Origin of the sequence: Salmonella sp. SG203, from assembly GCF_013350575.1 — a bacterium.
GTDB lineage: Bacteria > Pseudomonadota > Gammaproteobacteria > Enterobacterales > Enterobacteriaceae > Salmonella > Salmonella enterica.
On the sequence record NZ_SNMT01000002.1, the window covers coordinates 343,057 to 400,727 of the forward strand.

The window sequence follows — 57,671 nt, forward strand, 5'->3', positions numbered from 1 at the left end:
TACCCGCGTGCAGTTTATCGATGAACCGGTAAAAGCCACCACCGAGCCGGACGGTAGCCGTTACATTGAGGTGCATAACCCGCTGTCAACGACGGAAGCGCAGTTTGAAGGTAAGGAAGCGGTGCCGATCACGCTTAATAAGAGTATCCTGGCCGTCACCAACGAGCCTGACGTTGATCAGACCGTCGTACAACAGGCAGTTCAGGATCGTTCCGGGATGCCGGTTCGTCTGAACTGACAGACTCTGCCTGCGAAGCCCGATAGACACTATCGGGCTTCTCTTACGGCATCAGTTGCAATAATCCATATCCCACCAGCGCCGCCCATGCCAGCATCGGCAGCGAATAGAAATGAAATCGCCACCAGATTCGGCGATCGTTCGCCATCCGTAAAGCAATAAGATTTGCCAGCGACCCCGGCAGCAGACCAAACCCGCCGATATTCACCGCCCACGCCAGCAACGTCGAGGCCGGTACATAGTTCAGCAGGAGAATGGTACTGGGCACATTACTGATAACCTGCGACAGGCCGATAGCGGTTAGCCAAAGCCCCAGGTGAGACAGTGCGCCAACCTGGTTGAAAACGCCCTGCAACGCCGGCAATTGCGTTAGCAGATGGACATCAATAAACATCGCCATAAATACCAGCAGCAGCGTCCAGTCCACGCTGACTATCACCCTGCGCGCCAGCACAATAAACCCAGCCGCCACCAACACCAGTCCCCATAACTCTTGCCTGAGCTCCAGCGCGGTAAGAAAAACGACATATAATGCCAGGCAACTCCACACCAGACGGGGCTGCCACTGCGGCGAACGCGTACCGGTATGATACTGTAACGCCCTACCCGGAAAACAAAACCAGCACAGGAGCAGTAACGTCAGCATCATCATGACGGCAAGCGGCGCCATTTGCCCGCTAAATTCAGCAAAGGTTAAGCCGGAGCGTCCCCACAACAGAATATTTTGCGGATTACCGACAGGCGTCAGCAGCGAACCGGCGTTCACCGCCAACGCTTCAAAAATAATCAATCGGTTGACCGGAATCGCGCACAGTTTTTTTAACGTTATCGTCAGCGGCACAACGATAAACAGCGCGACATCGTTTGTCAGAAAGGTCGACAGCGCCGCCGCAGCCAGCACCAGGAACATCGCCAGTTGCCGCTCGGTATGAAATCGGCGCGTCATCTTGCGTCCCAGCACATCAAAATAGCCGCTCAGCTCAACGCCTTTAGTGAGCAACATTAACCCACTGAGGGTAATAATGGTGTGCCAGTCAATCGCGCCAGGCCAGGCGCGGGGCGCAAAAGGAACAAACAGGCTTAACGCCATCCCCACAATGATCAACAACTGAAAAAAACGGTCACGCCGCAGCGCCCGTAAAAAAGCCAGATTCATTCTGCAGATGTTCCATGCTGTTGCGTGAAGGCCAAAAAGGCATCCAATGTCTCCTGGCTGACATGGTGTTCCATCCCTTCCGCATCACGACGCGCGATCTCCGGACTTACGCCTAACACCAGTAAAAAATTTTCGACAATTTGGTGCCGCTCGCGGCTTTCCTGCGCCAGCTTCTCCCCTTCCGGCGTCAGAAAAACGCCGCGCCAGGGGATCATTTGAATAAATCCTAACGATGCCAGGCGCTTAAGCATTTTGGCCACAGTCGGCTGGGAGACGCCGAGCCGCGCCGCCATATCCACCTGACGCGCTTCCCCTACCTCAATAATTAAATCGGAAATCAGCTCAACGTAGTCGTCTATCAACTCACGGCGATGCGCCTCTCTGACCTGACGAAATCCTTCAACGTGTTCTTCTACGTTCACCAATTGCGTCACTTTTTTTGTTGTTGGCGTACCTGCGCGACGACCCATTTTGCTTCCTCGTTTCTGTGACGCGTTAACGCGTCAGCTGACAGAGCGCTCATTGTAAACCAGAGTTGTCCGGGCACAAAAAATTAACGTTTTAGCAATAGCTATAAAACATAGCCTGTGCTATATCTGTATGTAATGCAGACATCCCTCACGGATCGATGGGATAGAAACATCAGGAGGTTTATATGAACGAATTTAAGAGGTGTATACGCGTGTTCAGTCACTCTCCCTTTAAAGTCCGGTTAATGCTGCTCTCTATGTTGTGCGATATGATCAACGGCAAACCGGAGCAGGATAACCCTTCCACGAAATAACGCGGCGGTGCGGTACGCCGCTTTATTTTGCATCCTCAACGGAAATGGCGCCCATTTCCCCTGTTTTTTTTGTGGTTTTGCTATTCTCTTCGCAAAACATTTTCTTTCCGGCGGTTGACCTTCTTACCCGCACGCTCTATCTTCTGGCAGCCCTGAATATTTTGCGACTCGCCGTTGCGAACCCAATACCTTTTTTACGCATAATCAGGCAGGTAATGACCCTTCGCGCCAGGGTTAGCACATGGCGTTTTTGCAATAGTGGCATATGAATTCAACCCTTATCGATTCACTTCTGGCCCGTCGTCGGGCTGTAAGCCCGTGGGCGGGCCTCTACTTTTTACAGTCGCTGCTGATTAACCTCGCGCTCGGCTACCCCTTTAGCCTGCTTTATACCGCGGCGTTTACCTGCCTGTTGCTGTTGCTCTGGCGCTACCTGCCCCGCGGACAAAAAGCGCTGCTCGGCATCTGTTCGCTGGTAGCCGCTTGCTATTTTCCCTTTGGCCAGGCTTACGGCGCGCCGAACTTTAATACGCTGCTGGCGCTGCACTCCACCAATATGGAAGAGTCGAGCGAAATCCTGACCATCTTCCCGTGGTATAGCTACCTGACCGGACTTTTTATTTTTGCGCTGGGTATTATTGCGCTTCGCCGCCGAAAAGAAGAGGTCAGGCCGCGCTGGAATAGCCTCGACAGCCTGTGCCTGCTGATCAGCGTCGCGGCATTTTTCGTCGCGCCGATACAAAATCTGGCCTGGGGCGGCGTTTTTAAGGTTATTGATACCGGCTATCCGGTTTTTCGCTTCGCCAAAGACGTTATCGTCAATAACAACGAAGTCATTGAAGAGCAGCACCGTATGGCGCAGCTATCCGGCATAAAAGATAGCTGGACGGTTACTGCGGTGAAACCCAGATATCACATCTATGTCGTGGTGATTGGTGAAAGCGCGCGACGGGATGCCATGGGCGCTTTCGGCGGTCACTGGGATAATACCCCCTTCGCCAGCCATGTGAATGGCGACTTCTTTATGGATTACATCGCCGCCAGCGGCTCAACGCAAAAATCGCTTGGTTTAACGCTCAATCGCGTGGTGGATAACAAACCGCAGTATCAGGATAACTTCGTCACGCTGGCTAACCGCGCCGGTTTTCAGACATGGTGGTTTTCCAATCAGGGGCAAATTGGCGAATACGACACGGCCATCGCCAGTATCGCCAAACGCGCCGATGAAACGCATTTCCTGAAAAACGGCGATTTTGAAGCGGATAAAAATACTCGCGACGACGCGCTGTTAACCATGACGGCGCAGGTATTGGCGACAGAACGCACGCAACCGCAGTTGATTGTGTTGCATTTAATGGGATCGCATCCCCAGGCCTGCGACCGTACTCAGGGAAAATACGCGACGTTTGTCCAGTCGAAAGAGACGTCTTGTTATTTATACACCATGACGCAAACCGACGATTTGCTCCGTCAGCTCTATACTCAGCTTCGTCATAGCGGCGACAGTTTTTCGCTCGTCTATTTCTCCGATCACGGGCTGGCGTTTAAAGAACGCGGCAAAGCGGTACAGTACCTGGCGCATGACGACAAATTCCAGCAAAACTTCCAGGTGCCGTTTATGGTGCTATCCAGCGACAGTAAAGCGCATCGGATCATTAAAGCTCGCCGTTCCGCGAACGATTTCCTGAGTTTTTTCTCGCAATGGACAGGAATTAGCGCTAAAGAGATCAAAAATCGCTATCGATTTATTTCGGAACAGAAAGCCGGGCCCGTTTATATCACCAATTTCAAATTACAGAAAGTGGACTATAACCATCTGGGCAGCGATATTTTTTCACTAAAATAATGCACGTTTCAGGCAAAAAAAATCCGCCCCGAAAGGCGGATTTTTCATTTTCACCGACGTGATTAGAAGCGGTAACCCACGCCAGCAATCCAGGTGCCAACGTCAACGCTACGAATACGGCTCTGCTCGTAAGAGAAGTCCAGAGCAACATTTTCCATCGGGTTGAATTGCAGACCAGCGCCATAGGAGAAGCCATAATCGCTGGTGTCATGTTTGTAGGTTGGGTAATCGGTCGTCTGGAATTTACCGTAACCCACACCGACTACACCGTAGATGCTCGCCCAATCGTTCAGACGGTAAGCCGGGCCGGCAGTGATGCCGTAGTACTGACCTTTGTTGTAATCGCCCGCACCGTTAGTACGATCTTTTTCGGTGTAGGTGAAGGAACCGATTACGCCCAGCGGGTTGTCGTCCTGCTCGTAACGATACTTCAGGTTAAAACCGCTCATTTTATTCGCTACGCCCTGCGCGTCGCTCTGAGCGTAACCACCGGTAACGGTAGAAGTAGCAGCTACTGCAGTACCTGCGGAAAAAGCCAGAACAGCGGCCAGTGCTGAAAGACATGCAATTTTTTTCATAACCACCTCAAATGTGCTTCAAGTAAGTCCTAAGTTTTAAATATATCAAAAATTAATGGGAAACTCTTTGCGATTCACGGTGTCTAAGGGCGCCTTTCATGTAACAGAACGTTTCCATATCGCGCTATCTTATTCAATTAACATCACTTTTCCGGCTGATTGCACCAATAATGCGTGTGCGACGCGATACATTCATCCAGATTATTCCTAAACTAACAGTCTATTTATCCATCAATTTAAGTTCATTTTATGGAATCCTGGAAATTTTTTTTCAACGAATCCTCAACCGCCGCGGGGAATTTCCATTACACTGCCACCTTTACTCGTACTGACATTTTTTGACAGGAGAAAGGATGCCGGGGTCAACACGTAAACTACCAGTCTGGTTGCCCATTTTGGTTTTGCTCATTGCCATGTCCTCTATTCAGAGTGGCGCTTCACTGGCGAAATCGTTATTTCCTCTTGTCGGCGCCCCGGGCGTAACGGCGCTTCGTCTGGCGTTGGGAACGCTTATCCTTATCGCCTTTTTCAAACCCTGGCGTTTGCGTTTTGCCAAAGAGCAGCGGCTGCCTTTACTGTTTTATGGTCTGTCGCTGGGCGGGATGAACTATCTATTCTATCTGTCGATTCAGACGGTGCCGTTGGGTATTGCGGTCGCGCTGGAATTTACCGGTCCTCTGGCGGTCGCGCTGTTTTCATCCCGGCGGCCGGTAGATTTTATTTGGGTCGTACTGGCTGTGCTTGGGCTCTGGTTCCTGCTGCCATTAGGGCAAGATATGTCTCACGTCGATCTTACCGGGGCCGCGTTGGCGCTCGGCGCTGGCGCCTGTTGGGCTGTCTATATTCTTACCGGCCAGCGAGCAGGCGCGGAACATGGTCCGGCCACGGTGGCGGTAGGCTCGCTGATTGCCGCCATCATTTTCGTGCCGATTGGCGCAGTTCAGGCTGGCGACGCGCTATGGCACTGGTCGATTCTTCCCTTAGGGTTAGCGGTCGCTGTGCTTTCTACGGCGCTGCCTTATTCACTGGAAATGATTGCACTGACGCGCCTGCCAACCCGCACCTTCGGTACGCTGATGAGCATGGAACCCGCGCTGGCCGCCGTTTCCGGGATGATTTTTCTGGGCGAAACGCTTACGGGCATACAAATCATGGCCCTGTGCGCCATCATTGCCGCCTCAATGGGTTCTACCCTAACGATTCGACGCGAACCGCAAATTAAACAAGTTGACGTAAAATAGTTTCTTATTCTGCATGATGTGCATAATCATGCAGAATATCACTTCGTTATTCACCTTTTATTATTGCGCTATTACTTCGTCATTTTTTGTCATATTTTTTCTCATTTTTTACATTAAAATGAGAATTATTACCCACCAAACAGCAAACTCGTCTAACCAGTTGATTTTTAATCAAAATAAATATTAAATCTTGTCTGTACTATTAAAGTGATAGGTAAATTCAAAAAAGCAAAGTTAAAAACCGGTGCTATACTTATTTTCGTTAATTACCTGGGACACAAACATCAAGAGGATATGAGATTATGAGTACCGCTAAACTGGTAAAAACAAAAGCGTCTAATCTGCTTTATACCCGTAACGATGTATCAGAGAGCGATAAAAAAGCGACGGTTGAGTTGCTTAATCGTCAGGTGATCCAGTTCATTGACCTGTCGCTGATCACGAAACAGGCCCACTGGAACATGCGCGGTGCTAACTTTATTGCCGTTCATGAGATGCTGGATGGCTTCCGTACCGCACTGACCGATCATCTGGATACTATGGCCGAGCGCGCCGTACAGCTTGGCGGTGTGGCGTTAGGCACCACGCAAGTTATCAACAGCAAAACTCCACTGAAAAGCTATCCGCTCGACATCCATAACGTGCAGGATCACTTAAAAGAACTGGCCGATCGCTACGCTGTTGTCGCTAATGATGTTCGCAAAGCTATCGGTGAAGCCAAAGATGAAGACACTGCCGATATCTTTACCGCCGCATCACGCGACCTCGATAAATTCCTGTGGTTTATCGAATCCAACATCGAATAAATCTATCTCTACCCTGAATACTTCGAGTTGCAGGAAGGTACAAACGCAGCGAATCCGCAGAAGCCTGACTTCCGTCGGTCACTGAAGCGAACGCACCTGCAACTTGATGTACACAGGTATATAAGTCATCCCTATACCCCTGCCTGGCACAGGGGTTTTGCACTTAAATAGTGCACACGTCTTGTACTCCCCTCCGATAAAAGTGAATTATTTGTAATAATTACATCACACAATCGTTAATTAAAGATTGTTTTAACAACAATTTTTACGCTAAATAGACCCTGTATCTCTACTTTGTTATTCATGCACTAAATCAGTGCCCCAAAACGGTGCAGCATACTGGTTTTGCCCGACTTATTGTGCACAGGAATGATTGACGCTTCTGTTAAAACAATGAGTTACATAATTGGCATGATTTTTTCATTACGCTACATGTTCTCGCAGGGGATCGCCCCGTGGATAGAAAAGGAAATGCTATGAAGTCTCTATTAAAAGTTTCACTGGCTGCACTTACCCTGGCTTTTGCGGTGTCTTCGCACGCCGCGAATAAGAAACTCGTTGTGGCAACCGATACGGCGTTCGTTCCGTTTGAATTTAAACAGGGCGACAAATACGTCGGTTTTGATGTTGATCTGTGGGACGCTATCGCGAAAGAACTGAAGCTGGACTACACCCTGAAACCGATGGATTTCAGCGGCATTATTCCGGCATTACAAACCAAAAATATCGATCTGGCGCTGGCGGGTATTACGATTACGGACGAGCGTAAAAAAGCGATCGACTTTTCCGATGGCTATTACAAAAGCGGTCTGCTCGTGATGGTGAAAGCCAACAATAACGACATTAAAAGCGTTAAAGACCTCGATGGCAAAGTCGTTGCCGTGAAGAGCGGAACCGGGTCGGTGGATTACGCGAAAGCGAATATCAAAACCAAAGACCTGCGTCAGTTCCCGAACATTGATAACGCGTACATGGAATTAGGCACCAACCGCGCAGACGCTGTTCTGCACGATACGCCGAACATCCTGTACTTTATCAAAACCGCAGGCAACGGCCAGTTCAAGGCGGTAGGCGAATCGCTGGAAGCACAGCAATACGGAGTTGCCTTCCCGAAAGGCAGCGATGAACTGCGCGAGAAAGTCAACGGCGCGCTGAAAACGCTGCGTGAGAATGGCACCTATAACGAAATCTACAAAAAATGGTTCGGTACAGAACCTAAATAAAACGACCTGATGTTGGCTTGTGGCCCGGTAGTGAGGACGCTCACCGGGCCTACAGCTCTTTCCGTGACGGATAAGACACTTTCCGCCATTTCCGCGCCGGATAGAGCATTTGACTATTTACACCACGGTAACAGGAACGACATATGCAGTTTGACTGGAGCGCCATCTGGCCCGCCATTCCGCTTTTGCTTGAGGGCGCTAAAATGACCCTGTGGATCTCGGTCCTCGGTCTGGCTGGCGGCCTGGTTATTGGACTGGCGGCAGGTTTTGCCCGTACGTTTGGCGGCTGGTTCGCTAACCACATCGCCCTGGTTTTCATTGAAATTATTCGCGGCACGCCCATCGTTGTCCAGGTCATGTTTATCTACTTTGCCCTGCCGATGGCATTTAATGATTTGCGTATTGATCCGTTCAGCGCAGCGGTCGTGACAATTATGATTAACTCCGGCGCTTATATCGCGGAAATTACTCGCGGCGCAGTACTATCCATTCACAAAGGTTTTCGCGAAGCGGGTCTGGCGCTGGGCCTTTCTCGCCGGGAAACCATCCGCCATGTTATTTTACCGCTTGCTCTGCGCCGTATGCTGCCGCCGCTGGGCAATCAGTGGATCATTAGCATCAAAGACACCTCGTTGTTTATTGTTATCGGCGTAGCCGAGCTGACCCGTCAGGGCCAGGAAATTATTGCCGGTAACTTTCGCGCCCTGGAAATCTGGAGCGCCGTGGCCGTCTTCTATTTGATCATTACGCTGGTGCTGAGCTTTATTTTGCGTCGTCTTGAAAGAAGGATGAAAATCCTGTGATTGAATTTAAAAACGTCTCCAAGCACTTTGGCCCCACCCAGGTGCTGCATAACATTGATTTAAACATCCGTCAGGGCGAAGTGGTTGTGATTATCGGCCCTTCCGGTTCGGGTAAATCCACGTTATTACGCTGTATCAATAAACTGGAAGAGATCACCTCCGGCGATCTGATTGTCGATGGTCTGAAAGTCAACGATCCTAAAGTAGACGAACGGCTGATTCGCCAGGAAGCCGGCATGGTGTTTCAACAGTTTTATCTGTTCCCGCATCTGACCGCGCTCGAAAACGTGATGTTCGGTCCTCTGCGCGTGCGCGGCGTAAAGAAAGAAGAAGCGGAAAAACAGGCGAAAGCTCTGTTAGCGAAAGTTGGACTGGCGGAACGGGCGCACCACTACCCCTCCGAGCTTTCCGGCGGTCAACAACAGCGCGTCGCTATTGCCCGAGCGCTGGCAGTGAAGCCGAAAATGATGCTCTTTGACGAGCCAACCTCCGCTCTGGACCCTGAACTGCGCCATGAAGTGCTGAAAGTCATGCAGGATCTGGCGGAAGAAGGCATGACCATGGTCATTGTGACTCACGAAATCGGCTTTGCCGAAAAAGTCGCCTCACGGCTGATTTTCATCGATAAAGGCCGTATTGCCGAAGATGGCAGTCCGCAAGCGTTGATCGAAAACCCGCCAAGCCCACGTTTACAGGAATTTTTACAGCACGTCTCCTGAAATATCGCCCTTCCTGCCCTGCGGCAGGAAGGGCATCATGGAATAGTCCCATTTCATTTTCCCTCCCCTGCGCCATCTATACTTAGTGTTTTGCGTCTCTTTTCTCACTGGAGGAGTCATGCGGTGGACCCTGTTCATCCTTTTTTGTCTACTGGGCGCGCCTGCCCATGCGGTCGCCATACCCGGCGTGACCACAGGGACATCAACCAGCCAGCAAGCAGCGCCAGATCCCAGTCCTGAACAAAAAAAAGCGGCCTATGCGGCCCTGGCTGACGTACTGGAGAACGAGGCTTCACGTAACGAATTGATAGCGCAACTCCGCGAAGCCTCAACCACGCCGCCGACCGAGCCGGCGCCAGCGCTTGCGCCGCCTGCGGCCAAAGATGAGAAAACGGTACTGGAGAACGTCACCACCGTTACCCGTCAGTACGGCGATGCTTTCGCTACCCGTTTCGCCCAGCTTTATCGCAACATCACCGATGCGCCGCACAAGCCGTTTAACTCGCAAACCTTCACCAACGCGTTAACCCACTTTTTATTTCTGGCCGCCGCGGTATTTGGTTTTTATAGCGTGATACGGCTTTGCGCCCTGCCGTTATATCGAAAAATGGGCCTGTGGGCGCGCAAGAAAAACCGTGAACGCAGCAACTGGTTACAGCTCCCGGCGATGATCGTCGGCGCGTTTATTATCGACCTGCTGCTACTGGCGCTCACCTTATTTATCGGTCAGATGCTCAGTGATAATTTCCATGCGGGAAGTCGAACTATCGCTTTTCAGCAAAGCCTGTTCCTGAATGCCTTCGCGCTAATAGAGTTCTTTAAAGCGATTCTGCGGCTTATTTTTTGCCCTAATGTACCGGAATTACGCCCATTCGCGATTCAGGATGCGACAGCGCGTTACTGGAATCGCCGTATGAGTTCGCTTAGCAGTTTGATTGGCTACGGGCTGATTGTTGCCGTTCCGATTATTTCCAATCAGGTGAATGTTCAGGTTGGCGCGATGGCTAATGTGGCGATCATGCTCTGCATCACCATCTGGGCGCTGTACCTGATCTTTAAAAACAAAGCGGAGATTACGCAACATTTATTAAGCCTGGCGGAACGATCATTAGCCTTTTTTAGCCTGTTTATCCGCGCCTTTGCGCTGGTGTGGCACTGGCTGGCCAGCGCTTACTTTATCGTGCTGTTTTTCTTCTCGTTATTCGACCCAGGCAATAGCCTGAAGTTTATGATGGGCGCGACCGTGCGCAGTCTGGCGATTATTGGCATCGCCGCGTTTATCTCCGGTATGTTTACCCGCTGGATAGCGAAAACCATCACCCTGTCGCCCCATACGCAGCGCAATTACCCGGAACTGCAAAAGCGGCTTAACGGCTGGCTCTCCTCGGCGCTAAAAGTCGCACGCTTTTTGACCGTCTGCGTCGCCGTTATGCTGTTGCTCAACGCCTGGGGATTATTCGATTTCTGGCACTGGCTACATTATGGCGCGGGGGAAAAGATGGTCGATATCCTCATCCGTATCGCGTTAATCTTATTCTTCTCCGCCGTGGGATGGACGATTCTCGCCAGTCTGATTGAGAATCGCCTGGCCTCCGATATTCATGGCCGCCCGCTACCCAGCGCCCGCACGCGCACGCTGCTGACGCTGTTCCGCAATGCGCTGGCAGTGATTATCAGTACCATAACCATCATGATCGTGTTATCGGAAATCGGCGTCAATATCGCGCCATTGCTGGCTGGCGCAGGGGCGTTAGGTCTGGCTATCTCTTTCGGTTCGCAAACCCTGGTGAAAGATATTATCACCGGCGTCTTTATTCAGTTTGAAAACGGGATGAATACCGGCGACTTAGTCACCATAGGCCCGCTGACGGGGACGGTCGAAAGAATGTCGATTCGTTCCGTCGGCGTGCGGCAGGATACCGGGGCATACCATATTATCCCGTGGTCCTCGATCACCACTTTCGCCAACTTTGTGCGCGGTATCGGCTCTGTTGTCGCCAACTATGACGTGGATCGCCATGAGGATGCGGATAAAGCGAATCAGGCGCTGAAAGACGCGGTAACGGCGCTGATGGAGACGGAGGATATTCGCGGGCTGATTATCGGCGAACCCACGTTCGCCGGTATTGTCGGTTTAACGAACACGGCGTTTACTTTACGCGTATCGTTCACCACCCTACCGCTCAAGCAGTGGACAGTGCGTTTTGCCCTTGATAGCCAGGTGAAAAAGCATTTTGATCTGGCTAATGTGCGCGCGCCGGTGCAAACGTATCAGGTTCTGCCCGCCCCCACCGGCGGCCCGTCGTCTGATTCGCTGCCGCCGCGCGAACCGACGATTTAGCGTTTGCGGGTGATAAAACGGCGACGCTGGTCGTCATCCATAAAGGTCCAGGCAATAAAGCGGCTTTGCTTTTGCCCCTGGGCCATCTCTTTTTTCACCACTTTCACCGCGCCAGCCTCCGTCAACGCCCGGTAAAGCGGCGGTAAATTCTCGCCGCGCGACACCAACGTCGTAAACCACAACACCTGACGGCGGAAGGATTGGCTTTCAGCAATCATTTTTTTAATAAAGGCGACTTCGCCGCCTTCGCACCATAGCTCCTGCTGTTGACCGCCAAAGTTCAGCGCATCATCTTTATTCTGCCCCAAATTGCGGCGCTTACGCTCGCTGCCCGCGCGGGCTGCGGCGGCGGAGTCGTGAAAAGGCGGGTTACAAAGCGTTGCGTCATAAAATTCATTTTTATGAATAATACCGGTAAAAATGGCCGCCGGATCTTTTTGCCGACGCAGACGAATGGCGCGGCTTAACCCCGTATTAGCCTGAATGATAGCCTGCGCGCTGGACATCGCTGCGTCGCTGACTTCACTACCGGTAAATCGCCAGCCATATTCATGTACGCCGATAAGCGGATAAATACAATTGGCGCCCACCCCCACGTCCAGAATAGTTGCCTGCGCCGGAATACTCCCTGTCGTTTCGCCAAGCAGATCCGCCAGATGATGGATATAATCCGCACGACCAGGCACCGGCGGACATAAAAACCCTAGCGGAATGTCCCAGTGTGTAACGGCATAAAAATGCGCCAGCAACGCCTTATTGAGCGCTTTTACCGCTTGCGGATTAGCAAAATCAACGCTCTGTTCACCGGCGGGCGTGCGGATAAGAAAGGACGTCAATTCCGGCGTGGTCTGACACAGTGCGGCGAGATCATAACGGTGTTGGTGGCGGTTTCGCGGGTGTAACCCCGGTTTCTGGGCGGACATGGCATTCTCCTTTTAGCAGCGGCGTAAGATACCCGTATAACGCCACGGGGTAAATATACCACCGCGAATTCCCTGCCTCGCTCGTTTGATCGGATATCTGAATGACATTGGTTCTGCTCATGGTCTGAAAAGATCGCGCGATGCGATTTTTTCACCTGACGGCGCTACACTTAACCTCAGGTACCCTAAAATCAGGAGAGCGTGATGGCATCCGGCTGGGCAAATGACGACGCAGTGAATGAACAAATTAACAATACCATTGAAGATGCCGTTGCCCGCGCTCGCGGCGAACTTCCCCACGGCGAAAGTCGCGATGAATGCGAATCTTGCGGCGATCCTATCCCTGAAGCGCGGCGTAAAGCCGTGCCGGGCGTTCGGTTATGCATAGCCTGCCAACAGGAGAAAGATTTACATAACGCAACATTTTCAGGATATAATCGTAGAGGTTCAAAAGACAGCCAGTTACGCTGACTTTTCTTTACCGAAACCGCCAGTATTATCCATTCCTTTACGCTCATGCTTTTTAGCGTTCTGCGTCGCAGAATGTGCCGTTAACCTCGACTCTGTAAAGCCAGATGACAAGAAAGGTAAATTCAACCGTTGAATTAATTAATAATCAATAGGTTATTTGTCATTCAAAAATTTTGAGCAAGGCAGTCAATTCTATTCGATTTTATCTTTCGCAAAAAACCGTGATGCTCATCACATCGACGGAACATCGTCCCATAAACAGAATAACCTGCGAGAGATTAATCATGAAAACCATTAAATATGCTGTTGCAGCCATCGCGCTTTCCACCCTTTCTTTTGGCGCTTTTGCCGCAGAACCGGTTAGCGCGTCTCAGACGCAAAACCTGCATAAAATCGGCGTAGTGTCTGCCGATGGCGCCACCACGCTGGATGGCCTGGAAGCTAAACTGGCTGAAAAAGCCGCCGCTGCTGGCGCAAGCGCTTATAACATCACCTCCGCCGTAGGTAATGACAAAATGAGCGGCACTGCGGTGATTTATAAATAATTTACCTGCCCGCCAGATTTCAGGCTGTAACATCGCTGTTGTTTGAATTCTGACGGGTATTACCCTCGTCTGTTTGCCAACAGACCCACTGCTCCAACCCTCATTAACCCTGTTTGTTACCCTTATTTGCCCGTCCGCCACTGGACGGGCTTTTTTTATTCGCTAAAAGCCTGTTCGACGCGCGCAAGCCCGTCTTCTAACGTCGCCGCCTCTCCCGTCGCAACCAGACAACAGGCCATTTGCGTTTTTAATGATTGCGGCACCGGCTCGTGGCCGGCAAGGCAGCGCTCAATCCAGCGCGCGGTGATTTCAGGATCTTTAGTCGCAGGCAGTGAAAGCGGCTCGTCGTGCGTGTCGCTCTGACGCTCATGCAGTACCTGCACGCCACGGCTATCAATCAGGCTGATTTGCGGACAGCGTTGCGGGTTGGCATAGACTTCGCCTTCGGTACCATGCATCAGCAAAGCCCGCCCGCCAATGCGGCTAAAAAAGGTCGCCACACGCGGAACATATTCAGGATGAGAAACGCTTGATAAACGCAGCGCGGCATCCTCAGCAAATGGCGTCGCCAGCTTGGCCAGTGAATGCGCGCTGTTACGCACGCCCAACCGCCAGCGCATCGCCAGCTGTTTTTCCAGCGGCGGGCAGAGCGCGCTCACCGGGATAAACACCGGCTGGCGCCCGTCCAGTTTGGCCTGCGCTTGTCCACCGTGTAGGGTGGGGATAATCCCCATCAGCTCAAATATAGTTTCCGTCAGTACGCGGGTCGGATCTTCACTGACGCCGTGTACTACGACTGGGAAGCCCAATTTATGCAGCAGGATAGCCAGCAGCGGCGTTAAATTCGCCTGTTTACGCGCGCCGTTATAGCTGGGAATAACGACCGGCAACGGCCTATCTGCGGGCGGTGTCAGTTTGATGGTATGATTCTGCATGGCCTCATAAAAGCCCAGCATTTCGGCTTCGCCTTCGCCTTTAATACGCAGCGCCATCAATATACTGCCCATTTCCAGGTCGGGGATGTCGCCATTCAGCATTCGGGTATACAAACCGCGCGCGGTATCCAGATCCAGATCGCGGGCGTGATTTTTACCTCGCCCGATCTCTTTGATGATCTTGCGATAATCCATTGAAAGCTCCTTGAAGTGTGCTCACAGCATTAACGCCGTCGGCGGCGTGCAGGTTTTGCTTTTGGTTTTACTATAACGTCTGGCACGGCAGGCTGCTCTATCGGAAAAACAGGTAAGGCATTCAGTAAACGCTGTCCGTAGTTTTTGGTCAACAAACGCTTATCATAAATGACCACTTCTCCCCGACAGGCATGGCTACGGATCAATCGCCCTACCTGCTGAATTAAATTAAAAGACGCGCTTGGTAAACTTTGTACTTCAAACGGATAACGATTCAGGCTTTTTAGCCATTCGCCTTCGGTGATCACGACCGGGCTGTCGATCGGCGGGAAGGCAATTTTATGGATATGGACCTGCGTCAGCAGCTCGCCTTTAAGATCCAGCCCTTCGGCAAAAGACTGAAGCCCAACCAGCACGCTGCGTTCGCCGCTCTCCACCCGTTTACGGTGCAGCTCCACCAGCCGGTAACGCGGCTGGTCGCCCTGGACCAGGAGGAGTAAGCGCACATCAGCGACATGCTCCAGAAAACGCTGCATCGCCCGCCCGCTGGCGAACAGTACCAGCATACCATGATGTTTTTTGCTCTCCAGTTGCTCACGAAAATAGGCCGCCATTTCGGCAATATGCTGCTCTTCGTTATCAATGGTGGGTTCGTAGCGCATCTGAGGAATCACCAGTTTCCCCTGTTTCACATGATTAAACGGCGAATCCAGCGCCACAAAGCGGTCGCCGGCTTTTTCTTTTAAGCCGCTCATTTCCTGCAGACGCGAAAAGCTATTGAGCGAGCGCAGTGTCGCCGAGGTGACAATAATGTGCGGTACGCTGCGCCATAACAATCTTTCCAGCTGATCGCTGACGCGGATACCGACACAATGGAACCAGACGTGGAGTTGCCCTTCGCGTATTTCACGCGTCGCCCATTTGGACACCGGCGCGCCTGAAGACTGCGCCATCGAAGCCAGCCGCCATAATTTACTTTGCGCCTCGAACATTCCCAGCGCCCGGTTCATCTGTAAAATCACCCGATGCAAACGCACAATATCGTGCGACCCGGTTTTTTCGCTGAGATCGTTGAGAAAGGATTCCGCCAGCCCACGCAGCGTCTCGGTCAGCTTCGCCAGTCGCTGGCAGATTTCCATGACCTCATCAGGCAACTCGCCCATTGCAAAACGGTGCTCCGCCTCCTGCGCTGCGGGCATATACAGATTAAGAATGGCATTGAGCGAGGCGATCAGTTCGTATACCTCCTCGCAATGGGCGTTAAGTCGCTCAGGATTCGCTAACGGCGGCGTGGTCTTAGGGCGAAATTGCTCCATGCAGGTCGCCACCAGTTTGCTGAACAGATCCAGTTGCAAGCGATACCAGGAGGCGGTAATTTCCGCGCTCATCTCCAGCGCATCGCGAGCGACATCGGGCAGATGATGACCTTCATCCAGTACCAACAGCAGATGCTTTGGTTCCGGCAGTACGGCTTCACTTTCCATCGCCGCCATTACCAGCGCGTGATTCGCCACCACGACTTCCGCTTCCTGTATTTCACGTCGAGCGACAAAGAATGGACATTCGCGGTAATAGTGACAGTTGCGGTTCAGACAACTGGCTTTATCGGTACTTAATCGCCGCCACAGATCGTCGTCAATAGCAATGTCGGTATGATCCCGCAGACCATCCCATTTGTAACCGTCAAGATCCCCTTTCAGCCTGGCGCAACGCTTTTGCTCTTCCTGGTTGTTAGGCGTCAGTTCGTCATCAAGAAAGGCGAGCAGATCCTGCTGCGTAGGCTCGCTACTGGCGAGCGCCGCCAGGTTTCGCGGACACACGTAACGCCCGCGGCCAAAGGCGGCGGTAAAGCGCAGATCGGGGATGATTTTTCGTAGCAGCGGCAAATCTTTGCTAAAGATCTGATCCTGTAACGCCACGTTAGCGGTACTGACCACCAGTGTTTTTTGCTCTTCCCGGGCAATGGCGATACCGGGAATAAGATAGGAGAGGGTTTTCCCGACGCCGGTCGGCGCTTCAATAGCCAGATGTCTCCCTTCTTCCCCGGCCAGCGTTCTGGCGACGTCAGCAATCATCTGCCGCTGCGGCGCACGGGGAATAAAGTCGGGAATCTGGTCCTGAAGCGCCTTATACCAGGCGGCGATTTGCGCTTTCAGCGCAGCGGTCAATGCCATGAGAAAACCTGAAGTACTGTATAAACAGCCACTATTGTGGCACATTTCAGGGGCGGGAAGTACCTTTTTTGCCGGTTCTGGAAGGCGGCTCGCAACGCGATGTGTATTTTGCCGGATGACGGTGCAAGCACCTTACCCGGCCTACGTATTTGCATAGTCCGTAGGCCCGGTAAGCGTCGCACTACCGGGCATGTTGCCGGATAAAATTTACTGGGCAGGCGTGATTCTGCGCGGGCGACGCGGCGGACGTGCTTTGTCGCCAGCGGGTTTCCCCTCGCCTGTGCGCGGTTTTGGTTTCGCCTTCGCCGCCCCGCTATCCTGACGTCGCGGCTGCTGACTGCGCCCCGCTCCCCCCTGATTTTGTCCGCGTCCACGACCGCCGCCGCCGCCGCGCTGCTGACGGCCATTCTGAATCGGCTCCGCTTTAATCGACGGGTCGGGCTCATAGCCCGGCGTCGTAATGCGTGGGATCTCTTTTTTCAGCAATTTTTCGATATCACGCAACAGTTTATGCTCGTCAACACAGACCAGCGACAGCGCCTCGCCAGTTGCCGCCGCGCGACCGGTACGGCCAATACGGTGTACATAATCTTCCGGCACGTTCGGCAGTTCATAGTTGACCACGTGCGGCAGCTCTTCAATATCCAGACCACGCGCCGCAATATCCGTCGCTACCAGCACGCGAATATCGCCGGATTTAAAATCGGCCAGCGCGCGGGTACGTGCGCCCTGCGATTTATTACCGTGGATCGCCGCGCTGCGAATACCGTCTTTATTAAGCTGTTCCGCCAGATGGTTCGCGCCATGCTTGGTGCGGGTGAAGACCAACACCTGCTGCCAGTTGCCCTGGCCAATCATCTGCGACAACAGTTCACGTTTGCGTTTTTTATCGACAAAGTGCACGTGCTGCGTCACCTGCTCTGAGGCCGTGTTGCGGCGCGCCACTTCGATTTCCAGCGGGTTGCGTAACAGCTTTTCGGCAAGCGCTTTGATGTCGTCGGAGAACGTGGCGGAGAACAGCAGATTCTGACGCTTCGCCGGCAGTTTCGCCAGCACGCGACGAATGTCGTGAATGAAGCCCATATCCAGCATACGGTCGGCTTCATCCAGTACCAGAATCTCAATCTGATCCAGCTTTACGGCATTTTGATGTTCCAGGTCGAGCAGACGTCCCGGCGTCGCCACCAGCACATCCACGCCGCCGCGCAGTTTCATCATCTGCGGATTGATGCTTACGCCGCCAAATACCACCAGCGAGCGAATATTGAGATATTTACTGTAATCTCTGACGTTTTCGCCAATTTGCGCCGCCAGCTCGCGGGTTGGAGTGAGGATCAACGCGCGCACCGGGCGACGACCTTTAGCATGCGGCTGATGGGTAATCAGATGCTGCAACAATGGCAGGGTAAAACCCGCCGTTTTACCGGTTCCGGTCTGGGCGCTGGCCATCAGATCGCGGCCTTCCAGCACGGCGGGAATCGCCTGTTGCTGAATAGGGGTAGGTTCACGGTAACCCTGCTCGGCAATGGCGCGCAGGATATCAGGGTTTAATCCCAGGGAATCAAAAGACATAACTACTCCGGACCGCCCCGACCGTTGCCGGTGTAGTTTTCAGGGAGATGCTCAAATTTGGAATGACAAAAACCACAATGTCATGAAGGGGCGGAGTGTAGCAGTTTTTGTGATGCGGCGCATAAATTATCCCGGAAGGTAGCAAAGACAAATTAATCGACCACACTGGACAAGTGCCATTATGAGTCATAGTCTTAATCAATCGATTGATTAAAAATTAGGGCGTGTGATGAATATTCCCACTACGACCACCAAGGGCGAGCAGGCGAAAAGTCAGCTCATTGCCGCCGCGCTGGCGCAGTTTGGCGAGTATGGCCTCCATGCCACCACACGCGATATCGCCGCGCTGGCGGGGCAAAATATTGCCGCTATTACTTACTATTTCGGCTCAAAAGAGGATTTATACCTCGCCTGCGCCCAGTGGATTGCCGATTTTCTTGGCGAAAAATTTCGCCCCCATGCTGAAAAAGCGGAACGTCTGTTTAGCCAGCCTGCCCCTGACCGGGACGCCATACGCGAGCTCATTCTGCTCGCCTGCAAGAACATGATTATGCTGCTGACGCAGGAAGACACCGTTAACCTGAGCAAATTTATTTCACGCGAGCAGCTCTCTCCCACGTCGGCCTATCAATTGGTTCATGAACAGGTTATCGATCCGTTGCACACCCATCTGACAAGATTGGTTGCCGCTTATACCGGCTGCGACGCCAATGATACGCGCATGATTTTGCATACCCATGCCTTACTGGGCGAAGTGCTGGCGTTTCGTCTCGGCAAAGAAACTATTCTGTTACGTACCGGCTGGCCGCAGTTTGATGAAGAAAAAGCGGAGCTGATTTACCAGACGGTAACCTGCCACATCGATCTTATTCTGCACGGTTTAACGCAAAGGAGTCTGGACTGATGAAAAAACCTGTCGTTATCGGACTGGCAATCGCAGCGATCGTCGCTGTGATTGCCGGTGGAACCTGGTGGTATCAAAGTCGGCAGGACGATGGGCTGACGCTATACGGTAATGTCGATATCCGTACCGTCAATATCAGCTTTCGCGTCGGCGGCAGGCTGGCGTCGCTGAATGTTGATGAAGGCGATACTATCAAAGCCGGACAGGTGCTCGGCGAACTGGATCACGCGCCATACGAAAACGCGCTAATGCAGGCGAAAGCTGGCGTGTCGGTCGCGCAGGCGCAATATGATTTGATGCTGGCAGGCTATCGCGATGAAGAGATAGCCCAGGCCGCCGCCGCCGTCAGACAGGCGCAAGCCGCCTATGACTACGCGCAAAACTTTTATAACCGTCAGCAAGGATTGTGGAAAAGCCGCACCATTTCCGCTAACGATCTGGAAAATGCCCGCTCATCGCGCGATCAGGCGCAGGCGACGCTGAAGTCCGCGCAGGATAAACTGAGCCAGTACCGTACCGGTAATCGTGAACAGGATATCGCCCAGGCGAAAGCCAGTCTGGAACAGGCAAAGGCCCAACTGGCGCAGGCGCAGCTTGATTTGCAGGACACCACGCTTATCGCGCCTGCCAACGGAACCTTGCTCACCCGCGCGGTCGAGCCTGGCAGTATGCTGAACGCCGGCAGCACGGTATTAACACTCTCGCTGACCCGCCCCGTCTGGGTGCGCGCCTATGTCGATGAACGCAACCTCAGTCAGACGCAACCGGGGCGCGACATTCTGTTGTATACCGACGGTCGTCCTGACAAACCTTACCACGGCAAGATTGGTTTCGTTTCGCCCACCGCGGAATTTACGCCGAAAACCGTCGAAACGCCGGATCTGCGTACCGATCTCGTCTATCGCCTGCGCATTATCGTCACCGATGCGGACGATGCGTTACGCCAGGGGATGCCAGTCACGGTGAAATTTAATGACGAGGCACGGCATGAGTGAGGCCGTTATTACGCTGAACGGTCTGACGAAGCGCTTTGCGGGAATGGATAAACCCGCCGTCGCGCCGCTCGACTGTACCATTCATTCCGGTTATGTCACCGGGCTGGTAGGGCCGGACGGCGCAGGAAAAACCACGCTGATGCGTATTCTGGCGGGCCTGCTCAAAGCCGATGGCGGCAGCGCGTCCGTATTGGGCTTCGACCCGATACAAAACGACAGCGAGCTGCACGCGGTTCTGGGCTATATGCCGCAGAAATTCGGTCTGTATGAAGATCTTACCGTCATGGAGAACCTCAATCTCTATGCCGATTTACGCAGCGTTACCGGCGAGATACGGGAAAAGACCTTTGCCCGTTTGTTGGAGTTTACCGCCCTCGGCCCTTTCACTGGCCGTCTGGCGGGGAAATTGTCCGGCGGGATGAAGCAAAAACTGGGGCTGGCCTGTACGCTGGTCGGCGAACCGAAAGTGCTGCTGTTGGATGAACCGGGCGTTGGCGTTGACCCGATTTCACGGCGCGAGTTGTGGCAAATGGTCCACGAACTGGCGGGCGACGGGATGCTGATTTTATGGAGCACCTCCTATCTGGATGAAGCCGAACAGTGTCGCGATGTGCTGCTGATGAATGAAGGCGAGCTGCTCTATCAGGGCGAACCTAAAGCGCTGACGCAAACGATGGCCGGTCGTAGCTTTCTGATGAGTAGTCCACAGGAAAACAACCGTAAGTTGCTACAGAGAGCGCTCAGACTGCCGCAGGTGAGCGACGGCATGATTCAGGGACGTTCGGTACGCCTGATCCTGAAAAAAGAGGCGACCGCAGCAGATATTCGCCAGGCCGAAGGGATGCCGGAAATCACCCTCAATGAGACCGCGCCGCGCTTCGAAGATGCGTTTATCGATCTGCTTGGCGGAGCGGGAACCTCGGAGTCTCCGCTGGGTTCAATCCTGCATACGGTTGAAGGCACTGCCGGCGAAACGGTGATTGAAGCGCAGGAACTGACGAAAAAATTTGGCGATTTCGCGGCTACGGACCATGTTAATTTCGTCGTACAGCGCGGCGAGATTTTTGGCCTGCTCGGCCCGAACGGCGCGGGTAAATCAACCACCTTTAAAATGATGTGCGGCCTGCTGGTGCCGACGTCCGGCAAGGCGCTGGTGCTGGATATGGACCTGAAAGTCAGCTCCGGCAAAGCCCGTCAGCATCTGGGCTATATGGCGCAAAAATTTTCGCTTTACGGCAACCTGACGGTTGAGCAGAACCTGCGTTTTTTCTCCGGCGTCTACGGTTTGCGGGGCCGCGCGCAAAATGAAAAAATTCAGCGCATGAGTGAAGCGTTTGGTCTGAAAAGCATCGCGTCGCATCCCACCGATGCGCTGCCGCTGGGCTTTAAACAGCGACTGGCGCTGGCCTGCTCGCTGATGCACGAACCGGATATTTTATTCCTTGATGAACCAACGTCCGGGGTTGATCCCCTCACCCGCCGTGAATTTTGGCTGCATATTAATAGCATGGTGGAAAAAGGGGTCACGGTAATGGTGACGACCCACTTTATGGATGAGGCGGAATATTGCGATCGCATCGGACTGGTTTATCGCGGGAAGCTTATCGCCAGCGGTACGCCGGACGATCTCAAAGCGCAGGCCGCCGATGAGCAACAGGCCGATCCAACGATGGAGCAGGCCTTTATCACTCTCATCAATGACTGGGATAAGGAGCATACGCATGAGTAAGTCTCTCTCCTGGCGCCGCGTGCGTGCGTTGTGCGTCAAAGAGACGCGCCAGATCGTGCGCGATCCCAGTAGCTGGCTGATTGCGGTGGTGATCCCGCTGCTGTTGCTGTTTATTTTTGGTTACGGCATTAACCTCGACTCCAGCAAACTGCGGGTGGGGATTCTGCTTGAACAACAAAGCCAGGAGGCGCTGGATTTCACTCATGCGATGACCGGTTCACCCTATATCGACGCGACCATTAGCGATAACCGCCATGAATTAATTGAAAAAATGCAGGCCGGACGCATTCGCGGACTGGTGGTGATTCCGGTGGATTTCGCGCAGCAAATGGCGCGCGACGGTGACAGCGCGCCGATTCAGGTGATTACCGACGGCAGCGAGCCAAACACCGCCAACTTCGTTCAGGGTTATGTGGAAGGCATCTGGCAAATCTGGCAACAGCAGCGCGCGGAAGATCGCGGCGACACCTTTGAACCGCTCATCGACGTCCAGACGCGCTACTGGTTTAACCCGGCGGCGATCAGTCAGCATTTTATCATTCCCGGGGCGGTGACCATTATCATGACGGTAATTGGCGCAATCCTCACCTCGCTGGTCGTTGCCCGCGAATGGGAGCGCGGCACGATGGAGGCGCTGCTCTCAACCGAAGTGACGCGTGTTGAACTGCTGCTGTGTAAGCTTATTCCCTATTACTTTCTCGGTATGCTGGCGATGCTGCTCTGTATGCTGGTATCGGTGTTTATTCTCGGCGTGCCGTATCGCGGTTCGCTGGTGATTCTGTTTATCATCACCAGTCTGTTTTTACTGAGTACGCTGGGGATGGGGCTGTTGATTTCCACCATCACTCGCAACCAGTTTAACGCCGCGCAGGTGGCGCTGAACGCCGCCTTTTTACCCTCGATTATGCTGTCCGGATTTATCTTCCAGATAGACAGTATGCCTGCGGTGATCCGCGCGGTGACCTATATTATTCCGGCGCGCTATTTTGTTAGCACCCTGCAAAGTCTGTTTCTGGCCGGCAATATTCCGGTCGTGTTAGGCGTTAACGTACTGTTTTTAATCGCCTCGGCGGTGATGTTTATTGGCCTGACGTGGCTAAAAACCAAACGACGGCTGGATTAAATATGTGTATGGATAATTGTCGTCGTAGGCCGGATAAGGCGTTCACGCCGCCATCCGGCATTATGCCTGATGCGCTTTGCTTATCAGGCCTACAAACTGGACTGAGAGGACGGACATGTTTCATCGTTTATGGACGTTAATTCGCAAAGAACTGCAATCGCTTTTACGCGAACCGCAAACGCGCGCGATCCTGATTCTGCCGGTGCTGATTCAGGTCATACTGTTTCCGTTCGCCGCGACGCTTGAAGTCACTAACGCGACTATCGCCATCTATAACGAAGATAACGGCAAACATTCGGTAGAACTTACCCAGCGTTTTGCCCGCGCGAAAGCGTTTACCCATGTGCTATTGCTGAACAGTCCGCAGGAGATCCAGCCGACTATCGATACGCAAAAAGCGCTGCTGCTGGTACGCTTCCCGGCGGATTTCTCGCGGAATCTGGATACCTTCCAGCCTGCGCCGATGCAACTCATTCTTGATGGACGTAACTCCAACAGCGCGCAAATTGCCGCCAATTATCTGCAACAGATCGTCAAGGAGTATCAGCAGACACTGATGGACGGCAAGCCAAAGCCCAACAATAGCGAACTGGTGGTACGCAACTGGTATAACCCGAATCTGGACTACAAGTGGTTTGTGGTGCCCTCGCTGATCGCCATGATCACCACTATCGGCGTGATGATCGTCACTTCGCTGTCCGTCGCCCGCGAGCGTGAACAAGGCACTCTGGATCAGCTGCTGGTCTCTCCGCTCACCACCTGGCAGATTTTCGTTGGTAAAGCGGTGCCGGCGCTGATTGTCGCGACCTTCCAGGCCACGATCGTGCTTGCTATCGGCATTTGGGCATACCAAATTCCCTTCGCCGGTTCGTTAGCGCTGTTTTATTTCACGATGGTGATTTACGGGCTGTCGCTGGTAGGCTTTGGCTTGCTGATATCATCGCTTTGCGCCACGCAACAGCAGGCGTTTATCGGCGTCTTTGTCTTTATGATGCCGGCGATTTTGCTCTCGGGTTATGTCTCGCCGGTGGAAAATATGCCAGTCTGGCTGCAAAACCTGACGTGGATAAATCCTATCCGCCACTTTACTGATATTACCAAGCAAATTTATCTTAAGGATGCGAGTCTGGGGATTGTCTGGGGAAGTTTGTGGCCGCTACTGGTGATAGCGGCCACCACGGGTTCAGCGGCGTATGCGATGTTTAGACGCAAAGTGATGTAGCTTTTTATCTTTCGCCAGTAGCGAGACCACGGCGGGCCCGGCCAGGATAGCCAGCCCCGCCAGCGCCAGTAAGACATTGTTTTGCAATACGCGGGATAGCAGCCAGAGGACAATCAGTGCGGTGCCGAAGTACCAGGTGGTAGTCAGCTCTTCCAGCACATCCGCCACATCGCGCCAGCGTTGCTCATGATGGCGCTGCAACGCCAGCATCAGCAGTACCGTCACGCCATAAAGCACGCATAATCCCAGGCCGACGCGCACTAATGTGCCGCTCATCCAGCCTATTACCAGCATCGCCACTACCAGTAAATGCAACATAATCTGCCAACAACCGAGGCCGGTTGCGACACGAACGCGTTGTTGCCACTTCATGGCTTTTCTCCTGAAGCATTTTTCTCTCATTATTCAGAGTACCGAACTTTACGGAAAATTCCGTAAGACCGCATCTTTTTGTGACGACGACTACACTATTTCAATCAGGATAGTGACGCGGACAGGAAGAAAATGACTCAACACACGCGAAATTTTTCATTCAAAGTGCTCACAATTAATACGCACAAAGGTTTTACCGCCTTTAATAAACGCTTCATCCTGCCGGAGCTGCGCGACGCTGTCAGAACGGTCGGCGCCGATATCGTCTGTCTGCAAGAAGTGATGGGCGCGCATGAAGTACATCCGCTGCATATCGAAAACTGGCCGGACACTACCCACTATGAATTTTTGGCCGACACCATGTGGAGCGATTTCGCCTATGGCCGCAATGCGGTCTATCCGGAAGGCCACCACGGTAACGCGGTTCTTTCTCGCTATCCCATTGAACATTATGAAAATCGCGACGTCTCGGTCGGCGGTAGCGAAAAACGCGGCGTGCTCTATTGCCGCATTACGCCGCCCATGCTCAACCGCCCTATCCACGTCATGTGCGTACATCTCGGCCTGCGGGAGAGCCACCGCCAGGCGCAGTTAACCATGCTGGCGGGATGGGTGAATGCCTTGCCGGAATCAGAACCGGTGCTGGTGGCCGGAGACTTTAATGACTGGCGGCAAAAGGCCGGCCCGCCGTTAAACGCGGCCGGGCTGGAGGAGATATTCACCCGTGCCCATGGCCGACCGGCGCGCACATTCCCGGTGAGTATGCCGCTGCTGCGACTCGATCGTATTTACGTCAAGAATGCGAACGCCAGTTCTCCTACGGCGCTACCGCTGCGGAACTGGCGACATTTATCAGACCATGCCCCCCTTAGCGCGGAGATCCATCTATGAAATGCGGCTGGCGTGAAGGTAATCAAATTCAGCTACTGGAAAACGGCGACCAGTTCTATCCTGCCGTGTTTGAGGCTATCGCTCAGGCACAGCAAAAAATCATTCTGGAAACCTTTATCTTGTTTGAAGATGAGGTGGGTAAAAAACTCCATGCCGCTCTGCTAAAAGCCGCACAGCGCGGCGTAAAAGCCGAAGTATTACTCGACGGCTACGGCTCTCCCGATCTCAGCGACGCGTTTGTCGGCGAATTAACCTCGGCGGGCGTGATTTTCCGCTATTACGACCCCCGCCCGCGTCTACTGGGGTTGCGAACCAATATCTTCCGCCGAATGCACCGCAAAATTGTGGTGATTGATGATCGTATTGCCTTTGTCGGCGGCATTAACTACTCCGCCGAACATATGTCGGATTACGGCCCGCAGGCGAAACAAGACTACGCGGTACGGGTCGAAGGGCCTGTTGTGGCCGATATCCTGCAATTCGAAGTCGAGAATCTGCCGGGGCAAAGCCCCGCGCGCCGCTGGTGGAAGCGCCATCATCAGGCTGAAGAAAATCGCCACCCCGGCGAAGCGCAGGCGCTGTTTGTCTGGCGGGATAATGAAGAACACCGCGACGATATCGAACGTCATTATCTGAAAATGCTGACCCAGGCAAAGCGTGAAGTGATTATCGCTAACGCCTATTTTTTCCCCGGCTATCGCTTGCTCCACGCAATGCGTAAAGCCGCCCGCCGTGGCGTGAGCGTAAAACTGATTGTCCAGGGGGAACCAGACATGCCGATAGTCAAAGTCGGCGCGCGGTTGCTCTATAACTATCTGGTGAAGGGCGGCGTGCAGGTTTATGAATACCGACGCCGTCCGCTGCATGGCAAAGTGGCGCTGATGGACGATCACTGGGCCACGGTAGGGTCGAGTAATCTCGATCCGCTCAGCCTGTCGCTTAACCTTGAAGCTAACCTGATCATTCACGATCGTACTTTTAACCAGACCCTACGCGATAACTTACAAGGCATCATCGTGAATGATTGTAAGCAGGTCGATGAGTCTATGCTGCCGAAACGCACCTGGTGGAACCTGACCAAAAGCGTGCTGGCGTTCCACTTTTTACGTCATTTCCCGGCGCTGGTCGGCTGGCTACCGGCGCATACCCCGCATCTGGCGCAGGTTCCCCCGCCTGCCCAGCCAGAAATGGAAACCCAGGATCGCGTTGATCCAGAAAATACAGGAGTGAAGCCCTAATGGCTAAATCGCATCCGCGCTGGCGGCTGGCTAAAAAAGTGCTGACCTGGCTGTTTTTTATTGCGGTCGTCGTTCTGCTGGTGGTTTATGCTAAAAAGGTCGACTGGGGCGATGTCTGGACCGTCATCCGCGACTATAACCGCACGGCGCTTTTAAGCGCTGTGGGACTGGTGATCGTTAGCTATCTTCTGTACGGCTGCTACGACCTGCTTGGACGGCTTTATTGCGGCCATAAACTGGCGAAGCGACAGGTGATGTTGGTATCGTTCGTCTGCTATGCCTTTAACCTGACGCTCAGCACCTGGGTCGGCGGGATCGGGATGCGTTACCGACTATACTCTCGCCTCGGGTTGCCCGGCAGTACTATCACGCGCATTTTCTCACTCAGCATTACCACTAACTGGCTGGGCTATATTCTGCTTGGCGGCATCATTTTTACCTTCGGCATTGTCCAGCTTCCCGACCACTGGTATATCGATGAAGGCACGCTACGAATTCTCGGTATCGTTTTATTGTTGATTATCGCGGTCTATCTGTGGTTTTGCGCCTTTGCGAAGCGGCGGCATATGACGATTAAAGGACAGAAACTGGTGCTGCCGTCATGGAAATTCGCGCTGGCGCAGATGGCGATCTCCAGCGCGAACTGGATGGCGATGGGCGCCATCATCTGGCTGCTGATGGGTCAGGATGTGAACTATTTCTTTGTGCTGGGCGTACTGCTGGTGAGCAGTATCGCGGGCGTCATCGTGCATATTCCGGCAGGCATCGGCGTGCTGGAGGCCGTATTCCTTGCGTTGCTGGCGGGCGAACATACGTCGCAAGGCACGATTATCGCCGCCCTGCTCGCATACCGCGTGCTTTACTATTTTATTCCCCTGTTGCTGGCGCTGGTGTGCTATCTGATCCTGGAGAGCCGGGCGAAGAAGTTGCGGGCGAAAAACGAGCGGGCGATGGCGAAATGAATTTAAGCAGACGCGTTTTCGCTTTCCAGCACAACGCGTTTTATCCGGTAAAAATAAACATATGCTGAGAAAAAAGACGTATTCATCTGTAAGCGGGAAAAAAGCAGCAATGACCAGCTAAACAGCAGCAGGAGCACTTCGTGAAACTCGCCCATGAATACTGATGACAGGGTACAGAACGTTGCCAACGTAACGGAAATAATGGCCAGCAATAACGCATAGCGGTAAATAATGACCCCGCTCATTCTTCCTTTAAGCAGGAGCTGATTTGACGGGGTAAGAAAAGCGATATAGCCCACGGCCAGGAAGAAGACCAGCTCCAGATGCTTTTTATTGTGCAGCTCAAACTGCGCAATAACCATGTTTATACTGACGATCCATGTCATCGTCATCATGATCGCCGTAAGCCCAATAACACCTCCGTGAGGAATACCTTGTTCATACCAGTTTTTTTTGTAGTGGCTGGCCGGATACACAGGTAACTTAATTTCTGGCGGGATCAACTGCCCTTTTTTCACCAGCTCCGCCAGTGTTTTTCCTGTTAGCCACGTCATCAGGTTCATGGGCTTATCATTTCCTTGTCTGTGAGGTGAGATATTTTTGTAATGCGACTCGCACTAATCGACGCCCCAGGCAGAAACGAATCATCATCGTAAACGTTTCGCCATTCATCACCCAGCGGCAAAGCACAACCATAATAATCGCGATAACAAGATCACTCTTTAGTTCGCTATTTTGATGGCACAACACGTCAAATAATCCAGTACCGCAGAGCATAATATTTAATAAAAACAGTAAAACGCAGAGGCGCAACCCCAGGATAAAACCCTTGGCAATAAGCCATACCTCAGCCATAACACATAGCATCATACCTATAGCACTGCCAAAATAAATGATTATATTTAGCGGCCAATACAGGATAAACTTATCGAAAGCAAAATGCGCACTACACACACCTCCCACAAGAAGCATAAAACTAAACGCGCAAACAGGCGCAGGATTGGGTAATGAATGTTCCCATGACAATCCGGTAATGAAATGAGAAATCAGCGCTGGTGGGCATTTCTTATTAAAATCCTCGCCGCCATTTTTAATGGCGCGAGTGACGTCTTTAGCTTCACAAAACGCTAACCAAAATTGTTTGCCACATAATTTACTCATTATACCCATCATCACCAACCTGAATAAAAAACCTGCAACGCCTACGGCCTGAAAGATAATAGTATTTCCAGAATCATCAAAATGATATAACGACACAGCGTAACCACAGCATTAATAATGCCAAGGTAAAGCGTCAGCGCGCCAAATAAAGCGCAACGAGGCAGCGATGAAAACTCGCTGTGATATAACATGCGGGCATAACCATGAAGTGTCGATTTTTCTAGTGCTGTAATCAATGTCCATACCAATACCGTCAGCACACTGACTATCCAGACCAGAGTGCTACTGGCCACCAGGCTATTGACAACTATCGCAGCGATGATCCCGCTTACCGCCATAAAAATTAACGGCCTGAATAGACCAGAACTGATATTCAGGTAGAAAATAAATAAGGCATTAAGACTAAACATGATTCCAACAATCACGAAAATGGTCGCGCCACCTGAGAAAAGGTAAGCTAATGACACGCCGGTAAGCGTAATGATGGCAATATATATCAACGTTGCGACAACAGTGCCAAAGCGGGAAAGACAGGTAATGGCCCCATACCCCAGGCCAGGCAAAAGTGCTGATATCCACAAAACAACAACAGGTTGAACGTGGGTTATTAAAAAATGACTATACAACGTTAACCATATAATGCCGGCGGTACACCATAGTCCCAACGCAGTATACCAATAGGTAAGGGATAACATTGTCGCGGGAATAAATGCTATTTGTCGTATACGTATTGCAGCCAGAGGTCCCACTTGTCATTTATCACTCTTCACATGATCACGGTGATAAGAATGGCAAGCGCAGGAAAACATTTCTAAGATATTTATGCTGTTTCGCCCTAAATAAAGTCCTAAAAAAAATCCTGGCGCAGGGCCAGGATTTTAAGAGATCGCTATAATTAGCGGCGATTACCAAAAATACGCAGTAACATCAGGAACAGGTTGATAAAGTCCAGGTACAGCGTTAACGCGCCGAGAATCGAATATTTACGCAGATTAGCGCTATCGCGGGTATCTATTTGCTCGCCGATATTTTTCAGTTTCTGCGTGTCATAGGCGGTCAGACCGACAAACACCACCACCCCGATATAGGTTACCGCCCACATCAGCGCTTCACTCTTCAGCCAGAAATTGACCAGCGACGCCAGAACGATACCAATAAGCGCCATAAACAGCATGTTGCCGAAACCGCTAAGATCGCGTTTAGTGGTGTACCCGTACAGGCTCATGGCGCCAAACATTCCCCCCGTCACCACAAACGTGCTGGCGATAGAGGAGTAGGTGTAAACGATAAAAATACTGGATAACGTCAATCCGGTTAGCGCCGAATAGAGCATAAACAGCGTCGTCGCCATTCCGGCGCTAAGTTTATGCACCAGTCCCGACAGAACAAACACCAGCGCAAGCTGGGCAATAATTAAGCCAAAGAAGGTGATCTTACTGGAAAAGACAAACATCATGACGGCTGGCGTATTAGCCGCATACCACGCGATAAACGCGGTCAGTAACAGTCCGACCGTCATCCAGCCATACACTTGCGCCATATAGGTCTGCAGGCCGGACCGCGCCTGCACTATTGAATCAGATCGTGGAAATCTGTCCATGATGAACTCCTGTGTGGAAATGATACCCTAAAGCGTATCACATTCTGCTACCAACGTTTCGCCGACTGCTGGTCGCTGTCGCGCGCTTCGACCCAGCGATCGCCTTCCGGCGTGGCTTCACGCTTCCAGAACGGTGCACGGGTTTTCAGATAATCCATAATGAACTGACCGGCGTCGAACGCGCTACTGCGGTGCGCGCTGGTGACGCCGACAAACACAATCTCATCGCCCGGCCATAATTCGCCAACGCGATGAATCACCGTGACCCGCCCCAGCGGCCAGCGGGAACGCGCCTTTGCGACGATCTCGGCCAGAGCTTTCTCAGTCATGCCGGGATAATGCTCCAGCGTCAGCGCCTTAACGCTATCGCCCAGGTTATGATTGCGCACTTTTCCGGTAAAGGTGACGACCGCGCCGTCTTCGTCGCGCGCCGCCAGCCAGGAATATTCCTCCCCGACGCTAAACGGCGCAGGGCCGACTACAATTCGCGTTTCGCGCATGTTAGCCCCCCGTGACTGGCGGGAAAAACGCCACTTCATCGCCCGCCGTCAGCGGATGGTCAAAACTTACCAGCGTCTGGTTGACCGCCGCCAACAGCTTGCCGTCTTCCAGCGCCAGCGCCCAACGATCGCTCTTTGTCGCCAGATGCTGTCGCAGCGACTCAACGGTGGAAAAATCTGCTGGAAGATCCAGCGCATCAGTTCCTGTAAGCTCGCGAACCTGGGCGAAGAAAAGCACTTTAATCATGCGCATCCACCTTAAAATCCCCCGATTTGCCGCCGCTTTTCGCCAGCAGACGCACCGGACCAATTACCATATCTTTTTGTACCGCTTTGCACATGTCGTAGATGGTTAACGCCGCGACGGACGCCGCGGTTAATGCTTCCATTTCGACGCCGGTTTTACCGGTCAGACGGCACAGAGACTCAATACGTACACGGTTATGCTCCGGCTCGGCCTGAAGCTGAATCTCCACTTTACTTAGCAGTAGCGGGTGGCACAGCGGGATCAGCTCCCAGGTGCGTTTAGCGGCCTGAATACCGGCAATACGGGCAGTCGCGAAAACATCGCCCTTGTGGTGTTTGCCATCAACAATCATCGCCAGCGTTTCACTACGCATGGTAACGAATGCTTCCGCACGCGCTTCACGAACGGTTTCCGCTTTCGCGGAAACGTCCACCATGTGCGCTTCGCCTGCGGCGTTTATATGGGTTAATTGCGACATCGTTATTTCTTTAAATGAGGGTGAAAATTACATGGGCGTGTACGGGCATCCAGCTGCGGGGCAATGATATTCTCCCATGCGGTTCTGCACGCTTTTGTGGAGCCCGGCATGGCGAAAATCAAGGTGTTATTCGCCACGCCAGCTACCGCGCGCGACTGCAGAGTTGCGGTACCGATCTCTTCAAACGAGAGCATGCGAAACACTTCGCCAAATCCTTCCACTTCACGATCGAACAGCGGCAACAGCGCTTCCGGCGCCTGATCGCCTTCGGTCAAACCGGTCCCACCAGTTATCAATACGACCTGCACCTCATCACTGGCGATCCAGGCGGAAACCTGGGCGCGAATCGCGTAACGGTTCTCTTTAACGATGGCTTTCGCCACCACTTCATGCCCGGCCTCCTGCGCCGAATCACGCAGATAATGACCGGAGGTGTCGTCTTCTTCGCCGCGTCGGCTGGAAACAGTAAGAATAGCGATGCGGGTCGGGATAAATTCAGCGCTGACCTGACTCATCTGAAATCTCCTTATTAAGGATTAACCGCCAATGTAAGATAAATTTTGCGTAATACCAGTATTGCTCTGGTGAAGAAAGTGGGTCTGCTTTTTCTCCCGCAACGCGTCGGAAATACGTTCCTCAAGCGCGTATTGCTGCGCGTCATCCTGTAACAGGTCGCGTAAACTCACGCCGCCGTCGCCAAACAGACATAAATGCAGCTTACCGACGGACGAAACACGCAGGCGGTTACAGGTGGCGCAGAAATCTTTTTCATACGGCATAATGAGGCCGATCTCACCGGCGTAATCGGGATGACAAAAAACCTGCGCCGGGCCATCGCTGCGCTGGCGGAGCTGGTGGATCCAACCGCGCTTAATCAGCTCGTCGCGTAATACCTGACCCGAAATATGATGTTTGCGGAAGAGATCGCTCCCCTCGCCCGTCTCCATAAGTTCAATGAAGCGTAGCTGAATGGGGCGAGGCTGAATCCAGGCAAGGAAGGTATCCAACTGATGGTGATTCACGTCGCGCATCAGCACGGTGTTGACTTTCACCTTTTCGAAACCGGCGTCAAAGGCGGCATCGATGCCCGCCATCACCTGGCGGAATTTGTCCTGACCGGTAATCGCATGGAACTGACGCGCATCCAGACTATCCACGCTAACATTGACGCCCGTCAGCCCCGCTTCGCGCCAGTTCGCGGCATCGCGCGCCAGTCGATAACCGTTAGTGGTCACCGCGATCTGGCGAATAGCATCATTTTCACCCACGGCGGCAATGATGTCGGTAAAATCGCGGCGTAATGAAGGCTCGCCGCCGGTAAGACGCACCTTCTCCGTGCCAAGACTGGCAAAAGCGCGCGTAACGCGACGAATTTCATCGACGGTAAGGAAACCGTTGTTAGTGACGCCGCCAGGTTTGTAGCCATCCGGCAGACAGTAGGTGCAACGAAAGTTACACACATCGGTAATCGACAAACGCAAGTAGTAAAACTTACGCGCGAAAGCATCGGTAAGTTGTGAAGCCATGTACACCTTTCCAAATACGGGAGGCGGAGTCATTTCTTCCTGCGCCCTGGTGGCAAACGTTAAACGTTGTCACGGCCAAAGCACCATATCAAAAATGACCCAGGTGCAGAGGCTAGAGTGTTTACTGTGGTTACGCCGATACTAGCGTGTAAATGACAATTTCGCCATCACGCTTTCGCTATATAAACATATACATAGCGATATGATCGTGCTATTTAGCGACAGAATACGTGAAAATCACACTTTTACATTGATATATATCATTTAGCCGTGGTAACGCCCTCGCTATAAAGGGGTAGTCGGGAATAATTAATTGTCTTTTAGCCGGTCGGCTAATTGCTGAAAACCCGCGACTTGCGCTACTGTAGCGCTGCTTATTTGACTTCAGGAATTTTTATGCGCAATCGTACGCTGGCTGACCTTGATCGTGTCGTTGCCCTCGGCGGAGGGCATGGATTAGGACGCGTCCTCTCCTCGCTTTCTTCATTAGGTTCGCGCCTGACCGGCATTGTGACTACCACAGATAACGGGGGGTCAACTGGCCGTATTCGCCGCTCGGAAGGCGGGATCGCCTGGGGCGATATGCGCAACTGCCTGAATCAGTTAATTACCGAACCCAGCGTCGCATCCGCTATGTTTGAGTACCGTTTTGGCGGTAATGGCGAACTTTCTGGTCATAACCTCGGAAATTTGATGTTAAAGGCGTTAGATCACCTGAGCGTGCGGCCTCTGGAAGCGATTAATTTAATTCGTAATCTGCTTAAAGTGGACGCGCAACTGATCCCGATGTCGGAGCTACCGGTAGATCTGATGGCGATTGACGATCAGGGGCATGAGATTTATGGCGAGGTGAATATCGATCAGTTAGCGACTCCTCCGCAGGAGATCATGTTAACGCCAAACGTTCCGGCGACGCGGGAAGCGGTACAGGCCATTAATGACGCGGATCTGATTCTGATTGGCCCTGGCAGTTTTTATACCAGCCTGATGCCTTGCCTGCTGCTGGATGAACTGGCGCAGGCGCTGCGGCGCACCCCGGCGCCAATGGTGTATATCGGCAATCTGGGTCGCGAACTGAGTCTGCCCGCCGCCAGTTTAACGCTGGTCGATAAGCTGGCAATGATGGAGCAATATATTGGCAAAAAAGTCATTGACGCGGTGGTGGTTGGACCGCAAGTTGACGTCAGTGCGGTGAACGATCGGCTGGTGATTCAGGAAGTGCTGGAGGCCAGCGATATCCCCTATCGCCACGATCGTCAGTTACTACACAATGCGCTGGAAAAAGCGCTACAGGCGTTGGGTTAAGCCCATTTACCGACGACGCTGCGCTTATCAGAAGCCTGTTTACACCGAAGGGTAAACAGGCTCTCTCCCCCTTCTGATAAACTACGTTCAGCTATCGCCAGTAGGCGCTCATGAGCGAGCTCAACTCTTTTTTCAGCAATATATTCTCCATGATCTCAGTAAAGAGGGTCTGATTGATCTCTTCCATTATTTTTATCCCAATAGCACGCTCTGCATCCATCTGTACCTCAGTAGTACGCTCTGCGTCAGAGTCGTCTGCTATTCTTAAATCTTCCAGTTCAGCATTGACCCGGCTCTGATACTCATCCGTTTCAATACACTCATCCCTTTTAGCCATCATTTCACGCCACTCTTCTGGCGCTATGCGCTCCAGCACTTTATGCCACGGCCCCCACAGCGCAAACCATTTGTGAAAATCCCTATTTTCAGCCATTTTTATCCTTATTTCCGCCTCGTCCAGGTCAGACTCAGTGATACCCGAAACGTTATAAAATCGCATATCCCGGGTCATTGTTGTCAGCGACAGCGACTCTCGTAACTGATTCTGAAACCCCAGAAATACTTCGACTTCGTCAATAAAAAACAGCCGTTTTACCTTTTCTCTGGCGAGCGATTCTATTTGCTCCAGCCGAAAGATTTCACGCCCCGCCATAATCAGTTCCGCTAAGTGGCTATCAAAGGCGCCTCTTTCAGCATCATGAACCAACGTCGCTTCCTGCATTTGGTGGTATGCCAGTGTGACCCGATCTTCACAGCTTATCGTTGCATTCATCGCTATAATAAATACGGTTTCTCTTAGTGCGCTATCTTCAGCCAGGCGCATTAGCCAGGCGGAGACTTGTTCCTTAAAATCCGGGTGTCGGGTATTCTGCGTATCACCAAGATAGTCCAGGAATCCGCTGAAAGCCGCCGCGTTTGCCTCTGCCTCAAACGCCCGCCATTGGTTGACGTCTTCCTCCTCGAGACTGGTTAGCCACCCCTGGACAGCTTGATGCAGTGGTCGAGTTACCCGAACAATTGAAAAGTCGCCCATGGCAAACAATACCCGGGGTCCCTGATAATCTACAGAGGACATTAGCCGCTGCATATTCTGTATTGTTCGTTCTGAAAAAGGATTATATTCTACGATTATTCTTGTAGGTTGAGGTCCTTCACCACGAAAATGGGGTAACGACTCCGGGAGACGGACCAGGTTATTGCGAGAGGCCTGCATTATTTGTAATGCCGCCGGGAGGTTTTCCGGTAGATTAGTCAATGCGTTACGGGAAACATCCAGCGTTGTTATCGTGGGAGGTAGTGTTTCAGGCAGAACCGTAATCTGATTTTTACTTACATCCAGGACCTGTAATTCTGGTGGTAACGATGCGGGTAGACTGGTTAAGGCATTTTCGCCGGCCTCCAGAGTCTTCAGGCCCGGCGGCAATGTTTCAGGCAAAGCGGTTAACGAATTACTCTGCACATTCAAATGGGTAATCCCTGACGGAAGATGTGCTGGCAGTGTCCTTATGCTGTTATCATAAACGCTCAGGTACCGAAGTTCCTCAGGTAGATTTTCAGGTAAGCAACTAATTTTATTATGGAAAAGATCCAGCGATTGAAGCGCTGAAGGCAAACGTTCCGGCAATTCAGTAATACGGTTAATGCTCAGCTCCATTTCCTGTATGGTATCCGGTAACGTGGCAGGGATACTGGTTAGCTGATTACTGTTGGCATACAGGGTCTTTATATTTCCCTGTAAATTTTCCGGCAAACTTTTCAGTTCATTGTTATCGAGTATCAGAGTAGTTATCTGCTCAGGAATACAGGCAGGTATAGTGGTAAGTCCTAATATTTTCAGACGAAGTTCCGTCTTATTATTTTTCAGGCAGTCACGCATCCGTTGTACGGCTTCTTCACGATTTGCTGCCTCTTTCGCTGGCGCCTCTTTTACCCACTCAGACCAGATTAACTCATAATTCACAGCATCTTTGGAGCCGGAAGCGCTACTCGCCTGCTCGCTTTCTGTCACACGGGTATAGGTGACTGACTTTCCCCCTCCCTCAACGGTATAGCCCTCTGTATTAAAAACTATAGACAGAATTTCCTGACTATTTTCACTCAAAATACAGTATTGGTCTGCCCCTCCTCTACTATACTGAATATTATCCGCATACGCCGGGAAAGCTAACATCCTTAAACATTCAAACTTGCTTTTGATCTCTTCTGGCGAGGCGGTTTCAGGTGGATGACAAAGATAAGCGATGCAGTTTTGTGCTTCAACCTGATGTTCTGAAGAGAAAAAGGCACTTATTTTATTCCATATCTCTTCTTTTAAAGGCACCTCTGTTGAGGCCTCATTGCTAATACTTTGATGCCTTGCCGTAGATTGTATATTAGTAATATTAAACATATTTTCCCTACCTGATCTGAACGTAACCTAAAGTAACAGATAAGGATATTCTCAACTTTAAATAAGAGGTCACAGTCGTCATTATTTCGGACAAATCATTCAGTATTTGCAGCGCTTGACTTATAGATGCTCGCGCTTCCATCACCTCTTTTTTAAGTAGAATGATGTAATCTGTTGCCATGACACGCTTTCAACGAACTCATATAAGATTAAAATGACGATCATGAGGATAGCTATACCGATAATACGGGGCGTTTTTTTCATAGCCGAGGAGAGAGGGAAAATTAGCGTTGGGTTCAGCCTCAACGCTAATTTTCTTCAGTTGTGATTAAACTAGCTACCCCATTGATGTTTTGAGTTTTTCGACAATCCCGTTAGTCAAAGCTTGTCACTGTTTTTCATTCCTGACTGACTTAGCCCTTACTATTGCACTGAAATTCTCAAAAGCGAGCCATGGTAACGATGACTCGCTGGAGATCGACACATTGTCAGGACGCCGCGATAAACAACTCGCGTAACTGGTGCAACTGGTCGCGAATTTGCGCGGCTTCTTCAAACTCCAGATTTTGCGCGTGCTGCATCATTTGCCCTTCCAGTTCATGAATTTTCTGCTGCAACGCTTTCGGCGTCATATCCAGTTCGACAATTCCGGCTTTTGCCGTAGAACGGCCCTTGCCTTTCCCCTTCGCTTTGGTTTTCGCAATGTTCTGCCCCAGCGCCAGGATGTCGACCACTTTTTTGTTCAGCCCCTGCGGAGTGATACCGTGCTCTTCGTTGTACTTCTGCTGCTTCTCGCGACGTCGCTCGGTTTCGCCAATCGCCTTCGCCATCGACGGCGTGATTTTATCGCCATACAGAATCGCTTTACCGTTAACGTTACGCGCCGCGCGCCCTATGGTCTGAATCAGGGAGCGCTCGGAGCGCAGGAAGCCCTCTTTATCGGCGTCCAGAATCGCCACCAGCGAGACTTCCGGCATATCCAGCCCTTCGCGCAGCAGGTTAATCCCCACCAGAACGTCAAACTCGCCCAGACGCAAATCGCGGATGATTTCCATGCGCTCCACGGTATCAATATCTGAGTGCAGGTAACGCACGCGCTCGCCGTGCTCTTCCAGATATTCGGTCAAATCTTCCGCCATCCGTTTGGTAAGCGTAGTGACAAGGACACGCTCATTAATGGCCGCACGCTGACGAATTTCGGACAGCAGATCGTCCACCTGGGTCGCCACCGGACGCACTTCAATAATCGGGTCCAGCAGCCCGGTCGGTCGCACGACCTGATCCACCACCTCATCACCAGATTTTTCCAGCTCATAGTTGCCGGGCGTGGCGGAAACATAGATAGTTTGCGGCGCTAAGGCTTCAAACTCCTCAAACTTCAGCGGACGGTTATCCAGCGCCGAAGGCAGACGGAAGCCATACTCGACCAGCGTCTCTTTGCGCGCCCGGTCGCCGCGGTACATGCCGCCTATCTGCGGGATGGTGACATGAGACTCATCCACCACCAGCAGTCCGTCGGCGGGCAGATAATCGAACAAGGTTGGCGGCGGTTCGCCCGGCCCGCGGCCCGACAGAAAGCGGGAATAGTTTTCAATGCCTGAGCAGTAGCCCAGCTCGTTCATCATCTCTAAATCGAACTGCGTGCGCTGGCTTAATCGCTGCTCTTCGAGCAGCTTATTATTCGCCAGCAAGACCTTACGCCTGTCCGCCAGCTCATCTTTTATCTCTTCCATCGCCTGCAGAATACGCTCGCGCGGCGTTACGTAGTGCGTTTTGGGATAGATAGTATAACGTGGCACCGTTGACTCTACCTGCCCGGTTAACGGGTCGAACAGCGACAGGCGTTCCACTTCTTCATCAAACAGCTCAACGCGTAGCGCGATGTCGTCAGATTCAGCCGGGAAGATGTCGATCACTTCGCCGCGCACGCGAAAGGTACCACGCTGAAAAGCTTGATCGTTACGGGTGTATTGCAATTCCGCCAGCCGACGCAAAATCGCGCGCTGGTCAATCAGCATTCCCACCGTCAGATGCAGCATCATTTTCAGGTAGAGATCCGGATCGCCCAGACCGTAAATCGCGGACACGGAAGCCACCACCACGACATCGCGTCGCTCAAGCAACGCTTTCGTTGCCGACAACCGCATTTGCTCAATATGTTCGTTTACCGAAGCGTCTTTTTCGATAAACGTATCCGAGCTTGGCACATACGCTTCCGGCTGATAGTAGTCATAGTAGGAGACGAAATACTCGACCGCGTTTTCCGGGAAAAACTCTTTCATTTCGCCGTAGAGCTGCGCCGCCAGGGTTTTATTGGGCGCAAGCACCATCGTTGGCCGCTGCAAGTCCGCAATGACGTTGGCAATGGTGAATGTCTTCCCGGAGCCGGTCACGCCCAATAACGTCTGATGCGCCAGCCCGTCCTCCAGCCCCTCTTCCAGACGACGTATAGCGTCCGGCTGATCGCCAGAAGGTTTAAAAGCGGAATTCAGTTTGAACGGTTTACTCATGAGCGGCTACCTGAAGGAGTGAGCGGGCAGGGATGTAATTTTACTCTCGACGGTGAATATTGCCAATAAAAAATACTGGATGAAAAAACAGTAACACTCCAGTGTATAATGGCTATCGGCAGATGCCCCACGCTATTTAGAGGTAAAACATAGACAGTCGCGGGGTAAAATTCCAGCAGTGTGCTGGTTATCCCCAGACCAGAGTCTTTTTTAACATTTGTCAAGTCGGATGATGAAAGTTTTATGTCAACGTATCCCCCTTCCTTTACAACCATTGATTTTATATAACTTGCTGTCTGAAAAGGGATATTTTCTCAAGCCGTCTTTCGCGCCAATTTAGTCGCAGGCCGCGTCGCCTCTCGCTTACGTTGTGTTTTCTAACTCTAATACACAAGGTTATCCACAGGAATAGTGGATAACTGCTTCCAGCCCGTATCCCCTGCCGCCTGGCAAAATCAGCCCTTGACGTTTTCGCCGGGCGATAAAAAAAAATTATCGCTATTTTTGGCAGATTATTGGCTAACGAGAAGGGAAAAATTGAGGCGTAGACGCTCACATTTTGCACATTTTTAGCATGGCGACGTCAGGAGGGTCTGGCGAAAGAACAGCAGGATCGTCAGATCCTGCAAGAAGGCGGTTTTTAAGCGCGGTCAGGCGCGTTCCAGGGGGCTGAGGTCCAGATACTGTCCTGTCGCCGCCTGCGATGGAGAAATGCCCAGCCACGGGATTTCCCCTAACAGCGGGGCCGGTATGACGCGGCGAAGCGTCGCGAGATATTCACCATGACGCGCGCCTGGCGGCTGCATGTCGTTGGCTATCCATCCGACAAGTGGTAATCCGGCCTGTTCTACCGCCAGCGCCGTCAGCATGGCGTGATTAATACAGCCCAGCTTGACGCCAACAACCAGAATCACCGGCAGCTGCTCCGTCTGTACCCAGTCGGCAAACGTCAGCGTGGCAGAGAGCGGTGTAAACCAGCCGCCCGCCCCTTCTGTCAACACCCAGTCTGCCTGCGCCTCCAGCGTTCGTAATCCGCGTGATAACACCGCCGCGTCTATCGCCCGGCCTTCGTCGGCGCTAGCGATGTGGGGAGAAGTAGGCTCGGCAAAAGTATAAGGATTGATAGCGGAATAAGGTTGCGGCAGGCTGCTGTTACGCTGCAAGGCCAGGGCATCGCTATTGCGTAGCCCGTCGGTTGTCATTTCGCTGCCGGAAGCGACGGGCTTATAGCCTACGGTTTGATAACCTAACTGCGTTGCGGCCTGCAATAAGGCGCAACTGGCAACCGTTTTACCCACTTCAGTATCAGTACCGGTCACAAAATAGCGTTTAGTCACGTTCAATCACTCCCATAAAAAGATGGTACGTCAGCGGATATTTCCCCTGCCGCTGCGGCCATGCCAACTGAATCTGTCTAAGCCGGGCGCGGGTTAATACATCCGACTCCCGCCCTTCATGAAGATGGGTGGCGCCAATGCCTTTAAGCGAGCGCATCGCGCTCAGGGCATCCTCAAACCACAATGTCATCGCCTGAGTATGACGAGACGCCCGCCAGCCGCGCAGCGCGTGGTCAATGGCCTCTTCCGGCAAAAAGCTATTCGCGTGAGCGCGATTATCGACGGCCTGCCATGCCTGACGCAGTTCCGGCAACGACCCCTGGCACAAGGTGGTAAACGCCACCACGCCGCCGGGCCGTACAACCCGATACAACTCGCTCAACGCATCGCGTAAATCGCCACACCACTGGACCGCCAGGTTGCTCCAGGCCAGGTCAAAAACTTCGGCGTCATGGGGAATCGCTTCGATATCCGCCAGCAAATAGTGATGCGCCGCCTGACGATCGCGAGCCTGTTGCAGCATCGGCAGAGAAAGATCCAGGGCGGTTACTTCGCTCCCCCGCTCTCGCCAGTAACGACTCATACGTCCGGGGCCGCAGCCTGCGTCCAACACACTGGCAAACTGGCGGCCTGTCAACAGCGTCAGCAGCGCATCCGCGCTGTGTTGCTGCAAAGAGGCGTGCTGTTCATATTGCGATGCGGCCCGGCCAAACGCCGCCGCAATAGCCTGCTTATTCACCTGCGCCATGCAGAACCTCCAGCAGACGGTCGATATCACACGCTTCATGCGCCTGCGTTAACGTTAAGCGCAGGCGCGCCGTACCGACAGGCACCGTCGGCGGACGAATCGCCGTCGCCCAGCATCCTTGTTGACGCAGCGCCTCCGCCAGGCGCAATGTACGGCTGTTATCGCCCACGATTAACGGCTGGATGGCGCTATGGGCATTCAGTAGCGTAAATCGGGACGCGTTAACGCCGGCCCGAAAGCGCTGAACCAGAGCGGCGAGTTTTTCGCGTCGTTCACGACCTTCATCGCTACGGATCACCGCCAGCGAGGCGCTTAACGCCTGCGCCTGGGCGGGCGGCATACTGGTGCTGTAAACCAGATGACGGGCAAATTGCAGCAGATAATCCGCGACGCTTTCCGAGCAGAGCACCGCTGCGCCGCTGACGCCAAACCCCTTACCGAAAGTCACCACCAGCAACTCAGGCTTCACCCCCCGTTGCCAGCAGGTGCCCCGCCCCTCATCGCCAGTCACGCCGATGCCGTGCGCATCATCAACCAACAGCCAGGCATGATGCCTGCGGGCAATGTGCTGGATTTCCGCCAGCGGCGCGCTGTCGCCGTCCATGCTGTATACACCTTCTGTCACCACCAGTTGCTGGCCCACGCAGGGCGATTGCAGTAAACGCGACAGATGCTGCGTATCGTTATGGATAAAGCGGCGAAGCTGCGCCGGACTCAGATTGGCGGCCTCCAGCAGGGAAGCATGACTCAACCTGTCGGCCACAATCCGGTCATTTTTTTTCATTAAGGCGGTAATGACCGCCTGATTCGCCGCAAAGCCAGAGATAAACAGCAGCGCGCGTGGATATCCTAACCATTGCGCCAGTTCCTCCTCTAACGCCTGGTGCGCCACGGAATAACCGCTGATATGACCCGACCCGCCGCTGCCGACGCCAAAACGCGCCGCTGCCTGTTGCCAGGCGCGAATAATCTGCGGGTGTTGACTTAAGCCGAGGTAATCATTGCTGGAGAAGTTAAGATACTGTCGCCCGTTCGCTACCAGCCAGCGTCCGGCGCCCTGCGATACCACATAGCGGCGGCGCAACGTATCCGTCGCCCGACGCGCAGTCAGCGCATCGTCGACGCGTTGTTGCCAACTCATAAGGCTGCCGCGTTGTAATAATCATCGGTGTCAGGCGTCATCAGCGTATGCTCCAGACGTTGCTGCTGCTCGTTATCGCCCGCCAGCACCCTGGTCTGCTGCGGATTCAGCCCCAGCTTACGGAATAACTGCAGATCCTTGTCCTCTGCCGGATTTGGCGTAGTTAACAATTTGCAGCCATAGAAAATCGAGTTCGCCCCGGCCATAAAGCACATCGCCTGGGTCTGCTCGTTCATCTGTTCACGTCCTGCGGAAAGACGCACGTATGAGGTCGGCATCATGATGCGCGCCACGGCGATAGTACGAATAAAATCAAACGCATCCACGTCATCGTTATCCGCAAGCGGTGTGCCTTTCACCTTCACCAGCATGTTGATTGGCACGCTTTCCGGCGGCGTCGGCAGGTTCGCCAACTGCAACAACAGTCCGGCGCGATCGGTAACCGTTTCGCCCAGACCCACAATGCCGCCGGAGCACACTTTAATCCCTGCTTCACGGACTTTTTCCAGCGTGTCGAGGCGCTCCTGATAGGTTCGGGTAGTGATGATATTGCCGTAAAACTCCGGCGAGGTATCGAGGTTGTGGTTGTAGTAATCCAGCCCGGCGTTAGCCAGACGCTGCGCCTGGCTCTCGTTCAACATGCCGAGCGTCATACAGGTTTCCAGCCCCATCGCTTTGACGCCCTGTACAATCTGCTCCAGATAAGGCATATCGCGTTCATGCGGATTCTTCCAGGCCGCTCCCATACAGAAGCGGGTCGAACCGGCGTTTTTCGCTTTACGGGCGGAGTCCAGTACCTGCTCCACTTCCATTAAGCGCTCGGCTTCCAGCCCGGTTTTATAGCGCGAGCTCTGCGGGCAGTATTTACAATCCTCCGGGCAGGCACCGGTTTTGATCGACAGCAGCGTACTAACCTGTACCTGCTGCGGATCGAAATGCTGGCGATGAATTTGCTGCGCTTCAAACAGCAATTCCAGCAGTGGTTTTTCAAATAATTCGGTTACTTGCGACAGTGTCCAGCGTGGGTGGCGAGCCATCGGGCTTCTCCAAAATATGTTGTTTGTTTTTGATATGGTGTAGACTCGTAAACCTAAATCTTTTTAATTTGGTTTACAAGTCGATTATGACAACGGACGATCTGGCCTTCGATAAACGCCATATTTGGCATCCTTACACTTCCATGACCTCGCCGCTGCCGGTATATCCCGTTGAGCGGGCCGAAGGCTGCGAGCTGGTTCTCGCCTCGGGCGAACGCCTGATTGAGGGGATGTCCTCCTGGTGGGCGGCCATTCATGGTTATAACCACCCGCAATTGAACGCGGCGATGAAAGCGCAAATTGACGCCATGTCGCATGTCATGTTCGGCGGCATAACCCATCAACCTGCGGTGAATCTGTGCCGTAAGCTGGTCGCGATAACGCCTGAGCCGCTGGAGTGTGTCTTTCTGGCCGACTCTGGTTCGGTGTCGGTAGAAGTGGCCATGAAGATGGCGCTGCAATACTGGCAGGCGCGGGGCGAATCGCGTCAGCGTTTTCTGACGTTTCGCCACGGTTATCATGGCGACACGTTCGGCGCGATGTCGGTGTGCGATCCGGATAACTCCATGCACAGCTTGTGGAAAGGCTATCTGCCGGAGAATCTGTTCGCGCAGGCACCGCAAAGCCGGATGGATGGCGAATGGGATGAAAGCGACATCGCGCCATTTGCTCGCCTGATGGCCGCGCATCGCCATGAAATAGCCGCCGTGATTCTGGAACCTATCGTTCAGGGCGCGGGCGGGATGCGCATATATCATCCACAATGGCTCAGGCGTATTCGTAACATGTGCGATCGCGAAGGCATTCTGCTGATTGCCGATGAAATAGCCACCGGGTTTGGCCGTACCGGCAAACTGTTCGCCTGCGAGCATGCCGGGATCGCGCCGGATATTCTGTGTCTCGGCAAAGCGTTAACCGGCGGCACCATGACCCTCTCGGCAACGCTCACGACACGCCAGGTTGCAGAGACTATTAGCAACGGCGAGGCGGGATGTTTTATGCATGGCCCGACGTTTATGGGGAATCCGCTGGCCTGCGCCGTCGCTTGCGCCAGCCTGACGCTGCTGGAAAGCGGCGAATGGCGTCAGCAGGTGGCGTCTATCGAGTCTCAGTTACGCGCTGAGTTAGCCCCCGCGCAAAGTTCGCCCTGGGTGGCGGATGTGCGGGTGTTGGGCGCGATTGGGGTGGTTGAAACCACGCATCCGGTCAATATGGCGGCGCTTCAACGCTTCTTCGTCGGGCAAGGCGTCTGGATCAGGCCGTTCGGCAAGCTAATCTACCTGATGCCGCCCTACATTATTCGTCCGGATCAACTGCGCCGTTTGACCCAGGCGGTCAATGACGCGGTACACAATGAAACATTTTTTAGCCATTAATCAGCGGTAAGCGATGCTGCTTCTGGCTACACTTCTGGTGAGTCAAAAGGAGAGCGCATGAAACTTATCAGCAACGATTTGCGCGATGGAGATAAACTTCCTCATCGCCACGTTTTTAACGGTATGGGCTATGATGGCGATAATATTTCGCCGCATCTGGCCTGGGACAACGTGCCGATGGGCACCAAAAGTTTTGTCGTGACCTGTTACGATCCCGACGCGCCGACCGGCTCCGGCTGGTGGCACTGGGTGGTGGTGAACCTCCCGGCGGATACGCGCGTACTGACCCAGGGGTTCGGCTCAGGCTTGGTGGCCGTACCAGACGGCGTCATTCAGACGCGTACCGATTTCGGTAAAGCGGGCTACGGCGGCGCGGCGCCGCCTAAAGGGGAAACGCACCGCTATATCTTTACGGTTCACGCGCTGGACGTCGAGCGTCTTGACGTTGATGAAGACGCCAGCGGCGCGATGGTCGGCTTTAACGTGCATTTCCATTCGCTCGCCAGCGCCTCGATCACGGCGATGTTCAGTTAAACGCTGTGCCGGATGGCGGCGTAAACGTCTTACCCTACCAACGGGTTGGGTAAGCCGAATAAGCGCCGCGCCATCCGGCAGCATTCACATAAAGTCCGGCACCAGACGCTGTAACGCGCCTTGCGCCAGCAGCGCCGTCGCACACTCAATATCGGGTGCGAAAAAACGATCCTGCGTATAGTGCGCCACCCGCTCGCGCAGTGTCTGCCGCGCCTGTTCCAGTAACGGGCTGGAGGTTAACCCTTCCCGTAAATCTATCCCCTGACAGGCCGCCAGCCACTCCACGGCAATGATGCCGCGGGTATTCGCCGCCATTTCCCAGAGTCGCCGCCCTGCCGCCGGGGCCATTGAGACATGATCTTCCTGATTCGCCGAGGTCGGCAGGCTATCCACGCTGTGCGGGTGCGCCAGCGCTTTATTCTCGCTGGCGAGCGCCGCGGCGGTGACCTGGGCAATCATAAAACCGGAATTAACGCCGCCATTTTTCACCAGGAACGGCGGTAACTGCGACATATGTTTATCCATCATCAGCGCGATGCGCCGCTCCGATAGCGCGCCGATTTCCGCTATCGCCAGCGCCAGATTATCCGCCGCCATGGCAACCGGTTCAGCATGGAAGTTACCGCCGGAGATCACCTCCCCCGCATCGGCAAAGACCAGCGGATTATCGGATACCGCGTTGGCCTCAGCCAGCAGTACCTCTTTCGTCTGACGTAACTGGGTCAGACAAGCGCCCATTACCTGCGGCTGGCAGCGAAGGGAATACGGGTCCTGAACTTTATGACAGTGGTGATGTGATTCAGCAATGGCGCTGGTATCGGTCAGCAGATGCCGGAACAACCGCGCGACGTCAATTTGCCCCTGTTGTCCGCGCGCGGCATGAATGCGCGCATCAAAAGGACGGCGCGATCCCAGTACGGCTTCGGTGGTCAGCGCGCCGCAGACAACGGCGGAGGCAAATAACTCCTGTGCCTCAAACAAACCGCGCAGCGCGAAGGCCGTTGACGTCTGGGTGCCGTTAAGCAGCGCCAGCCCCTCTTTGGCCGCCAGCGCGACAGGCTCCAGTCCGGCCTTTTTTAGCGCCGTCTGCGCCGGAAGCCATTCACCCTGCCAGCGCGCTTTTCCTTCGCCAAGCAGCGTCAGCGACAGATGCGCCAGCGGCGCTAAGTCGCCCGACGCGCCAACCGAGCCTTTTGCCGGAATCAGCGGATACACGCCGGCATTCACCAGAGCGATGAGCGCCTCTATCACGCTCAACCGAATCCCGGAAAACCCGCGCGCCAGGCTATTGATTTTCAATACCATAATCAGACGCACCATCGCGTCATCCAGTGGGTCGCCTACGCCCGCGGCGTGAGACAACACCAACGATCGCTGTAGATTTTGCAAGTCTTCATCAGCGATGCGCGTCTGCGCCAGCAGGCCGAAACCGGTGTTGATGCCGTAGGCGGTACGCCCTTCGGCAACGATATCATTGACGCACGCGACACTGGCGTTAATGCCGTCAATGGCGCTGGCGTCCAGCCGAAGCTGTACCGGATGACGCCAGACATCGTACAGTTGAGAGAGGCTTAACTGCCCCGGAGTGAGTGTCATGGTGTTCATATCAGCCTTTCCCCTGCGTCGCCGCAACCATCGGTAAATTCAGACCTTGCTCAACAGCGCATTCCACCGCGAGATCATATCCGGCATCGGCATGGCGCATGACGCCCGTCGCCGGATCGTTGTGTAACACGCGGCGAATACGCGCGGCGGCCTCGTCAGTGCCATCACAGACAATCACCATACCGGCGTGTTGCGAAAACCCCATCCCCACCCCGCCGCCATGATGGAGCGATACCCATGTCGCCCCGCTGGCGGTATTCAGCAACGCATTTAACAGCGGCCAGTCGGAAACCGCGTCGGAACCGTCGCGCATCGCTTCGGTTTCACGGTTAGGGCTGGCGACAGAACCGGAATCCAGGTGATCGCGGCCAATCACAATGGGCGCGGATACCTCGCCGCAACGCACCATTTCGTTGAACGCCAGCCCCAGTTTTTGCCGCCACTCCAGGCCTACCCAGCAGATACGCGCCGGTAGCCCCTGAAAATGAATGCGCTCGCGCGCCATATCCAGCCAGTGATGCAGATGTTTATCCTCAGCCACTATCTCTTTGACTTTGGCATCGGTTTTATAGATATCCTGCGGATCGCCGGACAGCGCCACCCAGCGAAACGGCCCGATCCCTCGACAGAACAGCGGACGAATATAGGCTGGCACAAATCCCGGAAAATCAAAGGCGTTTTCCACCCCCATCTCTTTCGCCATCTGACGAATATTGTTGCCATAGTCAAAGGTCGGCACGCCCATTTTACTGAACGCCAGCATCGCCCGAACATGCGCCGCCATGGAACGTTTCGCTGCCTGCATCGTCCCGTGGGGATCGGATTGCGCGTTTTTCTGATACTCCTCCCAGCGCCAGCCGGAGGGTAAATAGCCATGTAGCGGATCGTGGGCGCTGGTCTGATCGGTCACCAGGTCCGGGCGCACGCCGCGATTAACCAGTTCCGGCAGGATATCCGCCGCGTTCGCGCACAGGGCGACGGACACGGCTTTCCCCTCGCGGGTGTAGCGCGTAATGCGGGCCAGCGCGTCATCCAGCGTGGCGGCCTGCTCATCCACGTAGCGAGTACGCAGACGAAAATCGATACGGCTTTGCTGGCATTCAATCGTCAGCGAACACGCTCCGGCCAGCGTCGCGGCTAGCGGTTGCGCGCCGCCCATGCCGCCCAGTCCGGCGGTCAGCACCCAGCGTCCCGCCAGCGTGCCGTTATAGTGCTGACGCCCCGCCTCGACAAAGGTTTCGTATGTTCCCTGCACGATTCCCTGGCTGCCGATATAGATCCAGCTTCCGGCCGTCATCTGACCGTACATCGCCAGCCCTTTCGCATCCAGTTCGTTAAAATGTTCCCATGTCGCCCAGTGGGGAACCAGGTTGGAGTTGGCGATTAATACCCGCGGCGCGTTGTCGTGCGTTTTAAATACGCCGACCGGTTTGCCAGACTGAATAAGCAACGTTTCGTCCGCCTCCAGCCGGGTGAGCGCATCAACAATAGCGTCATAGCATTCCCAGTTGCGCGCGGCGCGACCAATCCCGCCGTAGACCACCAGCTCATGCGGATTTTCCGCCACGTCAGGATCGAGATTATTCATTAACATCCGCAGCGGGGCTTCTGTCAGCCAGCTTTTCGCCGTTAATACCGTGCCTCTGGGCGCGCGGATAGTCTGCTGACGATACTTGCTTTCAGGCATAGCAATGACTCCTCATTATTATCGGTCTGCCATCGCCAAATAACGCAAAAACGCTACTATCAGGCACCGCCGCAGACCCACAGATAAGAATCAGACATATACTTGTCTATACAAGTAAGCACAAGAATAGAATTAACAAAAATGATACAATTTTGTTATATTGTGTCAGCAATCACGTTTTCCGGCAGCAGTCCGCTCAGGAGATAAATCGTCCCTGTAGCCGGTAGCGCGACCCGGGGAAAAGTAAGCGGGCGTGAGAAACAATCCGCGACGCGGACCAGGTTGTACGACGAATGAGCAGACAAGGCTCATGCTCTTTGATAGTTAACCACGCGCACTCTTGCGCCGTGGCGCGCACCGCCTCCACAATATGTTCCCCTTCCGTTAGCGGCGCGATCCGCGACAAATAAGCGTGCGGCGTGGTCTGACGGTAATCCTGCGTCAGGTAATCCACGGCAATATCCGCATTCACGCAGCGATCTTCAATTTGTACCGGCAGATCGTTTTCATAATGCACCATGATGGAATGGAAAATGACATCGCTCTCATTGACGTTGAGAGCGCTGGCCTGGATGGCGTTTGCCCGCACACGCTCCAGCGTGAGCACCTCACAACGATGCTGATGACGGCGGGCGGCTATCTCCTCGGCGATACTGCGGACTTCAAACAGCGCGGACTGGCCTTTCGGTTCGGCGACAAACGTCCCCACGCCCTGTAAACGTACCAGCCACCCTTCATCCGTCAGCTCACGCAGCGCCCGGTTGATGGTCATTCGGCTAAAGCCATACTGAGCGACCAGTTCAGCTTCCGACGGAATGCGATCGTGCGGCTGCCAGACGCCGCCGGCTATTTTTTTACAGATGTCCTGTTTCACCGTTTCGTAAAAAGGCGCAGGCGCAGAACGGGAGCGGGATGAATACATGCGTGAAGCCTTCCTTATGCGGATAATGTTTTCCGGATGACAGATTAACGCCACCAGTGCGCGATTTGCCAGCCAAGCCGCGCCGCCACGCGCGCCGCTGCGCCATCTTCATCAAAGCGTGGATTAAACTCAACCAGATCCGCCGCCTGTAATTTTCCGCTGCGGCAAACCGGCTCAATTAAACGCAGAACCTGTATCAGCGGCACGCCCAGCGCTGCGGGAGCGGAGACGGCCGGCATTTCCCAGACAGGCAATACGTCGAGATCGATAGTCAGATAAATTTTATCCACCTTGTCGATAAACTGCGTCATCTGCGCCAGCGCGTCATGGCAGTCCAGATCCTCCACCACGGTAACATTCCGCCACTGCGCTTCCCGCCACAACGCCTGCGTATTCGCCGCACGGCTCACGCCGAAACAGGCATAATGAAACGCGCGGCTCTGCGCGTCGCATAGCTGCGCCAGTTGACGAAACGGCGTCCCGGATGTTGCCTGGTCGGTCTGACGGAGATCCAGATGCGCATCAAGATTAATGATCCCTACGCTTTCCTGCGCAAACGCGTCCAGCACCCCCGCGCCGTGTCCAAACGCGGTTTCATGCCCGCCGCCCAGTACCAGCGTGCGCATCCCGGCCCGCAGACAGCGGCTTACCGCATCGCGCAAGGCCTGCTGCGCGCCTTCCAGATCGGGCGTCGGCGCAACCCAATTGCCTAAATCCACCAGCCGTTCATGTCCCTGGTGGCTGGCCATATTCGCCAGCGCTTTACGCAACGCGTCCGGGGCGCCTGCCGCGCCGGGACGCCCTGCATTGCGTTTTACCCCCTCGTCGCAGGCAAATCCCATTAACGCGATCTTTTGCTGCCAGTTTTCGGGGGAAAAGGTCTCGCTGCGCGTGACGGTCTGAAACAGACGCCGCGCATCCGGCGCTTCTATACTGTCATCGCGCCCCTGCCAGAGCGCCGGAGAAGCCGGATACCATTGCGTCATGAGATTTGTCCTCTGTATACCCGCTGATATAAAGGGTTACGCCCCGGCTCATACACAATCTCTACCGGCTGTTCAGCATCCCACACCACAAAATCTGCCCGGTAGCCGGCCCTGAGCTGCCCATGCGTCGCCTGTCTTCCCAGCGCGCGTGCGGCATGGCGCGTAACGCCCGCCCATGCCTCTTCCGGCGTCAGACCAAACTGTACGCAGGCCATATTCATCGCCAGATGCAAACTGCAAAACGGGCTGGTGCCGGGATTGAAATCGCTGGCGACGGCGACAGGCACCTGATAGCGGCGCAGCAGTTCCACCGGCGGGCGCTGCGTCTCGCGCAGAAAATAAAACGCGCCGGGCAACAACACGCCGACAGTACCGCCGTCACGCATCGCCGCGACGCCCGCTTCATCAAGATATTCGATATGATCCGCCGATAAGCCCTGATAACGGCTCACCAACTGCGCGCCGCCCAACAGCGAAAGCTGCTCAACATGGCCTTTAACGGGAATACCTAACGCCTTCGCCGTCTGCAATACGCGCTCACTCTGCGCCACATTAAAGCCGACGCTCTCGCAAAAGAGGTCTACCGCATCAAATAACCCTTTTTGCCAGAGCTGCGGAATCATCGTCTCGCAGACCAGAGTGATGTAGCCGTCCGGGTCGTCACGATACTCCGCTGGCGTAGCATGAGCGGCCAATAGCGTGGGGCTAATGTCGATAGCGTTTTCGGCAGCAAGTTTTGCAGCGACGCGCAACAGCTTTTCTTCTGTCGCCAGCTCCAGACCATAGCCGGATTTAATCTCCAGCAGCGTAACGCCTTCGCTGGCAAGGCGCATCATGCGTTCGCGCGCCAGCAGGTAGAGCGTCTCCTCCGCACAGGCGCGGGTTGCTGATACCGTCGCGTTAATGCCTCCGCCCTGAGCGCTAATATGCTGGTATGACGCGCCGTTAAGCCGCTGCTCCCACTCTGCGGCGCGGTTACCGGCAAACACCAGATGCGTGTGGCAATCGATAAGTCCCGGGGTTACCAGTCGTCCCTGCATATCATGGATATTGCCCCCGCTGACAGGAAGCTGCGTCTCTGGCACGATATCGCAAATATGCCCTTCGCGTACAATCAGCGCCTGGTTATCTACCAGCCCGTACGGGGCTTGCCGCTGCGGGTCCATTGTCGCCAGCCTGATGTTTCGCCAGACAGTATCGCCCGGTAAAAGTTGCCGCATTCCTGTCGCTCTCTTGCCTGTCATGAGTTGTATAGACATTTATTTTCTTTCTGCTCCGGATTGTCAACTCAAAGCGCGAAAGTTGTTGCTTAATTGTGATAAAACTATCTGATGCGACAGGTGTTTCCGGCCTGAAAAGGAACTTTTTACCTTTTCGCCTTCCCGTTTCGTTCAACTTAGTATAAAAAAGCAGGCTTCAATGGATGTCATTTAACTTTTTCAAGCCCGGAGCAACCTGTGAATACATTATCGGTTTCCCGTCTGGCGCTGGCACTGGCTTTTGGCGTGACGCTGAGCGCCTGTAGCTCTACGCCACCCGATCAGATCCCTTCCGATCAAACCGCGCCTGGCACCGCCTCGCGCCCAATTCTGTCGGCAAATGAAGCGAAAAACTTCGTTGCGGCGCGCTATTTTGCCTCCCTGACGCCGAATACCGCCCCGTGGTCGCCGTCGCCGATTACCCTGCCCGCACAGCCTGACTTTGTGGTGGGGCCGGCAGGTACGCCAGGCGTTACGCACACCTCAATTCAGGCCGCGGTCGATGCGGCGATGGTTAAACGCACGAACAAACGCCAGTACATTGCTATTATGCCGGGCGACTATCAGGGGACCGTGTATGTTCCCGCCGCGCCGGGAAGTCTGACCCTGTACGGGACCGGTGAAAAACCGATCGATGTGAAAATTGGGATGGCGATTGATGGTGAAATGAGTGTCGCTGACTGGCGCCGCGCGGTGAATCCCGGCGGGAAATATATGCCTGGTAAACCCGCCTGGTATATGTTCGATAACTGCCAAAGCAAACACGCCGCGACGATCGGTGTGATGTGTTCTGCCGCGTTCTGGTCGCAGAATAACGGTCTGCAGCTACAAAATCTGACCATCGAGAACACGCTGGGCGACAGCGTCGATGCCGGAAACCATCCGGCGATAGCGCTGCGTACCGATGGCGACAAAGTCCAGATTAACAAGGTCAATATCCTTGGCCGCCAGAACACCTTCTTTGTGACCAACAGCGGCGTGCAGAACCGTCTGCAAACCGATCGTCAGCCGCGTACGCTGGTGACAAACAGCTATATTGAAGGCGATGTGGATATGGTGTCCGGACGCGGCGCCGTGGTGTTCGATAACACCAACTTCCAGGTCGTCAACTCCCGCACACAGCAGGAAGCCTACGTCTTCGCCCCGGCGACGCTGTCCAATATTTACTATGGCTTTTTGGCGATCAACAGCCGCTTTAACGCCTCCGGCGATGGCGTTGCGCAGCTTGGCCGCTCGCTGGATGTCGACGCCAACACCAACGGTCAGGTAGTGATCCGCGACAGCGTGATTAACGAGGGCTTCAACGTTGCCAAACCGTGGGCCGACGCGGTCATCTCGAAACGTCCGTTTGCCGGAAATACGGGAACCGTGGATGACAAAGACGAGGTGCAGCGTAATCTGAACGACACTAACTACAACCGCATGTGGGAATACAACAACCGCGGTGTAGGCAGTAAAGTGGTAGCGGAACCTAAGCAGTAATCGCCGTTCCGGTTCAGGCTTATAAACGGGCCGCCGCAGCAGATGTGGCGGCCCGTGGTTTTACTGCAAGCGATGTTTATCGAAATTAATCAGGCATCCCGCCTTGATGAGCTCCAGCCCGCCGCCCTCCGGCACACAGCGCTTTAGTACGCGTTCACCACAACCCACATCGGCCCCTGGCCGACGGCATAACGGCCTTTTTCCGTCAGCAACCCCTGAGTGCCCGTAATTTCATAGACCGCGATATGATGTGATTTTTGACCCGCAGCAATCAGGTATTTTCCGCTATTGTCGATATTAAAGCCGCGCGGTTGGGCTTCCGTAGGCTGGAAGCCTTCAACGCTCAGTACGCTGCCATCTTCGGAGACACTAAAGACGGTAATCAGACTGGCGGTGCGGTCACAGGCATACAGATGCCGTCCATCCGGCGTAATATGAATATCCGCCGCCCAGCGGGTATCGGAAAAATCGGCGGGCATCATATCCAGCGTTTGTACGCACTCTATCTCGCCATGCGGATTTTTAAGCTGCCAGACATCCACCGAACTGTTCAGTTCATTGACGCAATACGCATATTGTCGATTCGGGTGGAAGACCATATGACGCGGGCCTGCCCCTTCAACCGTATTTACTTCCGCCGGCTCCTGGGCCACCAGATGGCCGTCATCGCTTAGCGTAAACAGACAAATGCGATCCTGTTTTAGCGCAGGCACCCCCAGAGTACGGTTATCAGGCGTAATATTTGCCGAGTGGCAGCCGTCCAGCCCCTCCACCACATCCACCAGCTCAACCGGCAGGCCATCCTGTAAGCGCGTCACGCTGACATTACCGGCGTTATACGATCCGACAAAGACAAAACGACCATGATGATCGGTAGAAATATGGGTCGGGCTACCCGGCAGGGCGGATTCGGCGGCAAACGTCAGCGCGCCATCATCCGGCGCAATACGATACGCCAGGACACGAAACTCCGGGCGCACGCCGACATAGAGGTAGCGTTTATCCGGACTGACCACCATCGGCTGAACCTGACCGGGCACATCCACGACCTGCACCAGCGTCAGCGTCCCTTCGTGGTTCAGGCTCCAGACGTGAATTTGCTGACTCTCAGGGCTGGCGGTATAGACTGTTTGTTTCATGAATACTCCTTTGCATATGGCATGTAGCTGCAATAACAGGACACAGCTTAACGTAGTCGCTTTTGACGGCGAATGCTGAATTCAGACGCAGAATTTTGTCTGCTTACCGTCCCGGTGTACCATGCCGACAGACGGAATTATTACTCTTAATCTGGAAAAAATTATGACTGCACGCGTGATTGCCCTCGATTTAGACGGAACGTTATTAACCCCGCATAAAACCTTACTCCCCTCCTCGCTTGACGCGCTATCACGCGCCAAAGAGGCGGGCTTTCAACTTATCATTGTCACTGGTCGCCATCACGTTGCTATTCATCCTTTTTATCAGGCGCTGGCGCTGGAAACACCTGCTATTTGCTGCAACGGCACCTATTTGTATGATTATCAAGCTAAAACTGTCCTGGATGCCGATCCTATGCCCGTGGATAAGGCGTTGCAGTTGATTGATTTACTGGATGAGCATCAGATTCACGGCCTGATGTATGTTGATGACGCTATGCTTTACGAACACCCAACCGGTCACGTCGTGCGTACCTCCCGGTGGGCGCAGACCTTGCCGCCGGAGCAACGTCCGACCTTTACACAGGTCTCTTCGTTGGCGCAGGCGGCGCGCGACGTGAATGCCGTGTGGAAGTTTGCGCTTACCGATGAAGATATTCCCAGGCTACAGCGGTTCGGTCAGCATGTTGAACAGGCGCTTGGCCTGGAGTGCGAATGGTCATGGCACGATCAGGTGGATATCGCGCGCAAAGGCAACAGTAAAGGCAAGCGCCTTACCCAGTGGATAGAAGCGCAGGGAGGGTCAATGAAAAATGTGATCGCTTTCGGCGATAACTACAACGACATCAGTATGCTGGAGGCGGCAGGCACCGGCGTTGCGATGGGCAACGCCGATGAGGCGGTGAAAGCGCGCGCTGACGTTGTGATCGGCGATAACACTACCGATAGCATCGCCAAATTTATTTACACCCACCTGCTATAGTCAGGCGGTGATAGAAACGCTTTTCACCTGCGCGTAAAGCCACAGGCCAGGCTTGATATTCAGCTCATCCCTGGCCCACGGGCTTATTCGCGCCCACAGCGTTCTGCCGCCTATCTCAAGCTGGACTTCCACCTGTCCGTTATCGTCATAACAATTCGCCACTTTTGCCCGCAATACGTTGCGGATACTGGTCTGCTGCGGCGGCTGTAGTACCAGCGAGACATCCGACGCCTGTATACGAATACGCAGTGTGGATTGCAGCGGCTGGCTGAGTTTATTTACCCACAGGTGCTGGTCTCCAAGCGCCAGAGCGGTCATGGCATAATGCGGGTGATGCTCCAGCACGCTGACTTTCAGAATACTGCTCTGTTGCTCTTTCGGCAGCCACGGGTGCATAACGCTGCTTCCCCAGACCTCCTCCAGCGGGCCAAACGCTTTAACCTGTCCATCCTCCAGCACCATGACTTTATCCGCCAGGTGGAGAATTTCATCGAGAGAATGGCTGACATACAGCATGGGAATATTGATTTCCCGCGCCAGCCGTTGCAGGTACGGCAGTAATTCGCGTTTACGCGGGATATCCAGCGAGGCCAACGGTTCGTCCAACAGCAGCAACTCCGGGGCGGTGAGCAATGCCCGGCCTATCGCTACGCGCTGTTTTTCTCCGCCGGACAAGCTCCCCGGCAGGCGATCAAGCAACGCTTCAATTCCCAGCAGCGACACCAGCTTATCAAACTGACCGGTCATGCTTTTCGCCATGCCGTAGCGCAAATTGCCGCGTACTTTGTAATGGGGGAACAGGCGCGCATCCTGGAAAACATAACCGATGCGGCGCTTTTCCGGCGTTAAACAGATACCGTTTTCCGCGTCATGCAACACCCGGCCATTCAGCGCGATGCGTCCTTTTTGCGGGCGAGTCAAACCGCTGATGGCATTAATCAGCGAGGTTTTTCCCGCGCCGGAGACGCCAAAGATAGCCGTGATCCCACTGGCTGGCAGCGTTTCGTTGAGGGTTAAACAGTGCGTTCCCAGCGTCTGGGAAAAATTAAGCTCCAGCATGGTTAGCGCCCCGTCCGTTCACGGCTAATCCGCGCCAGCCATTCAGAAATCAACAGCGAAATCAGCGCTAATACAATCGAAATCACGCACAGCCTCGCCGCCGCGCTCTCCCCGCCCGGCGTCTGGATCAAGGTATACATGGCGGAAGGTATGGTGCGGGTTTCGCCCGGAATATTAGAAACAAAGGTAATGGTCGCGCCAAATTCGCCAAGCGAACGGGCAAACGCCAGCACCGTACCGACAATAATGCCCGGCAGGGTAAGCGGTAAGGTGATAGTCAGAAAAACGCGCCAGCGCCCGGCGCCCAGCGTTCTGGCGGCCTGTTCAAGCTTGATATCCACCCCCTCCAGCGCCAGCCGAATGGCCCGCACCATCAGCGGGAAGGACATCACCGCCGCCGCCAGCACGGCGCCGCGCCAGCTAAAGGCAAACGTGAGACCGAACCAGTCATACAGCCACTGGCCAATAAACCCGCGTCGCCCCATCGACACCAGCAGCAGATAGCCGACCACCACCGGCGGCAGCACCAGCGGCAGATGCAGGACGCTATCAAGTAAGGCTTTGCCCGGAAACCGGCATCGTACCAGTAACCAGGCAAAAAAGATCCCAAACGGCAGGCTAAACAGCACGGCCAGGGAAGACACTTTCAGGCTAAGAAGGACAGCCTGCCATTCT

General features: G+C 53.8%; 56 protein-coding genes and 1 riboswitch (2 of these 57 only partly in view). Of the genes, 24 read left to right on the forward strand and 32 right to left on the reverse strand.

The window, feature by feature from the left end; genetic code table 11:
• On the forward strand, positions 1–238 hold the 3' end of the coding sequence (gene ldtB / locus HV477_RS04760; RefSeq protein ID WP_001056404.1) for a L,D-transpeptidase. 683 nt of this gene lie to the left of the window's left edge; 238 of the gene's 921 nt are visible here — the last part of the coding sequence; the start codon falls outside the window, past its left edge; its stop codon occupies positions 236–238.
• 43 nt (positions 239–281) lie between these two features.
• Here ldtB and HV477_RS04765 read toward each other — a convergent pair whose 3' ends face one another.
• Positions 282–1,394, reverse strand: a complete 1,113-nt coding sequence (locus tag HV477_RS04765) for an anion transporter (RefSeq protein ID WP_001046521.1) — start codon at positions 1,392–1,394, stop codon at positions 282–284.
• On the reverse strand, positions 1,391–1,864 hold the full coding sequence (mntR, locus tag HV477_RS04770) for a manganese-binding transcriptional regulator MntR (protein WP_000533542.1): 474 nt from the start codon (positions 1,862–1,864) through the stop codon (positions 1,391–1,393). The genes HV477_RS04765 and mntR overlap by 4 nt, the downstream gene beginning before the upstream one ends.
• Positions 1,865–2,049: 185 nt before the next feature.
• Here mntR and mntS point away from each other — a divergent pair, with 185 nt between their 5' ends.
• Positions 2,050–2,178 carry a manganase accumulation protein MntS gene (gene mntS / locus HV477_RS04775; RefSeq protein ID WP_001001755.1) on the forward strand — a complete coding sequence of 43 codons (129 nt, stop codon included), beginning with the start codon at positions 2,050–2,052 and terminating at the stop codon, positions 2,176–2,178.
• Positions 2,179–2,443: 265 nt separating this feature from the next.
• Positions 2,444–4,024, forward strand: coding sequence for a phosphoethanolamine transferase (locus HV477_RS04780; protein WP_079899225.1), 1,581 nt, complete (start codon positions 2,444–2,446; stop codon positions 4,022–4,024).
• 62 nt (positions 4,025–4,086) lie between these two features.
• Here HV477_RS04780 and ompX read toward each other — a convergent pair whose 3' ends face one another.
• Positions 4,087–4,602, reverse strand: coding sequence for an outer membrane protein OmpX (gene ompX, locus HV477_RS04785; RefSeq protein WP_000716763.1), 516 nt, complete (start codon positions 4,600–4,602; stop codon positions 4,087–4,089).
• A 353-nt stretch (positions 4,603–4,955) separates the two neighbouring features.
• On the opposite strand from ompX, the gene rhtA reads away from it, so the two are divergent.
• From rhtA to ybiO, 6 genes are all read left to right on the forward strand, one after another.
• Positions 4,956–5,843: a threonine/homoserine exporter RhtA gene (rhtA, locus tag HV477_RS04790; RefSeq protein ID WP_001119555.1), complete on the forward strand. Its 888-nt coding sequence runs from the start codon at positions 4,956–4,958 to the stop codon at positions 5,841–5,843.
• 302 nt (positions 5,844–6,145) lie between these two features.
• Positions 6,146–6,649, forward strand: coding sequence for a DNA starvation/stationary phase protection protein Dps (gene dps, locus HV477_RS04795; RefSeq protein WP_000100805.1), 504 nt, complete (start codon positions 6,146–6,148; stop codon positions 6,647–6,649).
• Between the two features lie 476 nt (positions 6,650–7,125).
• The gene (gene glnH / locus HV477_RS04800) at positions 7,126–7,872 is read left to right on the forward strand and encodes a glutamine ABC transporter substrate-binding protein GlnH (RefSeq protein ID WP_175064928.1); all 747 of its coding nucleotides are present in this window, start codon (positions 7,126–7,128) and stop codon (positions 7,870–7,872) included.
• Positions 7,873–8,015: 143 nt separating this feature from the next.
• On the forward strand, positions 8,016–8,675 hold the full coding sequence (glnP, locus tag HV477_RS04805; protein ID WP_001159076.1) for a glutamine ABC transporter permease GlnP: 660 nt from the start codon (positions 8,016–8,018) through the stop codon (positions 8,673–8,675).
• Complete coding sequence (glnQ, locus tag HV477_RS04810; protein WP_000569093.1) at positions 8,672–9,394, forward strand: glutamine ABC transporter ATP-binding protein GlnQ; 723 nt, start codon at positions 8,672–8,674, stop codon at positions 9,392–9,394. Before glnP ends, glnQ begins: the two co-directional genes overlap by 4 nt.
• 118 nt (positions 9,395–9,512) lie before the next feature.
• The gene (ybiO, locus tag HV477_RS04815) at positions 9,513–11,735 is read left to right on the forward strand and encodes a mechanosensitive channel protein (protein WP_079899224.1); all 2,223 of its coding nucleotides are present in this window, start codon (positions 9,513–9,515) and stop codon (positions 11,733–11,735) included.
• Here ybiO and rlmF read toward each other — a convergent pair.
• Positions 11,732–12,658 carry a 23S rRNA (adenine(1618)-N(6))-methyltransferase RlmF gene (gene rlmF, locus HV477_RS04820; RefSeq protein WP_079899223.1) on the reverse strand — a complete coding sequence of 309 codons (927 nt, stop codon included), beginning with the start codon at positions 12,656–12,658 and terminating at the stop codon, positions 11,732–11,734. The genes ybiO and rlmF overlap by 4 nt on opposite strands.
• A 204-nt stretch (positions 12,659–12,862) precedes the next feature.
• Between rlmF and HV477_RS04825 the strand changes: the two genes are divergently transcribed.
• The gene (locus HV477_RS04825) at positions 12,863–13,129 is read left to right on the forward strand and encodes a DksA/TraR family C4-type zinc finger protein (protein ID WP_000146330.1); all 267 of its coding nucleotides are present in this window, start codon (positions 12,863–12,865) and stop codon (positions 13,127–13,129) included.
• 284 nt (positions 13,130–13,413) lie between these two features.
• Complete coding sequence (gene ybiJ / locus HV477_RS04830) at positions 13,414–13,674, forward strand: DUF1471 family protein YbiJ (protein WP_000849089.1); 261 nt, start codon at positions 13,414–13,416, stop codon at positions 13,672–13,674.
• Positions 13,675–13,829: 155 nt separating this feature from the next.
• Here ybiJ and ybiB read toward each other — a convergent pair whose 3' ends face one another.
• From ybiB to rhlE, 3 genes are all read right to left on the reverse strand, one after another.
• On the reverse strand, positions 13,830–14,804 hold the full coding sequence (gene ybiB, locus HV477_RS04835; RefSeq protein ID WP_079899222.1) for a DNA-binding protein YbiB: 975 nt from the start codon (positions 14,802–14,804) through the stop codon (positions 13,830–13,832).
• A 29-nt stretch (positions 14,805–14,833) separates the two neighbouring features.
• Positions 14,834–16,978, reverse strand: a complete 2,145-nt coding sequence (gene dinG / locus HV477_RS04840) for an ATP-dependent DNA helicase DinG (protein ID WP_079899221.1) — start codon at positions 16,976–16,978, stop codon at positions 14,834–14,836.
• A 207-nt stretch (positions 16,979–17,185) separates the two neighbouring features.
• Positions 17,186–18,550: an ATP-dependent RNA helicase RhlE gene (gene rhlE, locus HV477_RS04845; protein WP_000007059.1), complete on the reverse strand. Its 1,365-nt coding sequence runs from the start codon at positions 18,548–18,550 to the stop codon at positions 17,186–17,188.
• Positions 18,551–18,779: 229 nt separating this feature from the next.
• Between rhlE and cecR the strand changes: the two genes are divergently transcribed.
• From cecR to HV477_RS04870, 5 genes are all read left to right on the forward strand, one after another.
• The gene (cecR, locus tag HV477_RS04850) at positions 18,780–19,454 is read left to right on the forward strand and encodes a transcriptional regulator CecR (RefSeq protein WP_001025254.1); all 675 of its coding nucleotides are present in this window, start codon (positions 18,780–18,782) and stop codon (positions 19,452–19,454) included.
• A complete protein-coding gene (hlyD, locus tag HV477_RS04855; protein WP_000743436.1) occupies positions 19,454–20,449 on the forward strand; it encodes a secretion protein HlyD in 996 nt (331 codons plus the stop codon). The genes cecR and hlyD overlap by 1 nt, the downstream gene beginning before the upstream one ends.
• Entirely contained in the window at positions 20,442–22,178 is a 1,737-nt protein-coding gene (locus tag HV477_RS04860) for an ATP-binding cassette domain-containing protein (protein WP_079899220.1), read from the forward strand. The genes hlyD and HV477_RS04860 overlap by 8 nt, the downstream gene beginning before the upstream one ends.
• Positions 22,171–23,301, forward strand: coding sequence for an ABC transporter permease (locus HV477_RS04865; protein WP_000045765.1), 1,131 nt, complete (start codon positions 22,171–22,173; stop codon positions 23,299–23,301). The genes HV477_RS04860 and HV477_RS04865 overlap by 8 nt, the downstream gene beginning before the upstream one ends.
• Positions 23,302–23,416: 115 nt before the next feature.
• Positions 23,417–24,523: an ABC transporter permease gene (locus HV477_RS04870; RefSeq protein WP_000469050.1), complete on the forward strand. Its 1,107-nt coding sequence runs from the start codon at positions 23,417–23,419 to the stop codon at positions 24,521–24,523.
• Here HV477_RS04870 and HV477_RS04875 read toward each other — a convergent pair.
• The gene (locus HV477_RS04875) at positions 24,485–24,895 is read right to left on the reverse strand and encodes a YbhQ family protein (RefSeq protein ID WP_000871970.1); all 411 of its coding nucleotides are present in this window, start codon (positions 24,893–24,895) and stop codon (positions 24,485–24,487) included. The two genes, HV477_RS04870 and HV477_RS04875, sit on opposite strands and share 39 nt — an antisense overlap.
• A gap of 132 nt (positions 24,896–25,027) precedes the next feature.
• On the opposite strand from HV477_RS04875, the gene HV477_RS04880 reads away from it, so the two are divergent.
• From HV477_RS04880 to HV477_RS04890, 3 genes are read left to right on the forward strand one after another with little or no spacing between them, the layout of a single operon-like run.
• Positions 25,028–25,786, forward strand: coding sequence for an endonuclease/exonuclease/phosphatase family protein (locus HV477_RS04880; protein ID WP_000192039.1), 759 nt, complete (start codon positions 25,028–25,030; stop codon positions 25,784–25,786).
• Positions 25,783–27,024, forward strand: a complete 1,242-nt coding sequence (gene clsB / locus HV477_RS04885) for a cardiolipin synthase ClsB (RefSeq protein ID WP_000649639.1) — start codon at positions 25,783–25,785, stop codon at positions 27,022–27,024. Before HV477_RS04880 ends, clsB begins: the two co-directional genes overlap by 4 nt.
• Positions 27,024–27,986, forward strand: a complete 963-nt coding sequence (locus HV477_RS04890) for a YbhN family protein (protein ID WP_001129817.1) — start codon at positions 27,024–27,026, stop codon at positions 27,984–27,986. The genes clsB and HV477_RS04890 overlap by 1 nt, the downstream gene beginning before the upstream one ends.
• Positions 27,987–27,988: 2 nt before the next feature.
• On the opposite strand, the gene HV477_RS04895 is transcribed toward HV477_RS04890, so the two are convergent.
• From HV477_RS04895 to moaA, 9 genes are all read right to left on the reverse strand, one after another.
• Positions 27,989–28,549, reverse strand: a complete 561-nt coding sequence (locus HV477_RS04895; protein ID WP_001052196.1) for a hypothetical protein — start codon at positions 28,547–28,549, stop codon at positions 27,989–27,991.
• A 7-nt stretch (positions 28,550–28,556) separates the two neighbouring features.
• The gene (locus HV477_RS04900; RefSeq protein WP_077905105.1) at positions 28,557–29,165 is read right to left on the reverse strand and encodes a hypothetical protein; all 609 of its coding nucleotides are present in this window, start codon (positions 29,163–29,165) and stop codon (positions 28,557–28,559) included.
• Positions 29,166–29,188: 23 nt separating this feature from the next.
• On the reverse strand, positions 29,189–29,896 hold the full coding sequence (locus HV477_RS04905; protein ID WP_079899219.1) for a Bax inhibitor-1 family protein: 708 nt from the start codon (positions 29,894–29,896) through the stop codon (positions 29,189–29,191).
• A 146-nt stretch (positions 29,897–30,042) separates the two neighbouring features.
• A complete protein-coding gene (locus HV477_RS04910; protein ID WP_000373611.1) occupies positions 30,043–30,747 on the reverse strand; it encodes a Bax inhibitor-1/YccA family protein in 705 nt (234 codons plus the stop codon).
• A 47-nt stretch (positions 30,748–30,794) separates the two neighbouring features.
• Entirely contained in the window at positions 30,795–31,247 is a 453-nt protein-coding gene (moaE, locus tag HV477_RS04915) for a molybdopterin synthase catalytic subunit MoaE (protein WP_001209385.1), read from the reverse strand.
• Position 31,248: 1 nt separating this feature from the next.
• Complete coding sequence (moaD, locus tag HV477_RS04920) at positions 31,249–31,494, reverse strand: molybdopterin synthase sulfur carrier subunit (RefSeq protein ID WP_000598596.1); 246 nt, start codon at positions 31,492–31,494, stop codon at positions 31,249–31,251.
• Entirely contained in the window at positions 31,487–31,972 is a 486-nt protein-coding gene (gene moaC, locus HV477_RS04925) for a cyclic pyranopterin monophosphate synthase MoaC (protein WP_000080894.1), read from the reverse strand. The genes moaD and moaC overlap by 8 nt, the downstream gene beginning before the upstream one ends.
• 2 nt (positions 31,973–31,974) lie before the next feature.
• Entirely contained in the window at positions 31,975–32,487 is a 513-nt protein-coding gene (gene moaB, locus HV477_RS04930; RefSeq protein ID WP_000084604.1) for a molybdenum cofactor biosynthesis protein B, read from the reverse strand.
• A gap of 21 nt (positions 32,488–32,508) precedes the next feature.
• Entirely contained in the window at positions 32,509–33,498 is a 990-nt protein-coding gene (moaA, locus tag HV477_RS04935) for a GTP 3',8-cyclase MoaA (protein ID WP_000168180.1), read from the reverse strand.
• A riboswitch (molybdenum cofactor riboswitch) is annotated at positions 33,486–33,630 on the reverse strand. Its footprint overlaps the gene before it by 13 nt.
• A gap of 264 nt (positions 33,631–33,894) precedes the next feature.
• Between moaA and yvcK the strand changes: the two genes are divergently transcribed.
• Positions 33,895–34,803 carry a uridine diphosphate-N-acetylglucosamine-binding protein YvcK gene (yvcK, locus tag HV477_RS04940; protein ID WP_001246031.1) on the forward strand — a complete coding sequence of 303 codons (909 nt, stop codon included), beginning with the start codon at positions 33,895–33,897 and terminating at the stop codon, positions 34,801–34,803.
• Positions 34,804–34,894: 91 nt separating this feature from the next.
• On the opposite strand, the gene slrP is transcribed toward yvcK, so the two are convergent.
• From slrP to bioB, 7 genes are all read right to left on the reverse strand, one after another.
• Positions 34,895–37,192 (reverse strand): SPI-1 type III secretion system effector E3 ubiquitin transferase SlrP, encoded by a 2,298-nt coding sequence (slrP, locus tag HV477_RS04945; RefSeq protein WP_079899218.1) that lies wholly within the window; start codon positions 37,190–37,192, stop codon positions 34,895–34,897.
• Between the two features lie 7 nt (positions 37,193–37,199).
• Positions 37,200–37,373, reverse strand: a complete 174-nt coding sequence (locus tag HV477_RS04950; RefSeq protein ID WP_001616936.1) for a hypothetical protein — start codon at positions 37,371–37,373, stop codon at positions 37,200–37,202.
• A 307-nt stretch (positions 37,374–37,680) separates the two neighbouring features.
• On the reverse strand, positions 37,681–39,702 hold the full coding sequence (gene uvrB / locus HV477_RS04955; RefSeq protein ID WP_000042502.1) for an excinuclease ABC subunit UvrB: 2,022 nt from the start codon (positions 39,700–39,702) through the stop codon (positions 37,681–37,683).
• A gap of 650 nt (positions 39,703–40,352) precedes the next feature.
• Complete coding sequence (gene bioD, locus HV477_RS04960; protein WP_079899217.1) at positions 40,353–41,039, reverse strand: dethiobiotin synthase; 687 nt, start codon at positions 41,037–41,039, stop codon at positions 40,353–40,355.
• A complete protein-coding gene (gene bioC / locus HV477_RS04965; protein ID WP_000079911.1) occupies positions 41,032–41,787 on the reverse strand; it encodes a malonyl-ACP O-methyltransferase BioC in 756 nt (251 codons plus the stop codon). Before bioC ends, bioD begins: the two co-directional genes overlap by 8 nt.
• On the reverse strand, positions 41,771–42,928 hold the full coding sequence (gene bioF / locus HV477_RS04970) for an 8-amino-7-oxononanoate synthase (RefSeq protein ID WP_114063898.1): 1,158 nt from the start codon (positions 42,926–42,928) through the stop codon (positions 41,771–41,773). The genes bioC and bioF overlap by 17 nt, the downstream gene beginning before the upstream one ends.
• On the reverse strand, positions 42,925–43,965 hold the full coding sequence (bioB, locus tag HV477_RS04975; protein WP_079899215.1) for a biotin synthase BioB: 1,041 nt from the start codon (positions 43,963–43,965) through the stop codon (positions 42,925–42,927). Before bioB ends, bioF begins: the two co-directional genes overlap by 4 nt.
• An 86-nt stretch (positions 43,966–44,051) precedes the next feature.
• Here bioB and bioA point away from each other — a divergent pair, with 86 nt between their 5' ends.
• Both bioA and HV477_RS04985 read left to right on the forward strand, forming a co-directional pair.
• Positions 44,052–45,341, forward strand: coding sequence for an adenosylmethionine--8-amino-7-oxononanoate transaminase (gene bioA / locus HV477_RS04980; RefSeq protein WP_079899214.1), 1,290 nt, complete (start codon positions 44,052–44,054; stop codon positions 45,339–45,341).
• A 57-nt stretch (positions 45,342–45,398) separates the two neighbouring features.
• On the forward strand, positions 45,399–45,875 hold the full coding sequence (locus HV477_RS04985) for a kinase inhibitor (protein WP_000767419.1): 477 nt from the start codon (positions 45,399–45,401) through the stop codon (positions 45,873–45,875).
• An 84-nt stretch (positions 45,876–45,959) separates the two neighbouring features.
• Here the strand turns inward: HV477_RS04985 and hutH are convergent, their stop codons facing one another.
• The 5 genes from hutH to hutI form a co-directional block, all read right to left on the reverse strand.
• On the reverse strand, positions 45,960–47,480 hold the full coding sequence (hutH, locus tag HV477_RS04990; protein ID WP_079899213.1) for a histidine ammonia-lyase: 1,521 nt from the start codon (positions 47,478–47,480) through the stop codon (positions 45,960–45,962).
• A gap of 1 nt (position 47,481) precedes the next feature.
• Entirely contained in the window at positions 47,482–49,167 is a 1,686-nt protein-coding gene (hutU, locus tag HV477_RS04995) for a urocanate hydratase (protein WP_001115209.1), read from the reverse strand.
• 196 nt (positions 49,168–49,363) lie between these two features.
• The gene (locus HV477_RS05000; protein ID WP_000287413.1) at positions 49,364–50,089 is read right to left on the reverse strand and encodes a histidine utilization repressor; all 726 of its coding nucleotides are present in this window, start codon (positions 50,087–50,089) and stop codon (positions 49,364–49,366) included.
• Positions 50,090–50,133: 44 nt separating this feature from the next.
• Complete coding sequence (hutG, locus tag HV477_RS05005; RefSeq protein WP_017465738.1) at positions 50,134–51,075, reverse strand: formimidoylglutamase; 942 nt, start codon at positions 51,073–51,075, stop codon at positions 50,134–50,136.
• Positions 51,072–52,295: an imidazolonepropionase gene (gene hutI, locus HV477_RS05010; protein ID WP_079899212.1), complete on the reverse strand. Its 1,224-nt coding sequence runs from the start codon at positions 52,293–52,295 to the stop codon at positions 51,072–51,074. Before hutI ends, hutG begins: the two co-directional genes overlap by 4 nt.
• Before the next feature lie 237 nt (positions 52,296–52,532).
• Here hutI and HV477_RS05015 point away from each other — a divergent pair, with 237 nt between their 5' ends.
• Positions 52,533–53,816, forward strand: a complete 1,284-nt coding sequence (locus HV477_RS05015; protein WP_048590949.1) for a putative acyl-CoA thioester hydrolase — start codon at positions 52,533–52,535, stop codon at positions 53,814–53,816.
• Positions 53,817–53,959: 143 nt separating this feature from the next.
• On the opposite strand, the gene pgl is transcribed toward HV477_RS05015, so the two are convergent.
• On the reverse strand, positions 53,960–54,955 hold the full coding sequence (pgl, locus tag HV477_RS05020) for a 6-phosphogluconolactonase (protein ID WP_175064929.1): 996 nt from the start codon (positions 54,953–54,955) through the stop codon (positions 53,960–53,962).
• A 163-nt stretch (positions 54,956–55,118) separates the two neighbouring features.
• Between pgl and HV477_RS05025 the strand changes: the two genes are divergently transcribed.
• Complete coding sequence (locus HV477_RS05025; protein WP_001748281.1) at positions 55,119–55,937, forward strand: pyridoxal phosphatase; 819 nt, start codon at positions 55,119–55,121, stop codon at positions 55,935–55,937.
• Here HV477_RS05025 and modC read toward each other — a convergent pair whose 3' ends face one another.
• A complete protein-coding gene (gene modC / locus HV477_RS05030; RefSeq protein ID WP_000891712.1) occupies positions 55,938–56,996 on the reverse strand; it encodes a molybdenum ABC transporter ATP-binding protein ModC in 1,059 nt (352 codons plus the stop codon). It abuts the gene before it with no gap.
• 2 nt (positions 56,997–56,998) lie between these two features.
• On the reverse strand, positions 56,999–57,671 hold the 3' portion of the coding sequence (modB, locus tag HV477_RS05035) for a molybdate ABC transporter permease subunit (protein ID WP_000604026.1). It continues 17 nt past the right edge of the window; the window shows 673 of its 690 coding nt (coding positions 18–690); its start codon lies off the right edge, out of view; it ends in the stop codon at positions 56,999–57,001.

Bases quoted from the DNA above. Each gene is read 5' to 3' on its own strand.
- ybiB (WP_079899222.1), bottom strand. From the start codon at position 14,804: ATGGATTATCGCAAGATCATCAAAGAGATCGGGCGAGGTAAAAATCAC.
- cecR (WP_001025254.1), top strand. From the start codon at position 18,780: ATGAATATTCCCACTACGACCACCAAGGGCGAGCAGGCGAAAAGTCAG.
- ompX (WP_000716763.1), bottom strand. From the start codon at position 4,602: ATGAAAAAAATTGCATGTCTTTCAGCACTGGCCGCTGTTCTGGCTTTT.
- rlmF (WP_079899223.1), bottom strand. From the start codon at position 12,658: ATGTCCGCCCAGAAACCGGGGTTACACCCGCGAAACCGCCACCAACAC.
- HV477_RS05025 (WP_001748281.1), top strand. From the start codon at position 55,119: ATGACTGCACGCGTGATTGCCCTCGATTTAGACGGAACGTTATTAACC.
- moaD (WP_000598596.1), bottom strand. From the start codon at position 31,494: ATGATTAAAGTGCTTTTCTTCGCCCAGGTTCGCGAGCTTACAGGAACT.
- HV477_RS04825 (WP_000146330.1), top strand. From the start codon at position 12,863: ATGGCATCCGGCTGGGCAAATGACGACGCAGTGAATGAACAAATTAAC.
- ybiO (WP_079899224.1), top strand. From the start codon at position 9,513: ATGCGGTGGACCCTGTTCATCCTTTTTTGTCTACTGGGCGCGCCTGCC.
- bioF (WP_114063898.1), bottom strand. From the start codon at position 42,928: ATGAGTTGGCAACAACGCGTCGACGATGCGCTGACTGCGCGTCGGGCG.
- hutU (WP_001115209.1), bottom strand. From the start codon at position 49,167: ATGCCTGAAAGCAAGTATCGTCAGCAGACTATCCGCGCGCCCAGAGGC.
- modC (WP_000891712.1), bottom strand. From the start codon at position 56,996: ATGCTGGAGCTTAATTTTTCCCAGACGCTGGGAACGCACTGTTTAACC.
- glnP (WP_001159076.1), top strand. From the start codon at position 8,016: ATGCAGTTTGACTGGAGCGCCATCTGGCCCGCCATTCCGCTTTTGCTT.
- moaC (WP_000080894.1), bottom strand. From the start codon at position 31,972: ATGTCGCAATTAACCCATATAAACGCCGCAGGCGAAGCGCACATGGTG.
- HV477_RS04880 (WP_000192039.1), top strand. From the start codon at position 25,028: ATGACTCAACACACGCGAAATTTTTCATTCAAAGTGCTCACAATTAAT.
- dps (WP_000100805.1), top strand. From the start codon at position 6,146: ATGAGTACCGCTAAACTGGTAAAAACAAAAGCGTCTAATCTGCTTTAT.
- mntR (WP_000533542.1), bottom strand. From the start codon at position 1,864: ATGGGTCGTCGCGCAGGTACGCCAACAACAAAAAAAGTGACGCAATTG.
- yvcK (WP_001246031.1), top strand. From the start codon at position 33,895: ATGCGCAATCGTACGCTGGCTGACCTTGATCGTGTCGTTGCCCTCGGC.
- mntS (WP_001001755.1), top strand. From the start codon at position 2,050: ATGAACGAATTTAAGAGGTGTATACGCGTGTTCAGTCACTCTCCCTTT.
- bioA (WP_079899214.1), top strand. From the start codon at position 44,052: ATGACAACGGACGATCTGGCCTTCGATAAACGCCATATTTGGCATCCT.
- rhtA (WP_001119555.1), top strand. From the start codon at position 4,956: ATGCCGGGGTCAACACGTAAACTACCAGTCTGGTTGCCCATTTTGGTT.
- HV477_RS04870 (WP_000469050.1), top strand. From the start codon at position 23,417: ATGTTTCATCGTTTATGGACGTTAATTCGCAAAGAACTGCAATCGCTT.
- HV477_RS04895 (WP_001052196.1), bottom strand. From the start codon at position 28,549: ATGAACCTGATGACGTGGCTAACAGGAAAAACACTGGCGGAGCTGGTG.
- moaA (WP_000168180.1), bottom strand. From the start codon at position 33,498: ATGGCTTCACAACTTACCGATGCTTTCGCGCGTAAGTTTTACTACTTG.
- HV477_RS04865 (WP_000045765.1), top strand. From the start codon at position 22,171: ATGAGTAAGTCTCTCTCCTGGCGCCGCGTGCGTGCGTTGTGCGTCAAA.
- hutG (WP_017465738.1), bottom strand. From the start codon at position 51,075: ATGACGCAATGGTATCCGGCTTCTCCGGCGCTCTGGCAGGGGCGCGAT.
- bioC (WP_000079911.1), bottom strand. From the start codon at position 41,787: ATGGCGCAGGTGAATAAGCAGGCTATTGCGGCGGCGTTTGGCCGGGCC.
- moaB (WP_000084604.1), bottom strand. From the start codon at position 32,487: ATGAGTCAGGTCAGCGCTGAATTTATCCCGACCCGCATCGCTATTCTT.
- uvrB (WP_000042502.1), bottom strand. From the start codon at position 39,702: ATGAGTAAACCGTTCAAACTGAATTCCGCTTTTAAACCTTCTGGCGAT.
- clsB (WP_000649639.1), top strand. From the start codon at position 25,783: ATGAAATGCGGCTGGCGTGAAGGTAATCAAATTCAGCTACTGGAAAAC.
- HV477_RS04860 (WP_079899220.1), top strand. From the start codon at position 20,442: ATGAGTGAGGCCGTTATTACGCTGAACGGTCTGACGAAGCGCTTTGCG.
- pgl (WP_175064929.1), bottom strand. From the start codon at position 54,955: ATGAAACAAACAGTCTATACCGCCAGCCCTGAGAGTCAGCAAATTCAC.
- ybiJ (WP_000849089.1), top strand. From the start codon at position 13,414: ATGAAAACCATTAAATATGCTGTTGCAGCCATCGCGCTTTCCACCCTT.
- hutI (WP_079899212.1), bottom strand. From the start codon at position 52,295: ATGCGGCAACTTTTACCGGGCGATACTGTCTGGCGAAACATCAGGCTG.
- HV477_RS04985 (WP_000767419.1), top strand. From the start codon at position 45,399: ATGAAACTTATCAGCAACGATTTGCGCGATGGAGATAAACTTCCTCAT.
- HV477_RS04890 (WP_001129817.1), top strand. From the start codon at position 27,024: ATGGCTAAATCGCATCCGCGCTGGCGGCTGGCTAAAAAAGTGCTGACC.
- rhlE (WP_000007059.1), bottom strand. From the start codon at position 18,550: ATGTCTTTTGATTCCCTGGGATTAAACCCTGATATCCTGCGCGCCATT.
- HV477_RS04875 (WP_000871970.1), bottom strand. From the start codon at position 24,895: ATGAAGTGGCAACAACGCGTTCGTGTCGCAACCGGCCTCGGTTGTTGG.
- slrP (WP_079899218.1), bottom strand. From the start codon at position 37,192: ATGTTTAATATTACTAATATACAATCTACGGCAAGGCATCAAAGTATT.
- moaE (WP_001209385.1), bottom strand. From the start codon at position 31,247: ATGCGCGAAACGCGAATTGTAGTCGGCCCTGCGCCGTTTAGCGTCGGG.
- dinG (WP_079899221.1), bottom strand. From the start codon at position 16,978: ATGGCATTGACCGCTGCGCTGAAAGCGCAAATCGCCGCCTGGTATAAG.
- hutH (WP_079899213.1), bottom strand. From the start codon at position 47,480: ATGAACACCATGACACTCACTCCGGGGCAGTTAAGCCTCTCTCAACTG.
- HV477_RS04780 (WP_079899225.1), top strand. From the start codon at position 2,444: ATGAATTCAACCCTTATCGATTCACTTCTGGCCCGTCGTCGGGCTGTA.
- HV477_RS05000 (WP_000287413.1), bottom strand. From the start codon at position 50,089: ATGTATTCATCCCGCTCCCGTTCTGCGCCTGCGCCTTTTTACGAAACG.
- HV477_RS04765 (WP_001046521.1), bottom strand. From the start codon at position 1,394: ATGAATCTGGCTTTTTTACGGGCGCTGCGGCGTGACCGTTTTTTTCAG.
- hlyD (WP_000743436.1), top strand. From the start codon at position 19,454: ATGAAAAAACCTGTCGTTATCGGACTGGCAATCGCAGCGATCGTCGCT.
- bioB (WP_079899215.1), bottom strand. From the start codon at position 43,965: ATGGCTCGCCACCCACGCTGGACACTGTCGCAAGTAACCGAATTATTT.
- glnH (WP_175064928.1), top strand. From the start codon at position 7,126: ATGAAGTCTCTATTAAAAGTTTCACTGGCTGCACTTACCCTGGCTTTT.
- HV477_RS04910 (WP_000373611.1), bottom strand. From the start codon at position 30,747: ATGGACAGATTTCCACGATCTGATTCAATAGTGCAGGCGCGGTCCGGC.
- HV477_RS04950 (WP_001616936.1), bottom strand. From the start codon at position 37,373: ATGGCAACAGATTACATCATTCTACTTAAAAAAGAGGTGATGGAAGCG.